Annotated in this window: 48 protein-coding genes (2 of these 48 running past the window's edge); 28 read left to right on the forward strand and 20 right to left on the reverse strand. The window is 65.4% G+C overall.

Annotated elements, in window-relative coordinates; genetic code table 11:
• Positions 1-146, reverse strand: the 5' end (the start) of a protein-coding gene (locus AC1PZ7_RS06060; RefSeq protein WP_482358596.1) for a TRAP transporter large permease. 1,192 nt of this gene lie to the left of the window's left edge; 146 of the gene's 1,338 nt are visible here — the first part of the coding sequence; its start codon is at positions 144-146; its stop codon lies off the left edge, out of view.
• On the reverse strand, positions 146-694 hold the full coding sequence (locus AC1PZ7_RS06065) for a TRAP transporter small permease subunit (protein WP_482358597.1): 549 nt from the start codon (positions 692-694) through the stop codon (positions 146-148). Before AC1PZ7_RS06065 ends, AC1PZ7_RS06060 begins: the two co-directional genes overlap by 1 nt.
• A gap of 554 nt (positions 695-1,248) precedes the next feature.
• Here AC1PZ7_RS06065 and AC1PZ7_RS06070 point away from each other — a divergent pair.
• From AC1PZ7_RS06070 to fabI, 3 genes are all read left to right on the forward strand, one after another.
• The gene (locus AC1PZ7_RS06070) at positions 1,249-2,028 is read left to right on the forward strand and encodes a DeoR/GlpR family DNA-binding transcription regulator (protein ID WP_482358598.1); all 780 of its coding nucleotides are present in this window, start codon (positions 1,249-1,251) and stop codon (positions 2,026-2,028) included.
• A gap of 121 nt (positions 2,029-2,149) precedes the next feature.
• The gene (locus AC1PZ7_RS06075; RefSeq protein ID WP_482358599.1) at positions 2,150-4,357 is read left to right on the forward strand and encodes a DUF3141 domain-containing protein; all 2,208 of its coding nucleotides are present in this window, start codon (positions 2,150-2,152) and stop codon (positions 4,355-4,357) included.
• A gap of 95 nt (positions 4,358-4,452) precedes the next feature.
• Positions 4,453-5,238, forward strand: coding sequence for an enoyl-ACP reductase FabI (fabI, locus tag AC1PZ7_RS06080; RefSeq protein WP_482358600.1), 786 nt, complete (start codon positions 4,453-4,455; stop codon positions 5,236-5,238).
• Positions 5,239-5,310: 72 nt separating this feature from the next.
• On the opposite strand, the gene AC1PZ7_RS06085 is transcribed toward fabI, so the two are convergent.
• From AC1PZ7_RS06085 to ppk2, 4 genes are all read right to left on the reverse strand, one after another.
• On the reverse strand, positions 5,311-6,543 hold the full coding sequence (locus AC1PZ7_RS06085) for an HlyD family secretion protein (RefSeq protein ID WP_482358601.1): 1,233 nt from the start codon (positions 6,541-6,543) through the stop codon (positions 5,311-5,313).
• On the reverse strand, positions 6,536-6,967 hold the full coding sequence (locus AC1PZ7_RS06090; RefSeq protein WP_482358602.1) for a hypothetical protein: 432 nt from the start codon (positions 6,965-6,967) through the stop codon (positions 6,536-6,538). Before AC1PZ7_RS06090 ends, AC1PZ7_RS06085 begins: the two co-directional genes overlap by 8 nt.
• Before the next feature lie 105 nt (positions 6,968-7,072).
• Positions 7,073-7,573 (reverse strand): hypothetical protein, encoded by a 501-nt coding sequence (locus AC1PZ7_RS06095; protein ID WP_482358603.1) that lies wholly within the window; start codon positions 7,571-7,573, stop codon positions 7,073-7,075.
• 56 nt (positions 7,574-7,629) lie between these two features.
• The gene (gene ppk2, locus AC1PZ7_RS06100) at positions 7,630-8,436 is read right to left on the reverse strand and encodes a polyphosphate kinase 2 (protein WP_482358604.1); all 807 of its coding nucleotides are present in this window, start codon (positions 8,434-8,436) and stop codon (positions 7,630-7,632) included.
• Positions 8,437-8,814: 378 nt separating this feature from the next.
• On the opposite strand from ppk2, the gene arcD reads away from it, so the two are divergent.
• The 4 genes from arcD (at position 8,815) to AC1PZ7_RS06120 (ending at position 13,671) form a co-directional block, all read left to right on the forward strand.
• Complete coding sequence (gene arcD, locus AC1PZ7_RS06105; RefSeq protein WP_482358605.1) at positions 8,815-10,314, forward strand: arginine-ornithine antiporter; 1,500 nt, start codon at positions 8,815-8,817, stop codon at positions 10,312-10,314.
• A gap of 144 nt (positions 10,315-10,458) precedes the next feature.
• Positions 10,459-11,463: an ornithine carbamoyltransferase gene (locus AC1PZ7_RS06110; protein ID WP_482358606.1), complete on the forward strand. Its 1,005-nt coding sequence runs from the start codon at positions 10,459-10,461 to the stop codon at positions 11,461-11,463.
• 4 nt (positions 11,464-11,467) lie between these two features.
• Positions 11,468-12,436: a carbamate kinase gene (gene arcC / locus AC1PZ7_RS06115; protein WP_482358607.1), complete on the forward strand. Its 969-nt coding sequence runs from the start codon at positions 11,468-11,470 to the stop codon at positions 12,434-12,436.
• Entirely contained in the window at positions 12,433-13,671 is a 1,239-nt protein-coding gene (locus tag AC1PZ7_RS06120; protein ID WP_482358608.1) for an arginine deiminase, read from the forward strand. Before arcC ends, AC1PZ7_RS06120 begins: the two co-directional genes overlap by 4 nt.
• Before the next feature lie 41 nt (positions 13,672-13,712).
• Here the strand turns inward: AC1PZ7_RS06120 and AC1PZ7_RS06125 are convergent, their stop codons facing one another.
• From AC1PZ7_RS06125 to AC1PZ7_RS06145, 5 genes are all read right to left on the reverse strand, one after another.
• Positions 13,713-15,260: a hypothetical protein gene (locus AC1PZ7_RS06125; protein WP_482358609.1), complete on the reverse strand. Its 1,548-nt coding sequence runs from the start codon at positions 15,258-15,260 to the stop codon at positions 13,713-13,715.
• On the reverse strand, positions 15,257-16,078 hold the full coding sequence (locus tag AC1PZ7_RS06130; protein WP_482358610.1) for a J domain-containing protein: 822 nt from the start codon (positions 16,076-16,078) through the stop codon (positions 15,257-15,259). The genes AC1PZ7_RS06125 and AC1PZ7_RS06130 overlap by 4 nt, the downstream gene beginning before the upstream one ends.
• 3 nt (positions 16,079-16,081) lie before the next feature.
• Positions 16,082-18,421, reverse strand: a complete 2,340-nt coding sequence (locus tag AC1PZ7_RS06135) for a GumC family protein (protein ID WP_482358611.1) — start codon at positions 18,419-18,421, stop codon at positions 16,082-16,084.
• 65 nt (positions 18,422-18,486) lie between these two features.
• On the reverse strand, positions 18,487-19,365 hold the full coding sequence (locus tag AC1PZ7_RS06140; RefSeq protein ID WP_482358612.1) for a polysaccharide biosynthesis/export family protein: 879 nt from the start codon (positions 19,363-19,365) through the stop codon (positions 18,487-18,489).
• A complete protein-coding gene (locus AC1PZ7_RS06145) occupies positions 19,268-20,113 on the reverse strand; it encodes a tyrosine-protein phosphatase (RefSeq protein ID WP_482358613.1) in 846 nt (281 codons plus the stop codon). The genes AC1PZ7_RS06140 and AC1PZ7_RS06145 overlap by 98 nt, the downstream gene beginning before the upstream one ends.
• A gap of 407 nt (positions 20,114-20,520) precedes the next feature.
• Between AC1PZ7_RS06145 and AC1PZ7_RS06150 the strand changes: the two genes are divergently transcribed.
• The 6 genes from AC1PZ7_RS06150 to AC1PZ7_RS06175 all read left to right on the forward strand — a co-directional run bounded on the left by AC1PZ7_RS06150 (position 20,521) and on the right by AC1PZ7_RS06175 (position 26,975).
• A complete protein-coding gene (locus AC1PZ7_RS06150) occupies positions 20,521-20,946 on the forward strand; it encodes a hypothetical protein (protein WP_482358614.1) in 426 nt (141 codons plus the stop codon).
• 6 nt (positions 20,947-20,952) lie between these two features.
• Complete coding sequence (locus tag AC1PZ7_RS06155) at positions 20,953-22,479, forward strand: O-antigen ligase family protein (protein WP_482358615.1); 1,527 nt, start codon at positions 20,953-20,955, stop codon at positions 22,477-22,479.
• Positions 22,476-23,075, forward strand: coding sequence for a sugar transferase (locus AC1PZ7_RS06160; protein WP_482358616.1), 600 nt, complete (start codon positions 22,476-22,478; stop codon positions 23,073-23,075). The genes AC1PZ7_RS06155 and AC1PZ7_RS06160 overlap by 4 nt, the downstream gene beginning before the upstream one ends.
• A complete protein-coding gene (locus tag AC1PZ7_RS06165; protein WP_482358617.1) occupies positions 23,075-23,716 on the forward strand; it encodes an acetyltransferase in 642 nt (213 codons plus the stop codon). Before AC1PZ7_RS06160 ends, AC1PZ7_RS06165 begins: the two co-directional genes overlap by 1 nt.
• Before the next feature lie 2 nt (positions 23,717-23,718).
• Positions 23,719-24,927 (forward strand): DegT/DnrJ/EryC1/StrS family aminotransferase, encoded by a 1,209-nt coding sequence (locus tag AC1PZ7_RS06170; RefSeq protein ID WP_482358618.1) that lies wholly within the window; start codon positions 23,719-23,721, stop codon positions 24,925-24,927.
• 140 nt (positions 24,928-25,067) lie between these two features.
• Positions 25,068-26,975 carry a polysaccharide biosynthesis protein gene (locus AC1PZ7_RS06175; RefSeq protein ID WP_482358619.1) on the forward strand — a complete coding sequence of 636 codons (1,908 nt, stop codon included), beginning with the start codon at positions 25,068-25,070 and terminating at the stop codon, positions 26,973-26,975.
• A 13-nt stretch (positions 26,976-26,988) separates the two neighbouring features.
• Here the strand turns inward: AC1PZ7_RS06175 and AC1PZ7_RS06180 are convergent, their stop codons facing one another.
• Positions 26,989-27,738, reverse strand: a complete 750-nt coding sequence (locus AC1PZ7_RS06180) for a class I SAM-dependent methyltransferase (RefSeq protein ID WP_482358620.1) — start codon at positions 27,736-27,738, stop codon at positions 26,989-26,991.
• A gap of 493 nt (positions 27,739-28,231) precedes the next feature.
• Here AC1PZ7_RS06180 and AC1PZ7_RS06185 point away from each other — a divergent pair, with 493 nt between their 5' ends.
• From AC1PZ7_RS06185 to AC1PZ7_RS06235, 11 genes are all read left to right on the forward strand, one after another.
• Complete coding sequence (locus AC1PZ7_RS06185; protein WP_482359578.1) at positions 28,232-29,884, forward strand: ABC transporter ATP-binding protein; 1,653 nt, start codon at positions 28,232-28,234, stop codon at positions 29,882-29,884.
• Positions 29,881-31,110, forward strand: coding sequence for a glycosyltransferase family protein (locus AC1PZ7_RS06190; RefSeq protein ID WP_482358621.1), 1,230 nt, complete (start codon positions 29,881-29,883; stop codon positions 31,108-31,110). Before AC1PZ7_RS06185 ends, AC1PZ7_RS06190 begins: the two co-directional genes overlap by 4 nt.
• A gap of 193 nt (positions 31,111-31,303) precedes the next feature.
• The gene (locus AC1PZ7_RS06195; RefSeq protein ID WP_482358622.1) at positions 31,304-32,410 is read left to right on the forward strand and encodes a hypothetical protein; all 1,107 of its coding nucleotides are present in this window, start codon (positions 31,304-31,306) and stop codon (positions 32,408-32,410) included.
• Between the two features lie 415 nt (positions 32,411-32,825).
• Positions 32,826-34,178 carry a hypothetical protein gene (locus tag AC1PZ7_RS06200; protein WP_482358623.1) on the forward strand — a complete coding sequence of 451 codons (1,353 nt, stop codon included), beginning with the start codon at positions 32,826-32,828 and terminating at the stop codon, positions 34,176-34,178.
• Positions 34,168-35,310 (forward strand): glycosyltransferase, encoded by a 1,143-nt coding sequence (locus AC1PZ7_RS06205; RefSeq protein WP_482358624.1) that lies wholly within the window; start codon positions 34,168-34,170, stop codon positions 35,308-35,310. The genes AC1PZ7_RS06200 and AC1PZ7_RS06205 overlap by 11 nt, the downstream gene beginning before the upstream one ends.
• Positions 35,294-36,541: a glycosyltransferase family 4 protein gene (locus tag AC1PZ7_RS06210; protein ID WP_482358625.1), complete on the forward strand. Its 1,248-nt coding sequence runs from the start codon at positions 35,294-35,296 to the stop codon at positions 36,539-36,541. The genes AC1PZ7_RS06205 and AC1PZ7_RS06210 overlap by 17 nt, the downstream gene beginning before the upstream one ends.
• A gap of 25 nt (positions 36,542-36,566) precedes the next feature.
• Positions 36,567-37,589, forward strand: coding sequence for a polysaccharide biosynthesis protein (locus tag AC1PZ7_RS06215; protein WP_482358626.1), 1,023 nt, complete (start codon positions 36,567-36,569; stop codon positions 37,587-37,589).
• 30 nt (positions 37,590-37,619) lie between these two features.
• Positions 37,620-38,483 carry a dTDP-4-dehydrorhamnose reductase family protein gene (locus tag AC1PZ7_RS06220; protein WP_482358627.1) on the forward strand — a complete coding sequence of 288 codons (864 nt, stop codon included), beginning with the start codon at positions 37,620-37,622 and terminating at the stop codon, positions 38,481-38,483.
• The gene (locus AC1PZ7_RS06225) at positions 38,461-39,624 is read left to right on the forward strand and encodes a polysaccharide biosynthesis C-terminal domain-containing protein (protein ID WP_482358628.1); all 1,164 of its coding nucleotides are present in this window, start codon (positions 38,461-38,463) and stop codon (positions 39,622-39,624) included. Before AC1PZ7_RS06220 ends, AC1PZ7_RS06225 begins: the two co-directional genes overlap by 23 nt.
• Before the next feature lie 16 nt (positions 39,625-39,640).
• A complete protein-coding gene (wecB, locus tag AC1PZ7_RS06230; RefSeq protein ID WP_482358629.1) occupies positions 39,641-40,777 on the forward strand; it encodes a non-hydrolyzing UDP-N-acetylglucosamine 2-epimerase in 1,137 nt (378 codons plus the stop codon).
• The gene (locus AC1PZ7_RS06235; RefSeq protein ID WP_482358630.1) at positions 40,774-42,033 is read left to right on the forward strand and encodes a glycosyltransferase family 4 protein; all 1,260 of its coding nucleotides are present in this window, start codon (positions 40,774-40,776) and stop codon (positions 42,031-42,033) included. Before wecB ends, AC1PZ7_RS06235 begins: the two co-directional genes overlap by 4 nt.
• Positions 42,034-42,048: 15 nt before the next feature.
• Here AC1PZ7_RS06235 and AC1PZ7_RS06240 read toward each other — a convergent pair whose 3' ends face one another.
• Positions 42,049-43,071: an NAD-dependent epimerase/dehydratase family protein gene (locus AC1PZ7_RS06240; protein ID WP_482358631.1), complete on the reverse strand. Its 1,023-nt coding sequence runs from the start codon at positions 43,069-43,071 to the stop codon at positions 42,049-42,051.
• Between the two features lie 151 nt (positions 43,072-43,222).
• Positions 43,223-45,595 (reverse strand): transketolase, encoded by a 2,373-nt coding sequence (locus tag AC1PZ7_RS06245; RefSeq protein ID WP_482358632.1) that lies wholly within the window; start codon positions 45,593-45,595, stop codon positions 43,223-43,225.
• A 129-nt stretch (positions 45,596-45,724) separates the two neighbouring features.
• Here AC1PZ7_RS06245 and AC1PZ7_RS06250 point away from each other — a divergent pair, with 129 nt between their 5' ends.
• A complete protein-coding gene (locus AC1PZ7_RS06250) occupies positions 45,725-46,195 on the forward strand; it encodes an Lrp/AsnC family transcriptional regulator (RefSeq protein WP_482358633.1) in 471 nt (156 codons plus the stop codon).
• An 87-nt stretch (positions 46,196-46,282) separates the two neighbouring features.
• Positions 46,283-47,083: a DUF72 domain-containing protein gene (locus AC1PZ7_RS06255; RefSeq protein WP_482358634.1), complete on the forward strand. Its 801-nt coding sequence runs from the start codon at positions 46,283-46,285 to the stop codon at positions 47,081-47,083.
• Here AC1PZ7_RS06255 and AC1PZ7_RS06260 read toward each other — a convergent pair.
• The 6 genes from AC1PZ7_RS06260 to AC1PZ7_RS06285 form a co-directional block, all read right to left on the reverse strand.
• Positions 47,067-48,494, reverse strand: coding sequence for a sensor histidine kinase (locus AC1PZ7_RS06260; protein ID WP_482358635.1), 1,428 nt, complete (start codon positions 48,492-48,494; stop codon positions 47,067-47,069). The genes AC1PZ7_RS06255 and AC1PZ7_RS06260 overlap by 17 nt on opposite strands.
• Positions 48,491-49,168, reverse strand: a complete 678-nt coding sequence (locus AC1PZ7_RS06265) for a response regulator (RefSeq protein WP_482358636.1) — start codon at positions 49,166-49,168, stop codon at positions 48,491-48,493. Before AC1PZ7_RS06265 ends, AC1PZ7_RS06260 begins: the two co-directional genes overlap by 4 nt.
• A gap of 7 nt (positions 49,169-49,175) precedes the next feature.
• The gene (locus tag AC1PZ7_RS06270) at positions 49,176-49,739 is read right to left on the reverse strand and encodes a cytochrome b/b6 domain-containing protein (RefSeq protein WP_482358637.1); all 564 of its coding nucleotides are present in this window, start codon (positions 49,737-49,739) and stop codon (positions 49,176-49,178) included.
• Positions 49,739-50,011, reverse strand: a complete 273-nt coding sequence (locus AC1PZ7_RS06275) for a PepSY domain-containing protein (RefSeq protein WP_482358638.1) — start codon at positions 50,009-50,011, stop codon at positions 49,739-49,741. Before AC1PZ7_RS06275 ends, AC1PZ7_RS06270 begins: the two co-directional genes overlap by 1 nt.
• Positions 50,012-50,179: 168 nt before the next feature.
• Positions 50,180-52,561, reverse strand: a complete 2,382-nt coding sequence (locus AC1PZ7_RS06280; protein ID WP_482358639.1) for a phosphoketolase family protein — start codon at positions 52,559-52,561, stop codon at positions 50,180-50,182.
• Positions 52,562-52,620: 59 nt separating this feature from the next.
• Positions 52,621-53,604 (reverse strand): zinc-dependent alcohol dehydrogenase family protein, encoded by a 984-nt coding sequence (locus AC1PZ7_RS06285; protein ID WP_482358640.1) that lies wholly within the window; start codon positions 53,602-53,604, stop codon positions 52,621-52,623.
• A 192-nt stretch (positions 53,605-53,796) separates the two neighbouring features.
• On the opposite strand from AC1PZ7_RS06285, the gene AC1PZ7_RS06290 reads away from it, so the two are divergent.
• Positions 53,797-54,825, forward strand: a complete 1,029-nt coding sequence (locus AC1PZ7_RS06290) for an HlyD family secretion protein (RefSeq protein ID WP_482358641.1) — start codon at positions 53,797-53,799, stop codon at positions 54,823-54,825.
• Positions 54,822-57,413, forward strand: the 5' portion of a protein-coding gene (gene rbbA, locus AC1PZ7_RS06295) for a ribosome-associated ATPase/putative transporter RbbA (RefSeq protein ID WP_482358642.1). Its footprint extends 117 nt past the window's final position; the window shows 2,592 of its 2,709 coding nt (coding positions 1-2,592); its start codon is at positions 54,822-54,824; its stop codon lies off the right edge, out of view. The genes AC1PZ7_RS06290 and rbbA overlap by 4 nt, the downstream gene beginning before the upstream one ends.

Raw genomic sequence — 57,413 nt, forward strand, 5'->3', positions numbered from 1 at the left:
AACGGCAATTCCACGGCGCCCTGGCCGTACAGCAGCAGCGCGGCGCCGGCGGCGACGAAGCCGATGGCGGCGAAGACGCGCTGTCCGGAGACCAGCAGCAGCACCATCGACGCGAACATGAGAAGGGCGATTGCCTCGTAGCTCATCACAGCTTCTCCCCGCGCAGGGTGGCGATGTGCTTGAACACGAGCGCGAAGGCCTGCATCAGCATGAGCACGATGCACACGACCATGAGCGCCTTGATCGGGATGACCGAAGGGTTCCAGATCGAGAAGCGCTTCTCATTGGTGGCGATGGCGTATTGCAGGCTGGAGATGCCGCCGGTGAGCAGGACGCCGAGATAGAAGATCAGGCACCAGACGGTGACGAGATCGACCTTGGCCTTGGCGCGCTCGGACAGCGTCGCGTACCAGAGGTCCATGCGCACATGCTCATTGTTCTTGAGCGTGATCGGCCCGCCCATGAAGTAATAGGCCGCGAGGGTGAACTGGGTGAGTTCCACCGCCCAGTGGACCGGCATCTTGATGAGGTTGCGGGTGATCGCGTCGAAGATCAGCGTTCCGCCCATGACGAAGATGAGCGAGGCGGCGAGATAGCCGACATAGTCGGAAATACGCTCCGTGAAGCGAACATAGCGGGCGATTAGCCCCCATGCGCCTGCCTGCCTGCGCTCTACCGCATTGTCCACGTTCACGCCGTCGCTCCGTTACTTCCCGGTTTGGCCCACGCCTGCGGCCTGTGCGGCGCGGGACGAACACACCGCCCAAAGGCCGGGACAGCCATGTGCCGTGCCCGTGCCCTGCCGGTGCCGATGATGGATGGCCGCGGCGGAGCCGCGACCGTGCCGGAACCTAGGTGGTCAGCTTGCGGATTCTGGTCATCTTCGATCCCCTCGCACGGTGCATTGCACCATTGTTGTGCTTGCTTGCTTTTGCTGCACTTGCAATGACTGTACCGCTTTCGCTCGAGATGGGAAGCCCGAATTTTCAGTTTTATGACCATTTGGTCACGTCAATGCCATTGATCTGTCCGATCGGGAGCGATTCCGTGGATTTTCTTGACCGAACGGGCATTATGTGGCGTCTTGATCGTTGAATGCCGGGCAAGTCGGGCATTCGGGCTGGATTGACCGCCCGGTCGGGCTGACCTAACCGGTTGCGCGGGCAACGGCTCCGAACGCTCTGAAGTCACACCCGACGGCCGATGACCGCCGCCGGCCCGGGCGCGGCGCACATAGGGGGAAAACGCGTGTCACTCTCCTCGCGCCATGAGGAAATCATCGCGCTGCTGGCCGCATCGGGGGAACTGACCGTCGAGGCGCTCGCCGATCGCCTCGACGTGTCGCGCGAAACGGTGCGGCGCGATCTGGCCCGGCTCGACGCCGGTGGCCATGTCCGCCGCTACCATGGCGGCGCCAGGACGATCGTCGCGCAGGGCGCGGAGATGGAGCGGGAGTGGCCTTTCGCGCAGCGCATGGCGCAGAATGCGGCAGGCAAGAAGCGGATCGCCGCGGCGGCGCGGGAGCTTTTCCAGCCGGACGATTCCCTGTTCATCGACACCGGCAGCACGACGGTGGCCTTCGCCGAGGCGCTGGCCAGCCGCTCCTCGCTCGTCACCATCACCAATGCGCCGCGGATCGCGGCGACGCTGGCCGCCAATCACGGCCACAAGGTCTTTCTGCTTGGCGGCGCCTATGGCGCCGATGCCGGCGAGAGCCTGGGGCCGCTGGCGCTGGAGCAGATCGCTAAGTTCCGCGCGCGCCATGCGGTGCTGACCGTCGGCGCCATCGACCAGACCTGCGTGATGGACTTCGACCTGCAGGAGGCCGAGGTCGCCAAGGCCATGATCGAGCGGGCCGACCGCGTCATCGTTCTGGCCGACCATAGCAAGTTCGAGCGGCGCGCCGTGTTCGAGGTCGCGCCGCTGACACGGATACATACGCTGGTGACGGACATGGCCCCCTCCGAGCCGATGGCGCGGGCCATCGCGGCGGCCGGGATCGAGCTGATCGTCGCCGACGCCGATTGACGCTCCGCCCGGCGCGGGTTGACCGCCGTCAATGCCGCAGGTCACACGAAAATTGTACTAAGCTCCCATTGTGCAGGTGCAGCATCGCCGATGCCGCGCACGAACCGACGATGGAGCCGACATGATCGACGACGCCCTCGCCTATGCGACGGATGCCGGCCAGCGCTGGACGCTCTATCTCGACACGCTGCGCAAGCGCGGCCTGCAATATGAGGCGCATCTGGCCGAGCCGCTGCCGAACGTGCTCGATTATGCGGCGGAGGTCGTGTGCGACGGGCGCGATCTGCCGCATCCGGCGAATTATGTGCTGATGCGCATCGTGCCGCCGGAAGGTGTCGAACTTGACGAGAAGAAGCGTCCCTTCGTCGTCGTCGACCCGCGCGCGGGGCATGGGCCGGGCATTGGCGGCTTCAAGGCGGACAGCGAGATCGGCGTGGCGCTCTCCGCCGGCCATCCCTGCTATTTCGTCGGCTTCCTGCCCGATCCGGTGCCGGGTCAGACCATCGAGGACGTTGGCCGCGCCGAGGCGGTGTTCCTGGAAGCCGTCATCGCCCGCCATCCGCAAGCCGAGGGCAAGCCCAGCGTGATCGGCAACTGCCAGGCGGGATGGGCGGTGATGATGCTGGCGGCGGTGCGGCCGGAACTGTTCGGGCCGATCATCGTCGCCGGTTCGCCGCTGTCCTATTGGGCGGGCGTGAAGGGGCGCAACCCGATGCGCTATTCCGGCGGCCTGCTGGGCGGCAGCTGGCTGACGGCGCTGACCAGCGATCTCGGCGCCGGCGTGTTCGACGGCGCCTGGCTGGTGCAGAACTTCGAGAACCAGAACCCGGCCAACACGCTGTGGACCAAGCAGTACAATCTCTATTCGAAGATCGACACCGAGGTGGAGCGCTATCTCGGCTTCGAGAAGTGGTGGGGCGGCCATGTGCTGCTGAACGGCGAGGAGATCCAGTTCATCGTCGACCAATTGTTCGTCGGCAACCATCTGGCCTGCGGCGACATCCGCACCTCCGACGGCACGTCGATCGACCTGCGCAACATCCGCTCGCCGATCGTCGTGTTCTGTTCGCAGGGCGACAACATCACCCCGCCGCAGCAGGCGCTGGACTGGATTCTCGACCTCTATGACAGCGTCGACGAGATCCGCTCCTACGGGCAGACCATCATCTACACGGTGCACGACAAGATCGGCCATCTCGGCATCTTCGTGTCCTCCGGCGTCGCCCGGAAGGAACATGAGGAGTTCGCCTCCAACATCGACTTCATCGATATCCTGCCGCCCGGCCTCTACGAGGCGACCTTCGAGCCGAAGGGCGAGGCGACCGCAAGCGCGGACCTCGTGCGTGGGCAATGGGTGATGCGCTGCGAGGCGCGCGACCTCGACGATATTCGCGCGCTCGGCGGCAACGACCTCGCAGACGAGCGCCAGTTCGCGGCGGCCGCGCGGGTGTCGGAGATCAATCTCTCGCTCTACCAGGCGCTGGTGCAGCCTTTCGTGCGCGCCGCCGTCAATCCGGCAATGGCCGAGACCTTCCGCAGGATGCATCCGCTCCGGCTGCAATACGAGATGTTCGGTTCGCGCAATCCGTTCCTCGCCTGGCTCGACGAGGCCGCCGACAAGGTGCGCGGCGAGCGTGCGCCGGTTGCGCCGGACAACCCCTTCCTCAAGGCGCAGGAGCAGGTCTCGCATCAGATCGTCGACAGCCTCGAGGCCTGGCGCAAGGCGGTGGAGCACCAGTCGGAAGTCGCCTTCCGTGCCGTCTACGGCTCGCCGCTGCTGCAGGCGGCGGTGGGCATCGATCCGGTGGTGGAGCGTCGCCCGCGCAGCGCGGCAAAGAACGCGCTGCATGGCGAGCTGATCCGGCGCCGCATTGGCGAACTGCGCGAGGCGATCGGGCAGGGCGGCCTGCTGGAGGCGCTGGCCCGGGCGCTGATCTATGTCGGCCTGGCGCGGGGCAGTGCCGACGAGCGCGGCTTCTCGACCATACGCCGGCTGCGCGAGCAGCATGCGCGCGCCCGCCAGCGCACGCTCGAGGAATTCAAGCAGATGGTGCGCGAGCAGTATTTCATGCTGCTGATCGACCGCGAGGCGGCGCTCGCCGCCATTCCCGGACTGCTGCCGGCCGAGTTGGAGGAGCGGGAGCAGGCCTTCGCCATTCTGTGCGACGTGCTGGCCGCGCGCGGGCCGTTGACGGGCGTGCCGGCCGAGCGGCTGGAGGAGGTGCGCGCCCTGTTCGGTCTTTCGGGGAGCGCGCCGAAGCCGTCGCAGGAAGCCGCGCCGGCGCCGGCGGCTGCCGGTCCGAAGGGCGCGGCGCGCCGCCGCTCCTGAACCGCGGTCCGCCGCTCAGATTATCGAATATCGATCCTTTCCGATCAGGTGTGCCACCGGATCGGAAAGGCTCCAGACGGGACCCGGAGGTCGTGATGTCCATTCCTGCCGCCAGGCTGAAGCTGTTCGAGGGCAAGAAGGGACTGGTCGTCGGCATCGCCAACGACCAGTCGATCGCCTGGGGCTGCGCGCGTGCCTTCCGCGCCTTCGGGGCGGAGGTCGCCGTCACCTATCTGAACGACAAGGCGAAGCCGCATGTGGAGCCGCTGGCGCGCGAGTTGGAGGCGCCGCTCTTCCTGCCGCTCGACGCCACCGTGCCGGGGCAGATGGAGGCGGTCTTCGCGGCCATTGGCGAGACCTGGGGCGAACTTGACTTCGTGGTTCACTCCATCGCCTTCGCGCCGCGCGACACGCTGGCCGGGCGCGTCACCGACGCCCCGCTCGACGGCTTCCTGAAGACCATGGAGGTCTCCTGCTGGTCCTTCATCCGCATGGCGCATCTGGCCGAGCCGCTGATGAAGAACGGCGGCAGCCTGTTCACCATGACCTATTACGGCTCGGAAAAGGTCATCGAGAACTACAACATCATGGGCGTGGCCAAGGCGGCGCTGGAGAGCGCGGTGCGCTACATGGCGGCCGAGCTCGGGCCCAAGGGCATCCGCGTCCATGCCATCTCGCCCGGTCCGCTGGCGACCCGCGCCGCCTCCGGCATCCCGGAGTTCGACGCGCTGCTCGACAAGGCCAAGCGCAAGGCGCCGGCGCGCGAATTGGTGACGATCGACGATGTCGGCGTCGCCACCGCCTTCCTCGCCCATGACGCCGCCCGGCTGATGACCGGCCAGGTGCTCTATATCGACGGCGGCTACCACATCATGGATTGAGCCCGCGCGAAGCGGCCGGGTCGCGCCGCGAGCGCGGCCCGGCCGCTATTCTCGGCGGCGTCTTCGGCAGCCTCAGTGACCGCCGAAGACCAGGGTCTGGATCGGCAGGATAAGTGCCTGGATGCGCAGCAGCAGCGCATGGACCAGCGCCACCGTATCGACGACGTGGAGATAGAGCCCCCGCAGCGTGCCGACCTCGCCCGAGGCGAGGAGCTCGTGATTGCTCGAATAGGCGTTGGCGACGCAGCTCGATCCCGGCGGTATGCCGTCGAGACCGCCCTCATAGAGCGGTTCGAGGGAGACGGTGATGGTTCCTGGAACATTGACCTGCTGGGCGTCGAGCAACTGCTCGCCGCCGCGGAACTGGCCGGCGGCGATGAAGTCCTGCACGCTGGCGACGACCATCGGGATGATGACGAAGGGCTTGGACAGGCAGGTGGCTTCCGCCACCATGCCGACCCGCATCACCTGCGCCTCGATCTGGCCGAAGCCGGCGATCAGCCGCTCGCGCCCGGCCCCGTCCGGGATCAGCACGCCGGCGGAGCGCATCATCGGGTTGACGACATCGCCGACCCTGAGCGCGAACTGTTCGACGCGGCCGGTGACGCCGGCGCGAAGCACGGTCTTGGCGAGCGCGACCTCGGCCTCGGCAAGGGTGGCCTCGACGCTGGCCTTCTGCGCCGGGAGCAGGGTTTCGAGGCGGATGAGGGCGCCTTCCTTCGCCGCGATGGCGGCGTCGACGGCACCTTGGCGGCCGTCGACCACGACCTGCAGCCGCTCCAGTTCGCGCCGCGAGACGACGTCGGCATTGCGGGTGTTGAGCTCGGACTTGGTGTCGAGTTCGTCGCGCGCCTGCTGGAGCGCCTTCTCCGCCTGGGTGATCTGAGCGTCGGCGGCCGCGACGTCGGTGCGGGCGACGGTCATCGCCGCGTCGGTCTCGGTGATGCGCCGGCGTGCGGTCTCGACCGCCGCCTCCTGCGCGGCATCGTCGAGCCGGAGGATCGGCTTGCCCTGTTCGACATGGTCACTGGCGCCGACATAGATCTCCGCGACACGCCCGATCGTCTCCGGGACGATGGGCACGGTGCGGAAATAGGCGGTGACGTTGCTGGTGGAGGGGTGGTTGTAGAAAATGATGGTGATCAGCGTGATGGTGAGCATCAGGCAGGTGGTGATGCCCCAACGCAGTTCAAACCATACGGAGTAGAGCGTGATCTCGCGGCCGAACCGCTTGCCTTGCCCATAGCGGCGGTACAGGTAATCCGGGAGGATCGTGAGCATCGAACACAGCATGAGCTCAAGCATGCGCGCGACCCTCCGGCGTCGCGGCGCCATGGGCCGTGCCGTGATTCCCGTCGCCGTCGCGCGGTTTGGGTTCGGGCGGCGGAAGGCCGGCAACCACTTCCGCCGCGCGGGCGATGCGGTTCAGCGGCGTTCCGAAGTCCGGAATGTCGATGAAGGCCAGCAGCAGCGCCGCCACCCAGAGCAGGTGGGCATGGGTGAACAGGGCGAGCAGGCAGAGCACCGCCACGATCTCGAACTGCAGCTTCTGGCCGCGATGGGCCATGCGCTCGGGCAGCGAATGCAGGTGCAGGAACAGCACGCCCGCGAGCAGCACGGAAGCCACCAGCGTGACCGCCGCGACGATCATCAGGCCGTCGGTCGCGCCTGGCGCCGTGATGAAGAACGGCAGATGCTCGGAGGCGAGGGGGTGAAGCGGCGGGGTCATGCCCACTCTCCGGAAGGGGCGCGGCGGCCTTTGGGGGACGCCGTGCCGATGTGACATTCTAAGCTCGCCGGCCGATCGCCTCGTCCGGCCGGCGAGGCCGCGACTCTACTTCTTTCCCCAGGTAAGGAACATCCCCACGTCGCCCGGCATGCCGTTGGGCCAGTCGACGATCATCGCCGAGAGACCGTAGCCGGCGTGCTTGAGGTGGTCGCGCCACAATTCGTAGGCCTGGCGGGGACGCCCGGTCAGCGTCTCCGGCCAGCTCGATTCGGCGTTGTTTACCGCGCGCCCGTGATCCTCGCACAGGCTGTTGGGAAAGCGCATGACCATGATCTCGGTCTCGCCGCGCTCGGCGGCGGCGCGCAGCTTGATGAGGAGGTTCTGGGTGATCTCCTCGATCTTCTGCTTGGTCAGCTCGATCGGCTGGGCGAGCGTCTTGGCCAGATCGTCCTTGGCGTGCCGGGCGCGGTCGATCGCCTCCACCGCCTCGTCGGCCCGCGCGGCCGCGACCTTGTCCATGTAGCCGCGAAGATCGGCGGCGGACATGAAGCTCTCGTCGCCAAGCACATGTTCCTTGCCGGGAGGGGTGGTGCCGGTATCACTCATTGTCTTGCTCCGTCGCGTCCTGGTCTATGTCTGGCGGATCATCGTGCGGGGGCGATTCAGAAGACCTCGGGCACATGGTGCCGGATGTCCTCCGGCTCCACGTAACTTTTAGGCTTCTGCCGCTTGGGAAGCTTGATCTTGTCGCGCTTGGGTGCCTCATACGGCACCTTCGAAAGCAGGTGGGTGATGATGTTCAGCCGCGCGCGCTTCTTGTCGTTGGAATCGACGACGTACCAGGGCGCCCAGGCGTTATCGGAGGCGGCGAACATGATGTCGCGGGCGCGCGAATAGTCGTACCAGCGGCTGTAGGACTTCAGGTCCATCGGCGAGAGCTTCCAGATCTTGCGTGGATCATGGATGCGCTGTTCGAGGCGCCGGGTCTGTTCTTCCTGCCCCACCTCGAGCCAGTACTTCAGGAGAATGACGCCGGATTCGACGATTGCCCGTTCCACGGCGGAGATGGTGAGGAGAAACTTGTCGGCCTGTTCGTCGGTGCAGAAGCCCATCACGCGCTCGACGCCGGCGCGATTGTACCAGCTGCGGTCGAAGATCACGACCTCGCCGGCCGCCGGCAGATGCGGCAGGTAGCGCTGCGCGTACATCTGCGATTTCTCGCGGTCGGTGGGGGCAGGAAGCGCGATAACGCGGAAGACGCGCGGGCTGACGCGTTCCGTGATCGCCTTGATCACGCCGCCCTTGCCGGCGCCGTCGCGCCCTTCGAAGAGAATGCAGATCTTCGCGCCGGTCGCCTTCGCCCATTCCTGGAGGCCGACCAGCTCGCCATGCAGGCGTTTCAGTTCTTCGTCGTAGGCCTTGCGGGACAGCTTCTTCTTTTCGGCGGCGTCGCCGGTCGCCTTGCTCATGTCACACGTCTTTCAATCGACATCGAACGCGTGCGCTGCACGGTTCGACATCGGTTTCCCCCTAGGATCGGACAGTGTCGCTGCTCGATCTATTCTTTAATAGTGGCACTATCGTCTCGTCGTGCCTAGCTGCCGCTCGCGTCAGGCGTCGATCCGACGGACGACGTTTTTGCATGCTGAAGGAAAGACAGGCTTGCTTCCTTGACTTTCCTCAAGAACAGCGGGTGTGAAAACGGCCATCAATGTCCTCGTTCCGCATTTTACTTTGCCCGGCACACATCAGGTGGCCGGTTTGAGGCCGGCAGATCGCGGATATGGCGACGAGGCCGATCAACTGGCGCCTTGAGAGCGCCGAACCCGCCGAGGAGCCTCCCCGAGATGACCGATATCCTGGCACATTCGCCTGCCGCCAAGCCGGCCTCATCATCCGCCACCCCACGGGCGGGAAAGCTGACGCTGCTGCCGCTGGTCGCGCTCGTCGTCGGTTCGATGATCGGCGGCGGCGTGTTCAACCTGCCGAGCGACATGTCGCGCGGGGCCTCGCCGCTTGCCATCGTGATCGGCTGGGTGATCACCGGCATCGGCATGCTGATGCTGGCCTTCGTCTATCAGGGTTTGTCGTTGCGCAAGCCGCACCTCGACAACGGGCCCTATGCCTACGCCAAGGCGGGCTTCGGCGACTTTGTCGGCTTCAACAGCGCCTGGGGCTACTGGATCAGCGCCTTTCTCGGCAACGTCGCCTATGCGGTGGCGATCTTCTCGGCGCTGTCCTACTTCGCGCCGATCTTCGGCGACGGCAACAACGTCATCTCCATCATCGGCGCCTCCGCCGCCCTGTGGGGCATCCACGCGCTGATCCTCAAGGGCGTGAAGGAGGCGGCCTTCGCCAACGCCATCACCACGGCGGCCAAGCTGGTGCCGATCCTGGTGTTCATCCTGGTCGCTATCGTTGCCTTCAATTTCGACCTGTTCCTCGCCGCCTTCCGCAACATCGGCACGGGAACGGGCGAGGGCGCCGGGCTCGGCAACCTGTTCGAACAGGTGAAGAGCACCATGCTTGTCACGCTGTGGGTGTTCATCGGCGTCGAGGGCGCCAGCGTCTATTCCGCCCGCGCCGCGAACCGGGCCGATGTCGGACGCGCCACGGTGATCGGCTTCGTCGGCGCGCTGATCATCTATGTCCTCGTCTCGCTGCTCTCGGTCGGCATCATGTCGCAGCCGGAACTCGCCGGGCAGAAGGTGCCCTCGATGGCGGGCGTGCTGGAATATGTCGTCGGGCCGTGGGGCGCCGGGCTGATCAATCTCGGCCTGATCATCTCGGTCGGCGGCGCCTTCCTGAGCTGGACGCTGCTCAGCGCCGAGATTCCCTACACCTGCGGCAAGGACGGCACCTTCCCGCGCTGGTTCGCGGCCGAGAATGCGCGCGGCACGCCGATCAACTCGCTCTGGGTGACGAACCTGTGCGTGCAGGCCTTCCTCGTGATGACCTACTTCTCCAAGGACGCCTACAATTTCTTCTACTTCATCGCCTCGGTGGCGATCCTGCCGCCCTACGTGTTCTCGGGTGGTTACGCGCTCAAGCTGGCGCTGAGCGGCGAGACCTACAAGGGCGGCGACGAGGGGCAGCGCCGGCGCGACCTGATCGTGGGGCTGGTGGCCACGCTGTACGGCCTGTGGCTGGTCTATGCGGCGGGGCTCCAGTACCTGCTGATGGCGACGCTGCTCTTCACGCCCGGCCTCATCGTCTACGCCATCGCCTGCCGCGAGCGCGGGGCGCGCCCCTATACCGGGATCGATCTTCTGCTGGGGCTGGCGATGATCGCCCTTGCGGTGCTCGCCTTCTACCTGATCTGGACCGGCGTCATCAGCCCGCTCTGAGCGGCGGCCGGCATGGCCTGGCCCGCGGGGCGCCCTGTCCCGCGGGATATCCCGCGGCCGGCGGAGCGGCGGTGGCCGCCGGCCGGTTCGCGCGCCGATCGGGTGTCCGCGCCAATCCCCCTTCCTCCCTCAAGGAGACGTTCCATGTCCTTCAATCTGCGCAACCGTTCCCTCCTGACCGTGCAGGACTACACGCAGCGCGAATTCCAGTATCTGCTCGACCTCGCCCGCGACCTGAAGCGGGCCAAGTACTCGCGGACCGAGGAGCCGCATCTGAAGGGTCGCGAGATCGTGCTGATCTTCGAGAAGACCAGCACGCGCACGCGCTGCGCCTTCGAGGTCGCCTGTCACGACCAGGGCGCGCATGTGACCTATCTCGACCCGGCCGGCTCGCAGATCGGCCACAAGGAATCCTTCAAGGACACGGCGCGCGTTCTGGGGCGCATGTTCGACGCCATCGAGTATCGCGGCGCCTCCCAGCACGGCGTCGAGCAACTCGCCAAATATGCCGGCGTGCCGGTCTATAACGGCCTGACCGACGAGTACCACCCGACCCAGATGCTCGCCGACGTGATGACGATGCGCGAGCATTCGGACCGCCCGGCGCACGAGATCAAATACGCCTATGTCGGCGACACGCGCTCGAATATGGGCCATTCGCTGATGATCGTCGGTTGCCTGATGGGCATGGACGTGCGCATCGCCGGCCCGAAGAAGCTGTGGCCTTCCGATGAGTTCGTCGCCGTCGCCCGCAACCTTGAGAAGCGGTACGGCGCCACGCTCACCATCACCGACGATCCGCAAGCCGCCGTGAAGGGCGTCGACTTCATCCATACCGACGTCTGGGTGTCGATGGGCGAGCCCAAGGAGGTATGGGCCGAGCGCATCGAGCTGCTCACGCCGTTCCAGGTCAACGCGGCGCTGATGAAGGCGAGCGGCAATCCGCGGGTGAAGTTCATGCACTGCCTGCCCGCCTTCCACGACACCGAGACCGCGGTGGGCAAGGACATCGCCGACAAGTTCGGCATCACCGACGGGCTGGAAGTGACCGACGAGGTGTTCGAGAGCGAGGCCAACATCGCCTTCGAGCAGGCGGAGAACCGTTTGCACACCATCAAGGCGCTGCTCGTCGCGACCCTCGGGGACTGACGCCATGCTCATCGTCACCGCCCTCGGCGGCAACGCGCTTCTGCGCCGTGGGCAGGCGCTTACGGCCGAGAACCAGCGCGCCAACATCGTCGTCGCCGCGCAGGCGCTCGCGCCCGTCGCGATGGAACACCAGCTCGTGGTCGGGCACGGCAACGGCCCGCAGGTCGGCCTGCTCGCCCTGCAGGGCGCGGCCTATGACAAGGTCGAGACCTACCCGTTCGATGTTCTCGGCGCGCAGACCGAGGGCATGATCGGCTACATGATCGAGCAGGAACTCGGCAATCTGCTGCCGATGGAGCGCTCGCTCGCCACGCTCCTGACCATGGTCGAGGTCGATCCGGCCGATCCGGCCTTCGGCAACCCGACCAAGTTCATCGGGCCGATCTACCCGAAGGACGCGGCCGACCGGCTGGCGGCCGAGAAGGGCTGGGTGTTCAAGGCCGACGGCGAGAGCTGGCGGCGCGTCGTCGCCTCGCCGACGCCGAAGCGCATCTTCGAGCTGCGGCCGATCCGCTGGCTGCTGGAGCAGAACACGGTGGTGATCGCCGCCGGCGGCGGCGGCATCCCGACCATGTACGCACCGGGTGAGGAGCCGGGGCAGAGGCGACGTCTCGTCGGCGTCGAATGCGTGATCGACAAGGATCTCGCCACCGAACTGCTGGCGCGCGAACTCGGCGCCGATCTTCTCGCCATCCTCACCGATGTCGACGCCGTCTATGTCGACTGGGGCACGCCGAAGCAGCGCGCCGTCCGCCGGGTGTCACCCGACGCACTCGCCGCGCTGTCCTTTCCGGCCGGCTCCATGGGGCCGAAGGTCGAGGCGGCCTGCCGCTTCGCCCGCGAGACCGGCAAGCGCGCCTGCATCGGCTCGCTCAAGGATCTTTCCGACATCATCGCCGGCCATGCCGGCACGACCGTGACGACGGAGGAAAGCGGAATCCGCTTCGCCGACATTCAGGGAGCAGCGTCATGAGGCAGTTCGGTGTGCATTCCGAGGCCGGCCGGCTACGGACCGTGATGGTCTGCCGGCCGGGCCTCGCCCATAAGCGGCTGACCCCCGGCAATTGCCGCGAGCTGCTGTTCGATGACGTGCTCTGGGTGCAGGAGGCGCAGAAGGAGCATTTCAACTTCTGCAACAAGATGCGCGATTTCGGCGTCGAGGTGCTGGAGTTCCACGACCTGCTGGCGCGCGTGCTGGAGACGAAGGAAGGCCGCGAGTGGGTGCTCGACCGCCGCATCACCGCCAATCACGTTGGAGCCGGCATGCTGGGGGAGCTGCGCGCCTGGCTCGACGAGATGCCGGCGGCCAAGCTCGCCGAGCACCTGATCGGCGGCATTGCGCGCTTCGAGCTGCCGTTCCAGCCGCGCGGCATGTTCGGCGCCTATCTCGGGCCGAGCGACTTCGTCATCCCGCCGCTGCCCAACACCATCTTCACCCGCGACAATTCCTGCTGGGTCTATGGCGGCGTGACGGTGAATCCGATGTACTGGCCGGCGCGCAAGCCCGAGACGCTGCTGGTGAGCGCGATCTACCGGTTCCATCCGGAGTTCCGCGGCGGCGACTTCAAGGTCTGGTGGGGCAATCCGGACGAGGATTTCGGTCCCTCGACGCTGGAGGGTGGCGACGTCATGCCGGTGGGCAACGGCGTGGTGTTCGTCGGCATGGGCGAGCGCACCACCCCGCAGGCGGTCGGCCAGATGGCCCGCGCGCTGTTCGACAATGGCGCGGCGACGCGGGTGGTGGCCTGCCAGATGCCGAAATCGCGCGCGGCGATGCATCTCGACACGGTGTTCACGCTGTGCGACCGCGACCTCGCCAATGTCTTCCTCGATGTCTGCCAGCAGATCACCTGCTACAGCCTGCGGCCGGGCGACGACGGGGAGGATGTCGACTACCACATCGAGAACCGCCCTTTCCTCACCGAGGACGGCACCGGGGTCGCGGCCGATGCGCTGGGCCTGCAGCATCTGCGCATCATCACCACCGGCGGCGATGCCTATGAGCAGGAGCGCGAGCAGTGGGACGACGGCAACAATGTCGTGGCGCTCGCACCGGGCGTCGTCGTCGGCTATGAGCGCAACTCCTACACCAACACCAAGCTGCGCAAGGCCGGCATCGAGGTCATCACCATCGAGGGCGACGAACTCGGGCGCGGGCGTGGCGGCGGCCACTGCATGACCTGCCCGATCCTGCGCGACCCGCTTTAGGCGCGGGACATGGCGGCGGGAGGAGGTGACCCGCCGCCGGCTCAGCCGCCGGAGGCCTCGTCCGTGGCCTCGACCGGGGTGATGTCCAGTGACTGGAACTGGATCTCGCCGGAGGCGAACCGCTCCGAGGTCGAGCGGGCGTCATGCACCAGACGCACGAGCTGCGCCTGGCAATGGGGCGCATCGGGGATGGTGAAGTCGAAGGTGAAGTCCCGCCACTGGCGCGGCGAACCCAGCAACTGGTCCGACTGTCCGGCGACCGGGCCATTCGGGTAACAAGATACCTGCCAACGCATGCCGCGCTTGGCCGACATGACGCCCTTCTGCTGCCCGGAGAAGCGATAGGTTCCCGGCCGCAGGAAGCCGATCTGGTACACATTGCCGAACTTCACCTGCCCCACCCCGAAGCGCACGCGCAGGATGCGGCCCTTCTCGCCGGCCGGCTTGGGCACGAAGTCGACGAAGGCATTGGTCGAGCGCGGAATGTTCCAGTTGAACGGCAGCGCGCTCGGATTGCCGGCGAAGTCGAGATTGTTGACCGGCCGGATGTTGAGGATCTCATTGCTTGGCAGCAGCTGCAGCCAGATGTTGTAGGCCGCCGGGATTCCGCCCTTGACGGTCATGCGCGCCTGCAGGAACGGGATGAGCTCGCGTTCCGTGGGCGGGCTCCCCGCTTCCTTGAGTTGCAGGAAAAGAGCGAGCGGCGCGTCGGAGGCGGAGAGCTGCCGGCCGAGCGTGCCAAAGAACAGCCGGCGCCAGCTCGGTTGCTGGACCAGCATGGCCGTCAGCGCATCCCGGCCCTCTGGCGTGAGGATCAGCGAATCGAGATAGCTGAGCGTGTAGAGATTGAGCGCTGGCCGGGTCTTCAGGAGTATGTCGGCCATCCGCACCACGCCCGGATAGTCACGGCGCTCATAGTCGTGGTGCAGCAGCCAGAAGGCCGCGACGGTCTCGCGGCGCGACCGGGCGATCGCTTCGACCATCGCCTGCCGGCTGGTATCGAGATCGTCGGATGTGTCGCCCCGCATCCGGAAGGCCGCGGCGTTCAGGGGCGCGCGTTCGATCACGCGAGTGGCGAGGTCGTGGATATTGGCCCGGTGTCCGGCGATTTCCGCCGCCGTCGGGGGAGGGGCCTCGGTGGCCGTGTCGGCGGTCTCGGCGGGAGCCGGCGGCTCGGACGGTCCTTCCGCCGCCGGATCGGGCATTGCCACATCGGCCGGCGAGCTCTCCGCGAGGGTGCCGGTGTCGGTGGCGGTGCCTTCCTCTTCGGTGACGGCCGGAAGGTCGGCCATTGCCTGCCGTTCGGCACGCGCCAGCGCCAGCAGAGCCTGGGGATGCCCGGGATGGAGCAGGAGGGCGAGCTGGGGATGGCGATCGGCGATCGCCATCGGCAAGGAGGTGGTCGCGATGAAACCCGCCAGCAGAAGCCCTGCCGCGAGGAACGCGGCCGACCGCACCGGATGCACGGCGATGGCAAGTCGCAGATTGCGCAGCCACACCAGGCGCGGGCGCCGTTCGCCTCCGCTGTCGCGCCGTCGCGACGGCCGTCGGCGTGTCTTCGGTTCCCGGCCGCCGGAAAGCACCGTCATTGTGTTCTCCAGAACAAGCTCCAGAGCCGCAGCCAGAACGAGCCGCCCTCGATCTTGCGCACGCTCAGGGGAAGGAAGCGCCGCCGCGCGCGGGGCACGATCTGGACGGCGCTGGCGGGGCGGCGTCCCTTGCCGGCATCCTTCGCCGCCGGCTTCTTGCTGGTCGACTGTCCTGCCGACCTCTCACCGGCCGTCCTCACGCCGGCCGATCTCGCACCGGTCGTCCTGGCGCCTGCCATCCTGGCACCAGCGGTGTTCTCGCCGCCCGGGCGGGTCTTGGCGGTGCTTTCCGGCGGTTTGCTTCGCGCCGCGTCGGTGCGCCCGGCCTTGCGAAACGGGCTTCGCTTGGCGCCATCATCAGGGACGGCAGCGGCGGGGTGTTGCCGGTCGTAGCTGGCGCGCCGTTCGTCGCTCTTGAGGTCTTCCCAGGCGCGCGTGACGCGGGCGCTGAACACCTCGCGGTCGGCGATCGCGCGAGCGCGCGAGGCCTGCAGGTCCGGATGCAGCCAGCGCATGAGCAACGCCATGTTGCGCCGGAGTTCGTCATGCGTGGAGGAGCGGGAACCGCCCAGCACGCGGTAGCTGTCCGCGTGGTAGTCGAACTGAGCCTGCTCGATGAAGAAGCAGGCGGCCTCCTGCAGCATGCTGCGGGGCAGGCCGGTGCGCTGCTCCGCCGCCACCAGCGTGGGCTCTTCGCCGACGGCGATGGCGAGCACGACGAAAACGCCCGCCGGCAGTTCCCTCCGCTGCAGTGCGCGTGCCGAGACCGGATCCTTGAACAGCGCGAGCGCGGCGTCGAGCGCGTCGAACTCCGCCATCGCTCAGGCCACTTCGGATTCGTTCGACTTCGGCTCGCGGCGCGCGAACTTCGGCAGGAAGCCCTTCACGCCGCCGGACTCGCTGCGGTCCACGTTCTCCGTGCCGTAGCCGTATCCATAGCCGTAACCATAGCCATAGGTGGCACTGCGCAGGTCGAACTTGGTCAGAACGACGCCGATCGTCACGGCACGTGCGAGCTGGAGGCGCCGCAGCGCGTTCCGCGCCACCGCCCGACGCCCGTCGCCGGCACCGGTCACGAAGATGGTCGCCGCGGCCGCCGCGCCGAGCAGCTGCGCATCGGCGATGCTGAGCATGGGCGGGCTGTCGAAGACGATGAGGTCGTACATTTCCAGTCCGACCGAGATCAGCGAGAACACATGCGTCCCGCCGAGGATTTCCGCCGCGTTGGGGGGCAGCGGGCCGGAGGCCATGAAGGTGAGGTTGGCGATGTCGGTGGGCTGGATCACGTCGTGCAGCGTGGCCATGCCGGTCAGGCAGTTGGTCAGGCCGACCGCGTTGTCATAGCCGAGCTTGGTGTGGACCGAGGGACGGCGCAGATCGGCGTCGATCAGCAGCACCTTCTTGCCGGTGATGGCGAAATGGCGCGCCAGCGCGATCGCGGTGCTCGATTTGCCTTCGGAGGCGCCGGCGCTGGTGACGACGAGCGTGCGCGGCAGGCCGGTCTCGGTGGAGAACTGCAGCGAGGTCGCCAGCGAGCGATAGGCCTCGGCCAGTGCCGAACGCGGATCGCTCAGCTCGGCGATCAGGCCATTGGGGAACTGGGCGCGCGGCACGATGCCGAGGATCGGCAGGCCGGTCGCCTTCTCGGCATCCTCCGGCGTGCGGATGCGGTCGTCGAGCAGCTCGATGAGGTTGGCGGCGGCGAAGCCGGCGAGCAGCCCCAGCATGATCGCGCCCACCACGATGAGCAGAATGCGCGGATGGGACGGGCTGCCCGGCGGCAGCGCACGGTCGACGATGAAGATGTTGTTGGTGCCCACGCCGCTGGCGACGTCGACTTCCTTAAAGCGCTGCAGCAGGTCGTTGTAGAGGTTGCGATTGGATTCGACCTCGCGCTGCAGCACGCCGTACCGCACGCTCTTCTTCTGCAGGTCGATGACCTCGGCGCGCAGTTCGGTGATCCGGTCGCGCATCTGCGCTTCCTGGTTCGCCGAGGATTCATAGGCGGCCTTGAGCGAATTGCGGATGGTGGAGACTTCGGTGGCGAGCTGGCGGTCGACCTCGGCGATCTTGTTGGCGATCTCCACCATGGCGGGATAGCCGGGCTTGAAGGTCTCCAGCTTCTCCTCGTAGTCGCGCTTGAGCGCGTTGCGCTGGGTGCGCAGCCCGTCGATCACGTTGTTGGTGAGGAGCTGCGGCAGGTTGATCGCGGTGGCGCTCTCGACCTGCTGCCAGAGCTGCTCGTCGCGGATGCGGTTGGAGATCAGCTGCCCGAGCGCGGTGTTGGCGGCGGCGAGGTTGCTTTCGGCGATCGAGACCCGGTCATTGGTCTGGACCATGTTCTCGCGCTCGGAGAAGGCGATCATCGCCTTTTCCGAATCCTCCAGCCGCAGCTTGAGCTGCTTGATCTGGTCCTCGAGAAACACCTTGGCGTAGGAGCTCGCCTCGAAACGCTTGTCGAGATTGGAGGCGACATAGGCGTCCGCATAGGCGTTGGCGACGGCGGCCGCGCGCAGCGGCGAAGGGTCGGTGTATTCGATGTCGACCAGGCGCGAGGTGGGGACGGGATGAATCTCGACGTCCCGCTTGATGCGTCCCACCGCTCCGGCGCGTCTCCGGTCCTGCACGGCGGCGGGGTCTTCCTCTTCCGGCGGGCCGGAGAAAAGACCGAACAGGCCGCTCAGGAATCCCGGCGTGGGGACGCCGAATTCCGGATCCTGTTCGAGCGCCAGCGATGCCACGACGCGCTCGGACATGGCGCGGCTTTTCAGGAGCTCGTACTGGGTCTTCTGGAACTCGGTTCCGCCCTGCTCGGTGGGCGAGGTCATGCCGCCATCGACGATCTTGCCGGGCTCGCGGTCGATCTGGATGCGCACCCCGGCGGTATATTGCGGCGTCGCCAGGAAGGAATAGGCGAGGCCGACGGCGAAGAAGGCGCCAGCGGTGCCGAGGATCAGCGTCCGCCATTTCCACGCGACAGAGATCATATGATGGAGGGCGGCGGCCAGCTCCGATTCCTGGGCCGGTTCGGCCGCGGGATAGGCCCCAACGCCGTAGCCATAGCTCTCGCGCACCGCCGGCAGGTTGCGGCCCTCCGGCACCGCCGGGAGATTCCGTTCGCCTCCGCCCGGGCGGCCGCCCTCCACGCCCTCGTCCCGCATCAATCCGTCTCGATTTCCTTTTGCCCGCCGTTCCGCTGCTTGCCGCAGCCGATCACACCTGTCTTTTACAATAGCATGAAGGCGTTCAACAGCGGCACCGCCCGCATAATGTACGACAGGCCGATCTTCAGGTCGGAGGACGGTACCATGACGATGTCGCCGGGCTGCATATCCGGGTCGTCAGCCTTTTGCGAGCGCAGATCCGCCATGTTGAACCGGGCGGCAGCGCTCTTGCCATCGACCTTGCGGAAGACGATCAGCGAGCCGTCGGCGACCTCCTCGAGCCCGCCGGCCATCGCCAGCGACTGGAGCAGGGTCATCGGCCCCTGCATGGGGAACACGCCCGGCTTCTTGACCGATCCTTCGACCGTGATCCGGTGGCTGTTATATTCCTTCACCAGAACCGTGACCTGCGGGTTGCGCAGATAGTTGCCGCCGAGCTTGGTGGCGAGGTCCTTCTCGATCTCGCTGACGGTCTTGCCGCTTGCCTGCACCTCGCCGATCAGCGGGTAGCCGAACTTGCCACTCTCGGACACTTGCACCGTCTTGGTGAGGTCCTCGACCTTGAATACGGTGATGTCGAGCACGTCCAGCGGCCCGACCCGATAGCCGTCGCTGCCGGGCGTGCCGGCAGCGGTGACGGCGCTGACTTCGCTGGCCGGGACGTGCGCGGTCTCGCCGCTGACGGGAATCGCCGCGCCGGTGGTGGACGGCGCGGCCGTGGACGATCCGGCCGTGGATGATAGGGCGGCCGTGCGCGACGCGGATGTCGGCGCCGGTGTGCCGGTTTCCGCGAAGCTGGCGGCGGAGGTGCTGGAGGCCATGCCGTCGTTGAGAGCGGTGCCCTTATCGGTCGAAGAAGCGACGCAGCCGGCCAAGAAGATCGCCGCCGCCAGCGCGGCGATTCGTGCGGACACTGTCCCTGTCTTCCCGCCCAGCCTCATCGAACCGTTCCACCGCTCTCGGCGCGCTCTCGGCGGCCGCCCTGTTCAAGACAATGTCCCTCGGTCGCCCTGCGACCATCTGCTCGGCTTCCGCCGCGCCGACCAGCCTCGCCGCCGCCTCGCGTCCAGCGGCGAGGTCCGGCGGACGTCTCACTGTATCATGCGCATCACTTGCGAGGATATGAACGATTCCCTCGCTGATCATCCGCTCGGCCCAGTATTTCGGCCGGCGTCCGAATCGGCCGCTCAGTGATCCCGAGGTGACTTGCATCCAAACCCCGCGATCGGCCATGTGCTGGACCAGATCGTATTTTTCTTCCACCCATTTAAGCCGTTCCGGGTGGGTAATGATAGGGACGTAATTAGCCAAAAGAATGTTGAAGACCAGTTCGTCGAGGCGTGCCGGCGCGACGTTGTGCGGCGGCTCCACCAGCACGTAGCGCGTATCACCCAACGTCAGCATGCGCCCCTTGCGCAGCTCGTCCACGAAATTGGGTATGACATGATTGTCCGCGCCGGGGATCAGGATGAGCGGAAGGCCGGCGTCGTCGAGCACCCGCTGCAGCGCGTCCACGGCGCTGCGGATCTGGGCGCCTTCATTGTGATAGACGCCGGGCAGTATGTGCGGGGTGCAGGCGACGATCTCGACGCCCTGATCGACCTGCATGCGCGCCATCTCGAGCGCAACCGACAGGTCGGCCGCTCCGTCATCGATGCCAGGCAGAATATGGCTGTGGAGGTCGATCATCGGCAGAACTCAGGATCGCTCCGTACTCGCCTCTTCCCGGAACCCTCAACGCCGCATGGCCGGCACACCGGACCGCCAGGCGACGTCAACTTTGCCGGGGGCTTGAGTCTGCACGCTTATAGTGTTCGACAGTGACCGCTGCAACCGGCGAAACGGAATCGTCCTTTGACGCGTCGCCCGCGGCGCAAGCAGAAAGCCAAGGAGGGGCTACACTTAAGTCATTATTAACGACCTCGATACGAGGTTTCATCGGCATCCATACGTATTTGTTGTATTTTGGCCGCGCTCGCCACAAACGTGTGTCCTTCGGCCCATCGTGCCGGTCCATCACTTGCTTCCTTCGGCGGAGATGGTATCAAACGCGACGGCTGGTATGTAAGCGTTGCAGTCAATGGAGGTCCGGGGGGATGAAGCGTTCATTTTTGTCGATGGCGGTGGTTTGTGCCGCTGCGATTGGCGCCATCGGCAGCGCCCGCGCTGATACGAATGATGCCTGCAATGTGGCGGGTACCTTGAAGGAGGCCGTCGGCTCGGTTGCGATGGATCGCGGCGCCGGTTTCACGCCGGCGGTCATCGGTGCGTCGCTCAAGACCGGCGACAAGGTCGCCGTCCAGGGGCCCGGCAGCGCGGTGATCGATTTCGGCGATGGAAAGACCATCACCGTGCCCGGTTCCACGACCGAGGTGCTGCGGGTGCCGGGTTGCGGCTTCGCTTCGGGCTACGACCCCACGGTGGTGATTCTCGGCACGGCCGTTGTCGGTGGCGGCATCGCAGCGGCGATTGCGCTTTCCGACAGCGGCAGCAGCGCCCAATTCTTTCCGATCAGCCCCTGATCAGGATTGGCGGCGCTGTTCCTCAGGCCACATGCGAATACGGGACCGGCGTATCCTGCGTCGGTCCTTTTGCTTTTCGCGAACATCGTTCTCGGCGGGGCGACGCGGACCGGCTATTTCGCCGATGTGCTCCTGCAGTTCTTTTCCATACCCTTCCTGCTTCTGGCCGTCTGGTTCTGGCTTGATCGCCTGCGGGCGTCGCCGGCAGGCTCCCGGCTGACGCCCGGCCTGGCGCTCGGCGCGGCCATGGCGGCCTGCGGCCTCGCCATCGCGCTGGCCCAGCTCGTGCCTCTGTTCGGTTCGCCGGGATGGTCGGGTATTTGGGCGCGCATCGTGGCGAGCGGCGGTTCGGTGCTGGACGGCGTGGCGTCCACGGGGAGTTCCTCCGTTGATCCCGCGGCGAGCCTTGCCGCCTTGCCCGCCGTGTTGCCGGCTCTGGCGCTCTTCCTGCTGGTGAGCCTCCTCAGTGCCGAGCAGCGCCTGCGCTTCGTCGGTTGGGCGGTCGTGTTCGGCTTTGGCGCGCTGGCCGTGGGTGTCCTACAGGTTCTGCAGGGGCCGGGCAGCGCCCTGCGCTTCTTCGAGATCAGCAATCGTTCGGAGGCCGTCGGCTTCTTCGCCAACCGGAACCATTTCGCCGCGCAGCTCTATGTCACGCTGCTGCTCGGGGTCGCCTGGTTCGTGGCGCGCGACGAACAGATGCTGGCCCCTCATACCCAGACGCCGCGCAAGGTGCTGTGGCTGTCGGGCGCCTTCTGCGTGGCGCTGCTGCTTCTTGCCGGCATCGCGCTGGCCCGCTCGCGCGCCGGCATCCTTCTCGCGCTTGTCGAGCTGGCGGCGGTCGTGGCGATGTCGCCAACCTTCATCTCGGTTCTGAGTGGCCGGGAGCCGCGGCCGCGGCGTGTCCGGAGCACGATCTTCGTGGTTCTGGCGGCGCTGATCCTGCTGGTCGGCCAGCTTGGCGCCGAGCGATTCTTGAGCCGCTTCGACGCCGGGCTTGTCGACAGCGCGCGTGCCACGCTGAATGCGACGACGCTGCAGGCCACCCTCGACGCCTTGCCCTTCGGGACCGGGCTCGGCACCTTCACCGCCGTCTTCCCGGTCTATGAGGGCGCCGATACGCTGGGCCCGCAATATGTCAACCGAGCGCATGACGACTGGCTGGAGTTCCTGCTGGAGACCGGTCTGGCCGGGGCGCTGCTGATGGCGCTTTTCCTCGCCTGGTTCGGCGAGCGGATCTATCGGGTCTGGATCGTCCGGGCGCCGCGCGGCGGACTTCGTCCGCGCATCGTCCAGCAATGCGCCTCGCTCGCCGTCTTCCTGCTGATGCTGCACTCCTTCGCCGACTATCCGCTGCGCACCGCCGCGATGTTGGCTTACTTCGCCGCCTGCTGCGCGCTGATGACGCCGGCGTCATCAGCGATTAAAGTATCATCCGAGGGGAGCGCATTGATTCCGCGTAGGGGTATCTCCCCGGGCTTGGGGCATGGACGCCGATCCGTCCAGTCGCCTGAAGTTGGATCGCCGACCTCATGAAGCGCGTCTTCGATATTCTCGTTGCCGGAACGCTGCTCATCGTCCTGCTGCCGCTTTTTGTCGTCCTCGTGCTTGCCATACGCTGGCGCCTGGGCTCGCCTGCTTTGTTCCGCCAGCAACGGCCCGGCTTGGTCGGCCGGCCATTCGAGATCATCAAGTTCCGCACCATGACGGATGCGCGCGACAGTGAGGGCAGCCTGCTCCCGGATGCCGAGCGCCTGACCCGCCTCGGCCGCTTCCTGCGCTCGTCCAGCCTTGATGAACTCCCCGAACTCTGGAACGTCCTGAAGGGCGAGATGAGCCTCGTCGGGCCGCGGCCGTTGCTGATGGAGTATCTCCCGCTTTATTCGCCGGAGCAGGCTCGCCGCCACGAGGTGCGTCCGGGCATCACCGGCTGGGCTCAGGTGAACGGGCGGAATTCGATTTCGTGGGACGAGAAATTTGCCATGGATGTCTGGTACATAGACAATCGTAGCATCGCTCTTGATATCAAGATACTGTGGCTGACGGCGGCGAAAGTGTTCATGCGCGAAGGCATCAGCGCAGCGGGCCAGGCGACGATGGCAAAATTCGGCGGCGGCGGGGAGCAACGTTGATGAAGCTCTTTGCGGTTTATGGGGCGAGCGGTTTTGGCCGCGAGGTTATGCCCTTGCTTCGGGCCCACGTTCCGGTTGGCGCCGAGGCGGTCTTTATCGACGATAATGTCGACGCCGATAGCGTGAACGGCCACCGGGTCATGAACTGGGAGGCATTCGCGGCCGCTCCGGCGTCCGAGAAAAAAGTCGCCATCGCGATTGCCAATTCGCAGGTGCGTGAGGCCATCGTTGATAAATGCTTGGCTACTGGTGTCGGTTTCGTTGACGTGAAGGCTGACAACGTACGTATTCTCGATGCTGTGACCTTGGGCGAAGGTCATATTTTATGTGGGTTTGTAACGTTAACGTCAAACGTGACCATCGGTAGAAACTTTCACGCGAACATTTATTCTTATGTTGCGCATGATTGCGTTGTGGGTGACTTCGTGACGCTTGCGCCTTGCGTTCAATGCAACGGAAATGTGGTGATCGAGGACCATGCCTATATCGGCACGGGGGCTGTCATTCGGCAGGGAAATCCGGGTGCGCCGATCGTCATTGGCAGGGAAGCGGTCATCGGCATGGGTGCAGTGGTTACCAAGAGCGTGCCGCCCGGGGTGACGGTTGTCGGAAATCCGGCGCGCCCGCTCGTTAAGTCCTGATCATGCTTGGTGGTCCCTTCTCTCCCTGGCCGAGCTTCACCTCTGAGGAGATGGTGGCCGTCCAGCGCGTCCTTGCCTCCAATAAGGTCAACTACTGGACCGGCGAGGAGGGGCGGGCGTTCGAGCGCGAATTCGCCGCCTGGGCTGGCACGCGCCGCGCCATCGCCCTCGCCAATGGCACGGTGGCGCTCGATCTGGCCCTACATGGCCTTGGCATCGGGCCGGGCGACGAGGTCGTTGTCACCCCCCGCACCTTTATCGCCTCGGTGTCCTGCGTGGTGAATGCGGGGGCGACGCCGGTCTTCGCCGATGTCGACCGGGAGAGCGGTAACCTGACCGCCGACACCATCGCCGCCGTCCTCACCCCCTGCACCCGCGCCGTGGTGCTGGTCCATCTGGCGGGATGGCCCTGCGACATGGACCCGATCATGGAATTGGCGGCGCGCCATGGCTTCAAGGTGATCGAGGACTGCGCGCAGGCCCATGGCGCCCGTTATCGCGGGCGCAGCGTCGGCTCGATCGGCCATGTCGGCGCCTGGTCCTTCTGCCAGGACAAGATCATGACTACCGGCGGCGAGGGGGGGATGGTCACCACCGACGACGCCGATCTCTGGGCGCGCATGTGGGCCTACAAGGACCACGGCAAGAGCTGGGACGCGGTATATAACCGCCAGCACCCGCCGGGCTTCCGCTGGCTGCACGAGAGCTTCGGTACCAATTGGCGCATGCTCGAAATGCAGGCCGCGATCGGGCGGGTGCAGCTGCGGCATGTCGATGACTGGGTGGCCACGCGGCGCGCCAATGCCGACAGGATACTGGACGCGCTCGCGCCTTTCGCCGGCTGCGGCCTGCGCGTGCCGGCCCCGCCGGACCGCAGCGCTCTCGCCCCATCCACGGATAGTCACGCCCGCTACAAACTTTACGTTTATGTGCAGCCGAATAAACTGCGACATGGCTGGTCGCGTGACCGTATCATATCCGAAATAAATACGTTCGATGTGCCCTGTTATCAGGGCAGTTGCTCGGAGGTTTATCTGGAGAAGGCCTTCGAGGCGACAGGCTGGCAGCCGCGGGAACGGCTTCCGCTGGCGCGAGAGCTGGGTGAGACGAGCGTGATGTTTTTGGTTCATCCCACGCTGACGGCGGATGAGGTAAAACGCACCGGGGCAGCCGCCGCGCAGGTGTTGGCCCGGGCTTTCAGGAACCATTGAGGCCGACTCCACGTAGGGAGGGAGCTACCAAAGGTCCGCACATTTGTGGGCGTAACAGACAGCGCCGAAGGGCGGACACAGATATGACGGGCGGCGTTCTCAACTATCTGATCGGCCTCAGCCGGGCCAAGAAGCGGGCTGTGCTCTATCTCGCGGACGCGGCGTTCCTTACTGGCAGCTTCGGGCTGGCGATGGCGCTGCGTCTCGACAGCTTTTCGCTCGCCTTATCGCGGGAAAGCTGGCTTGCCTTCGCCATCTCCCTTCCCTGCACCCTTCTGCTGTTCCGGGCGATGGGGCTTTACCGGGCCGTCGTGCGCCATGTCGCCGGTCGCACGGTTCGGGTGCTGGTCTTGAGCCTCGCCATTTCCGCCGCCTTTCTGCTGGTCGTGGCGCAGGGGCTCGACCTGTTCCTCCCCCGTTCCGTGCCCGCCATATACTGGCTGCTTTCCATGGGCTTTCTCGGCGGCGCGCGATTCGGATTGCGCGCCGTTTATCGCCAACGTCAGGCACGCCTGAAGGCGCGGGTCATTATCTTCGGCGCCGGGTCCGCCGGGCGGCAGCTTCTAGCAACGCTGGAACATGGCGGGGATTACGCTCCTGTCGCTTTTGTCGACGACGCAGCGGAGCTCCAGGGCCGTGACATCGGCGGGCTCCGAGTCTATGCACCCGCCCGCCTGCAGAAGCTGATCGACGAGCATGGTGTGGAGAGCTTATTGCTGGCCATTCCGAGCGCCACCCGGCAACAACGCCGCGATATATTGGAGCGGCTGGAGCCGCTTGGCCTGCGCGTCCAGACCATTCCCGGCTTGTCCGACATCGTCTCCGGGCGTGCCGAACTGAGCGAGATCCGCGAGGTCGCGATCGAGGACGTGCTCGGCCGCGATCTGGTGCCGCCACGGCAGGAACTGCTCGATGCCAATATCCGCGGCAAGGTGATCATGGTTACCGGGGCGGGCGGCTCCATCGGCAGCGAGCTGTGCCGACAGATCCTGCGCCTGCGCCCGGCGAGCCTCATTCTGCTCGACCTGTCGGAATTTGGCCTTTACAGCGTCGACGAGGAACTGCGCGGCCTCGCCGAAGCCGAGGGGCTGGAGTCGACAATCGTGCCACTGCTCGGCTCCGTGCTCGATCGGCCGCGCGTCGAATGCGCGCTGCGCCGCTTTGGCGTCGATACGATTTTCCACGCGGCCGCCTACAAGCATGTGCCACTGGTCGAGCGCAACGCCGTGGAGGGGGTGCGCAACAATGTGTTCGGCACCCTCGCTCTTGCCGAAGCGGCACACGCCTGCGGGGTCAAGGCCTTCGTGCTGGTCTCGACCGACAAGGCGGTGCGCCCGACCAATGTGATGGGCGCTTCCAAACGCATTGCCGAACTCGTCTGCCAGGCGCTGAGTGGCACGCCCGGCGAGACGGTGTTCTCCATCGTCCGGTTCGGCAATGTCGTCGGCTCCTCCGGCTCGGTCATCCCACTGTTCCGTAAGCAGATCGAGGCCAATGGCCCGGTGACGGTCACGCATCCGGACATCACCCGCTATTTCATGGCGATCCCCGAGGCGGCCCAACTGGTGATCCAGGCGGGTGCCATGAGCCGGGGCGGCGATGTGTTCATCCTCGACATGGGCGAGCCGGTGCGGATTGTCGATCTCGCCATGCGCATGGTGCGGCTGAGTGGCCTCAACCCGGTTGTCGTCCAGGAGGGGCGCGCCCTCGCCGTCCGGGCTACGGGTGACATCGAGATCCGGTTCACCGAACTGAGGCCGGGAGAGAAGCTGTTTGAGGAGCTGCTGGTCGGGGACGGCGCGAGGCCGACCGCGCATCCCCGTATCATGACGGCCACCGAGGTCTCGATGGACTGGCCGGCGCTCGACACGCTACTGCGCCGGCTCACGGCCGCCTGCGACGCACATGACCTGCCGGCCATCCGCGCCCTTCTGCGGGAGGCACCGACCGGCTACGAGCCGGCGGAAGCCGTCAGCGATCTGCGCTGGCTGGCGATGCAGTCCCCCCCGCCCATGCGCGGGCCGGCGGGACTCACCGGCGCGGCCTGAGGCGGCGTGCGTCTCAGGCCGCGCGCAGCCAAGGCAGTGCTTCGTCCCACGTTACCAGCGGCAGGCGGGTGTAGTTCTCGTAGAAATAGGGAAACTGGGGGCCGTTCAAGGGGGCACTGAGGTCCGCCAGTTCGGTGCCTGGCGTGATTACACGGATGACACCGACGCCATGATCGATTTTCACGATCTTGAAATCGAGGCCTTCGGTCTTGAGCAGTTCAAACGCCACCTTCCAGCCCTGACCTACCCAGTCTGTGGTTTCGGGGTAAGGCTCATGCTGTTCCATCACGCTGCATGGAAGCATGTCATGCATGGCGATCCAGCCACCCGGATTGATCGCCTTGAGGGCGTTGGCGACATCGCGGTGGACCTGCTCGTAATTGTGCAGGCCGTCAATGAAGATCAGGTCGAACTTCTGGGTGTTGGTGGCGAAGAACTCATCTGAGGTGGCGCGTACCGTTCCACCCTGGACGGGGTCGACGCCGACCTTCACCGGCAGCGGAAGCGAATCAAACAGGTCGTTCTTAAAGCAGCCGATTTCCAGGTACACGGCCGTCGGATGGCGGGCGACCAAGGTATTGAGAAGGGCAATCCGGTTGTAGTGGATGGCTTTCCAGTCCCAGTTGATCTTCCAATCCTGATCCTGGCGGGCATATTCGCGCTCAGCATTTCGATATGCAGCCTCTAGACGTAGTTTCCGATAGACACGGTTGACGAGGCGAACGGTTCGAGAAGGAAGGTCCATGCTGTCGCGGCCAAACATGTCAGTCATACGTCCCATTACGAAAGAAACTTTCCAACGGCCCGAGGCAAAAGACCTGAGTGCTAATCAGCATGGGGCGCGCATAATTGAAAACTAATCGAATTGGCAAAAATAGGCAAGGAAGGTCGAGCAAGGGCGAGGCTTTTCTCGAACTCAAAGGCCAACTGGGCGGGCGGTTGCCTCATGACACCCATCGTGTCAGAAGGGCTCGTTAGCAGCTCCCAGAGAGCAGTGACGATGCGGCAGTCCCGGCCGTGATGCCAGTACACGCACTTCCGTCGTGAGAAGTGAGCATATCAGGTGCCGCGCCCCGGTCCGGCACACGGAGACGGGATATCGGCAGTGGGGGACGAGGCGTTTGCCATGATGAAGAAGCGGTGATGCAGGCGTGAAACGATCAACACCCGACAGCACGCTGTTTCAAGCGGGTCGCTTGCTTTTCAGCGAATTGAGTCCGGCACGGCGTCGGTCGGTAGTGCCGCTCTTGGGTCTCATGCTGGTCGGCGCCTTCGCGGAATTGTTCAATCTCGGGGCGGTCGTCGTTTTCCTCTCGATCATCGCGGAGCCTGAATCGATCGGGCGGTTTCCCCTTCTGACCCCGCTGTTCTCGTTCCTGGGCGCTGACACGCCGAGGAGCTGGATGTATGTCGCGACGGGCCTTTTCTCCCTCTGTGCCCTCTTCGCAGCCGCGATCCGGTTGGCGCTTCTGAAGAAGACGATGAACTTCGTTTTCGGCGTCGCCTATGAATTGGGCTCGCGGCTTTTCTTCCAGACCCTGCATCAGGACTACATCTATCATACGCGTCAGAACTCCAGCGAGATCCTGGGTGCGGTGAATAAGGCTCATCAGGTCACGGGCGAGATTCTGCTGCCGGTCATGCAGGCGGGGGTAGCGGTGGTGCTCGCCCTGTTCATCGTCGGTGGGCTGGTGTGGATCGACCCGGCCGTCGCCCTCGCGTCGGGGGCGGCGCTGACGAGCATCTATCTCGGCACCTCCATGATCAGCCGCGTGCAACTGCGCCGCAACAGTCTGATTGCGGCCCGCTCGCAGGGGGTACGGGTCAAGGTCATGCAGGAGGGGATCGGCGGCATTCGCGACATTCTCCTCGACCGTTCGCAATCGGTGTTCACCGAGGCTTATGACCGGGCGGAAGCGGATATCCGCGACACGCGCGCGTCGACGACGCTCGCGGCGACTGCTCCGCGCTATGTCATCGAGGGGCTGGGGGTGGTCGTCGTCGCCATTGTGGCCTGCGTCGCTTCGCTCGGCGCGGGGGGGCTGACGCAGGTTCTGCCGATCCTTGGTGCGCTGGCGCTTGGCGCGCAGCGGCTGCTTCCCTTGCTGCAGCAGATCTATTCGGGCTGGGTTACGACGACCGGCAACCGGCAGGCGCTATTCGACCTCGCCGAATTGCTGCGGCGGCGCGTGCCGCCGCCGCCGGGGGACGTGACCGTCGACTTTCGCAATGACCTCACCATCGACAGCATTGGCTATTGTTACATCGAGGGCGGGCGCTCAGCGCTGGTCGATGTGAGTCTGCGCATTCCGCGGGGGGCGCGCGTCGGCATCGTGGGCAAGACCGGCAGCGGCAAGTCGACGCTGATGGACATCATCATCGGCCTTCTGGAGCCAACCGTGGGCGAAATCCGCGTCGACGGCGTACCCCTGACCGCCGCCAACCGCCATGCCTGGCAGCGCCACATCGCCCACGTCCCGCAGTCGATCTTCCTTTCCGATGCTAGCATCGCCGAGAACATCGCCTTCGGGCTGCGGCCCGCTGACATCGATTTCGAGCGCGTCCACCGGGCCGCCGAGCAGGCGGAACTGGCCGAGGTGATCGAAGGGCTGCCCGACGGCTATGACACCCGGGTAGGCGAGCGTGGCATCCAGCTTTCCGGCGGTCAGCGCCAGCGCATCGGCATTGCCCGTGCGCTCTACAAGCAGGCCTCGGTGCTGGTGTTGGACGAAGCGACCAGCGCGCTCGACAATGACACCGAGGCGGCGGTGATGCGGGCCATCGAGCGACTCGACCGGGAACTCACCATCTGCATCATCGCGCACCGCCTGTCGACGCTCGAGGGTTGCGACATGGTCGTGAGGCTAGAAGGTGGCCACGCCATGGTTCGGGAGAAGGCGACGCCATGAGCGGGCGGCCTGGAGGCCAAGCAAAGGAGCAGATCGGGCAAGCCCCCGGCGGTGACGAGGCGGGTGATACCGTCCAGCGTCCGCCAATCCTGTTGCTGACCCCGGTCGATCTCGACACGAACGGCATCGGGGCTCTATTTCTCCGCGAACTGCTGAGTTCGTCGCCACTAGATATTGTGGTTCAGCGCGAGCCCCAATATCTGATGGAGAAGGGTGTGATGGGCGGTCGACGCTTCGGAAGCCTTGTCCGTGCGACGTCCAACCGCGTTCCTTTTTTTCATGCATTGCGGTTGCGCTTGTTCAGGATCTCCTCACTGGATCGGCGTGCGGCGGCTGTGGCGGCGGCCGCAGACGCCCTGGGCGCCAAAACGATCTGGCTCACGGCCTCAAGCTTGGAAGTAATCCTGGTCGCCGAACGTCTCGCGGCCATGGGGCGCGATCTTCGGGTCATGGTGTGGGATGACCCCTCCTATTTCGCGTATAATCTGGGACTCGATCGGTCATTTCAGCACGAAATGATAGAACGCTTTGGCGCTCTGCTTAAAAAGGCGCGACGAATCTCCGTCATCGGCCAGAATATGCAAGAAATGTACGCGGAACAGTATGGCGTCCGCTCGGATATTATTCGACATAGCATAGATATAAATAATATTTTTTCTAAAAGAAATATTATTAATGTAAATGAAATAAATATAGTTTTTGCTGGCTCTCTATATTCAAAACAAGAGTGGAACTGTTTCATTTCCGCGCTTGAGTCAATTAACTTCAATTTAGACAATAAGGTGATCAAAGTGAATTTCATGGGAGATTTTCCCGTTGCTGGCGCTCGAAAGTCAGCTGGCGTTAATTTTCTCGGCCGGAAATCATTCCGGGAGGCGATGAGAATAATGTCCGAAATGGATGTCGGGTATCTGCCCTACTGGTTCGACTCGAGCCATGCAACGGTGGCAAGAACGTCGTTTCCAAGCAAGTTGTCGGCCTATGCGACAGCGGGATTGGCTGTCTTTCATCATGCGCCGGCCTATACGGAGGTCACGACATTGATGCAGAGGTTGCCTTTTGGGGTGGCATGCTCATCTCTGAAAGAGAATGATATCATTGAGTGCATTGGGAAACTGATAGATATTTTGTTCACTGAAGAGTGTATTCAGGCTCGACAAGAATTAATTGATAAAGAAATCGGTAAAGACGTGATGAACGATAGGTTTTCCGTTTTTCTATCCTGATATTTTGAGAAATAGATTCATCTTTGAGCTTTAGGACGAGGTTATTAAAGGGGGGGGGAGTGAGGTGCGGCGCGGATGTTTAGATCGAGGATATTTTTGGGGAAGTCTCGGGTCTCTTCAAAATTACGACCAGAGTATCTGGTCGCTTGACTGTTAGGCATAAAGGTGCGGGGAGAGTGGAGGGGTTCGCAGCATGAAAATCGCTATGGTCGCTATTCACGACGCCAACATGTATCCTGGATTCCATGATTTAGCATTGAGGCTGTCCGCTTCTGGCGCAGATGTTTTCTATGTATCAAGGCCAGAAATAGAGAGTAAGTCTCGTTCCTCTCTAGGTCTGACTGTTAGAAATTTTAATTTACCGATTGGGCTTGGCAGGCGTATTCCATGGTTTAGATCTGGCAATGATAAAATATTTTCGATTCTCAAGGATGTAAATCCAGATCTTGTAATAGCTGAACACGAATTTATTGTTCCGAGTTTATTATATAAATTGTTGATTAATAGAAGATCGATTTTTGCTAGCTTTTTCTTTGATCATGTCCGTCATAGACGGTACGTAAAAATAATTAAAATCGTGAGTGAATATATCGACGTGCAGCTTGAATGCTGTGACATTCTCTGCCGTTTCCGTCAAGAAGACTGGCCAAAGATGTCGGCGAAGCCATTTATATTGAGGCATGCGCCACCCCTCCGTGAGGCCGCTCGGCTCCTGCCACACCAGGGTCCCGCCCGGGTCGTGTTCACCAGTTCCAAATATGTTCTCGGATTGAACCGCGAGCGGCTGTCACGCTTTCTCCGGCGGCTTTGTTCGCACGGTATTTCGGTCGACTGGTACTTTCCCCATCAGGACGAGAACCGCGACATTGCCCGGACGCTGCTGTCGCATCTGCTGTACACGGTGCGTCCGCGTGTCGAAAAGGCGCAGCTACTCGACACGCTGAGTGGTTACGATGTCGGTCTGCACTGGGCGCCCATGGTCGAGCAGGACTATGACTACAGCTACTTCCAATCGGCCGCATCCAACAAGATCGGCGAATACGTCGCGGCCGGGCTGGCGGTTGCCTATGCCGGAAATCCCGGCCTTGCCTTCCTGCCGCGTGAAATCTCGCTCGTCTTTGACCCGACCGACCCCGAAATCGGTGCCGACCAACTGGCGGCGGCGCTGGCGGATCGCGCCGCCCTGGAGCGGATGCGGGCGGCTTCGCTTCGCTATCATCAGGAGGAACTGAACATCGGTGCGCAGGCGGCGCCCTTCGTGCGCTACGTCCGGGAAACGCTGATGAACCGGTCGCGATGACAGCGCCGGTGGCTCGGCAGTCCTCAAGGCTGGCGTTTCCCATGGAAGGGATGAATCGTGCTATGCAGGGCCCGTGTTGTGCGCTCCCTACCTCGGCGAGGGCCCTCATCCACCGGAAAGCGGCATGGCGCGTGGTGCGATCGTCAGTGGGAGTGTAAAGGCTTGAGCCTTAGTCTACTGCAGTATCGGATGTCATCACAGGACACCCTCGGGCGCCGACCGAAGGTCGATTACATCTACCTGGCGGTCCTTATAATGTCGTTTCCCGGCTATCCTATGGTGGCGACGATCGCCACCATGTCCGGTTTGCCGAGTACGCCGCTCTCCATGGCGATGCGGGGGCTTAATTTCGGATTGACGCGGGTGCTTATTCTGGCGGGGCTTGCAAGCCGGCGCAAGGGAGGATCAGCTTGCAATGGTCGCTAAATTAGCGCGTTCTGTAGGATATAAGTACGTATATCTGGTGTTGAGTGCTCTTTCAACAGCTATCTCTGTCCCGATTTATTTTTCTGGAGAGAGCTCTCTCGCTACAATATTTCTCCTGTTATCAACATTTACGATCACTGCATTTTCTAGCAATAAAAATATATTGCACATTTCAATTTTATCCGGCCATTATGCTTTTTGGGTAATGCCAATAATTGTGACAACATACGTTGATATAGAAATAAATTACTTTGTTAGTCTTTGGTCCGTGATAGGTGTTATATATTTAATTGTAGGAACAATGTCATGCCCAACAATTTCATGGAATAGATATGAAATTTCAATTTCAAGCCCGGTATACGTAATTATATACTTGGTCGCTATGTTGGCTATGATTGGATCTAACGGTTATACGTTTGTGCCGTTTATAGGTATTATTATTGTTTCTGGGGCTCTTAGGATGAGCGGTGGTGGAAATATAGTCGCCATTTCTATTTATGCTTCTATTTTTATTTATAATGTATTGTATTGGATATTGTACTGGAATGGATCTGGCCGTCTTGTGGTTATGGGTATTTTGATGACCATAACATTTATGTATTTAATGCGGGTAGGTCTTTCATTTGTACTGAAACCCATCGTGATGTTTGTTATACCCATCGGTGCATTGGGGGGGACTTTGTTGAGATTTGGAGGGGACAATCTCTGGGACGCAATTTTCCTTTCAACAAAGGATTCTACGTTAAGTCCGATCGTACTATCAAGTGAGATATTTAACGATCGAGGTTACGCAGAGATTGTTGATTTTTTTGGGTGGATAGATCAAGTGCTGTTATTATTTTTGGCGTTCGTTCCTAAGGCATTGTGGCCATCGAAACCGAATGGATTCGGGACGGTTTACACATTGGAGAATTTACCCCAATACCTTGCAGATGCTGGACATTCTGTTGCCGCAAATTTTTTCGGTGAGCACGTATATTATCTGGGAGGCATAGGTGGTGTTTTTGGTATGTTTTTTGCTCTAAGCATTATACTATTAACTTATAGATTTCTGTCTAGCGATAAGATGCTTGGCGGTTATGGTTCATTCATTATGGGGCTGTGGATTCCGACATATTATTGGGGAGGGATGCAGTCATTTTCGGCTCGTTTTCTGGTTAGCTTTGTTCCTGTTGTCATTTTGCTGGGGGTGTATCGAATATATAGTCGATCTCGCGGCAGAAAAATGAAGCGAATACGTGCTGCGTTGTATCGTAATAATCGGTTTGGTGTACCAAAGACTGTGCTGTCGTTGAGGTTGAAATCCAATTCTGCGATACGGGAGCGCTCTCGTGTGCAGTGATCTGTCCATAGGCGCCTCGCGCGTGGTGATCGTTCAGCCGACGCTCCCAAATTATCGCGTCGACCTCTTCGAGCGGATGGCCAGAAACCTCGAATGCCCGATAGAGGTGCTGTACTCGCCCGGTCAGTTGGGCGTTCTGACGAAAGATGACGCGAGCTATCCCTGGGCGCGGCGTCTGCCGGCCATGCGGACCCTGCTGCCGGGGCTGGACTGGCAGCCGGGCGTGCTGACGACCCGAGTCGGCAGGGGCGATATCGTCGTCCTGTCGGGTGCCCCGCGCAATCTGTCCAACATGCTGATGCTGGTCTGGGCGCGCTGGCGCGGGGCTCGAACCGTGTGGTGGGGGCAGTATTGGAGCAGCACAAGCCGCGCCCATCGCTTCCTGCTCCGCCTGCTCCTCATGAAGCTCAGCCATGCCGTCCTGTTCTACACGGACGATGAGGTCGACGCGTATCGCAAGGCCCTGGGGCGCGACGACCGACGTCCGGTTGACGCGCTCAACAATGGCGTCAATGTCACGCCGATCCTGGCCTTGCGAGCGCCTTACGTGCCGGGGCTGCGCGCCCGTTCGCTGCTCTTCATCGGTCGGCTCACCGCGAAGGCCGAACTCGGCACCCTGCTCGACGCGCTCGCCCGACCCGAACTGACCGATGTCCGGCTGGAGATCGTCGGCGACGGCGAGGAGAGGGGGGCGCTGGAGGAAAAGGCTCGCCGATTACGGCTCGATGACCGGATCCTGTGGCATGGCGGCATGACCGATGAGGGCGAGATCGCCGCCATCGCCAACCGCTGCCGCCTGTTCGTCTATCCCGGCGGGGTCGGCCTCAGCCTCCTTCACGCCATGGCCTATGGGCTGCCCGTGGTGGTTCATGGCGAGCGCTGGCAGCACATGCCAGAGATTGCGGCGTTCCTGAGTGCCCGCTGCGGCCTGTCCTTCGAGCGGGACAATCCGGTCGCGCTGGCGAGCGCGATCGCGGCGGCACTTGCCGTGACCGAGGTCGACGCCAGCTGGTCCGTGGCAGCGGCCCGCGTGGCCGAGCAGGAATTCAACACGCAGGAAATGGCGCGGCGATTCTGCCGTTTGCTGCGGCGGGTCGAGGTACACGAGGATATGCATGCCGCCGTTTCCTGAGCCGCAAAGCCAAGAGCTGCGGCATGGCACGGTTTCGCGCCGTCCCGTCATCCTCGCCACCATCGGGAGCTATCTTCCCGGTTTTCGTGCCGGCGGCCCCATTCGCAGCGTTGCCCATCTGGTCGATCACTTGTCGGACGAGTTCGATTTCCGCATCCTGTCCACCGACCGCGATCTCGGGGATGCTTGCGCCTATGCCGGAGTGGAGGCCGACCGCTGGGTCTCGGTGGGTCCGGCGCTCGTGCACTACACCTCTCCGGCGCGCCAGGGTCCGGGGGCGATCAGTCGCCTCATCGCCGAGACGCCGCACGATGTGCTGTACCTCAACAGCTTCTTCTCCCCGCGCTTCACCATCGTGCCGCTGCTGGCGCGCCGTCTCGGGCGGATTCCGCGCCGGCCGACCGTGCTGGCGCCACGCGGCGAGTTCTCCGTGGGCGCCCTGGCGCTGAAGGGGTTCAAGAAGCGTGGCTATCTCGCCGCCGGCAGGGCGGCCGGCCTGTTCCGCGCCCTGCGCTGGCAGGCTTCTTCGGATTTTGAGGCGCGCGACATCGCCGCCGTCATCGGGCCGCAGGCCGAGGTGACGGTGGCCTGCGATCTGCCCGCCCGTTTGGCCGACGCGCCGTCCCTGCATGAGTTGCGTGGTAGCGGTGAGCCGTTGCGGGTGCTGTTTGTGGGGCGCATTTCGCCGATGAAGAACCTCGCCTTTGCGCTCGACACGCTGGCACGGGTACGCTCTCGCGTGATGTTCAACATCTACGGTCCTCCCGAGGACGAGACCTACCGCGTGTTGTGTGTCCAGCAGGCAGCCGCAGTGCCAGCGAATATTGAGGTGCGCTGGGGAGGGGCCGTGCTCCCCGACGAGGTGGACTCGCTCATGGCTCGGCATGATCTTTTCTTTCTTCCCACCAGGGGCGAGAATTACGGCCATGTCATCGCCGAATCTCTGGCCGCGGGAACGCCGGTGCTGATCGCCGACACCACGCCCTGGCGAGGACTGGCGGAGGCGGGCGTCGGCGACGACCTGCCGCTCGGCGATCCCGCCGCCTTCGCCGCCCGTATCGAGGCGATGGCGACCGAGCCGGCCGAGACGGCGCTCGCCCGCCGCGCGCGGGCAGCGGCCTATGTCCGGCAAGGTCCGCGGCAGCAGGCCGACATTCTCGCCAACAGAAACCTGTTCCGCGCCGCGCTCGGGGGCAGGGAAGCTGTGGCATCTCGCGGGGGGGTGAAGTAGACAGGGCGTGACGAGAGGCAGGGGCATGCAGCACGAGCGCGTTTTGATCACCGGGGGCACCGGCTCCTTCGGGCGGACCATGCTGCAGGATCTGCTGCGCCGTGGCTGCCCGGAAGTCCGCGTGTTCAGCCGCGACGAGGAAAAGCAGGATATGCTGCGCGGCACGCTGCGCAGCGGCAATGTGCGCTTCTATATCGGCGATGTGCGCGACCGAGACAGTGTCGACCGTGCGATGGCCGGCGCCACCCGCGTCTTCCATGCGGCGGCGCTGAAACAGGTGCCCTCCTGCGAGTTCTTTCCGCTGGAAGCGGTCCGCACCAACATTCTCGGCTCGGAGAATGTGGTACGTTCTGCGGTGGCGGCGGGGGTGCGTTCCGTGGTCTGCCTGTCCACCGACAAGGCGGTGTTCCCGGTCAACGCTATGGGTATCTCTAAGGCGATGATGGAAAAGCTGGCGCAGGCCGCTGCTCGCTCCATCGGCCCCGACGCCGCCACGACGATTTCGCTCGTGCGCTATGGCAATGTGATGTGCTCGCGCGGCTCGGTCATTCCGCTGTTCATCCGTCAGATCAAGGCGAGCCTGCCCATCACCGTCACCGAAGCGAGCATGACCCGCTTCCTGATGCCGCTGCGCGACTCGGTAGCGCTGGTCCACCACGCCTTCGAGCATGCCCGCCAAGGCGACCTGTTCGTGCGCAAGGCGCCGGCCTCCACCATCGCCGACCTTATTGCAGCGCTGAAGGAGCTGTTCGGCCGCCCCGACCATCCGGTCGAGGTCATTGGCTGGCGCCATGGCGAGAAGCTGTTCGAGACGCTGGTCAGCGCCCAAGAGCTCACCAAGAGCGAGGATATGGGCGATTATTTCCGCGTCAGCATGGACGGGCGCGATCTCAACTACCGGCACTATTTCGTCGAAGGCGACACCGAGACCGTCGACCAGCACGATTACCATTCGCACAACACTGAACGGCTGGACGTGGCGGGAGTGAAGACGCTGCTGATGTCGCTGCCGGAAGTCGTCGCGGAGATCCAAGGCTGGGCGGCGTGAGTCGCGGATAGTCGCGGAGGTGAGGGCTTCATGAAGGTTCTTGTTGTTGGTGCGAGCGGCATGCTCGGCAACGCCATAGCGCGGGTTCTGCCGACCGAGGGCCTTGACGTGTATGGCGTCGCCCGTCGCCCGTTTTCCGCGGAGAGCTTTCCGCGTCTGACCCCCGAGCGCTATCTGCGGATCGGGGATGTGCACGATTTCGATACGCTGCGCGCGATCCTGACCCAGGTCGCGCCGGACGCGGTCATCAATGCCATCGGCGCGGTGAAGCAACTCGCCGTTGCAGATGACCCTCTGGTGGCCCTGCCGATCAACGCGCTGCTGCCCCACCAGCTGGCCCGCCTGTGCGAAGAAGCCGGTGCGCGCCTCGTCCAGGTCAGCACGGACTGCGTGTTCGATGGCACGCGCGGCAACTACACCGAGGACGACCGCCCCGATGCGACCGATCTGTACGGGCGCAGCAAGCTGCTCGGCGAGGTGGACTACCCGCATGCCGTCACCTTGCGCACCTCCATCGTCGGCCACGAGCTCGACAGCCATCATGGCTTGTTCGACTGGTTTCTGGCGCAAGAGGGCGTTGTCGGGGGCTACAGAAGGGCGATCTTCTCGGGCCTGACTACCGTCGAACTGGCCCGCGTCATAGCCCGGCATGTGCTGCCGAACGCACAGCTGCGCGGCGTCTATCATGTGTCGGCCGCGCCCATCAGCAAGGACGCGCTGCTGCGGATCGTTGCCGAGGTCTACGGCAAGGCGATCGAGATTGTGCCGAAGGACGAGCCGGTGATTGATCGCTCCTTGCGGTCGGACCGCTTTCGCGCGGCGGTAGGCTATATGCCGCCGGATTGGCAGACGCTGGTGGGAGATCTGCGGGATGTCTATGCACCGCGCGGGTGAGGGCAAAGTAGGAGGGCCGAGACGCATCGTCGTCACCGGCGCTGGCGGGCTGCTCGGCTGGCACTGCCTTGTCCGTCTCCACGCCCGCAACTGCGCGGCCCGGTTCCGCGGCGAGCCGGCGCCCTATGATCTGGCGCCCCTCGACCGCGCGACGTTCAACGATCCCGCCCGTCTTGGCGGGGCGGTGGAGGGTGCGGCGGCGGTGCTGCATTTCGCCGGCGTCAACCGCGGCACTGAAGCCGAGGTCGAGACCGGCAACGTCGACATCGCGACCCGCCTCGCCGAAGCCTGCGGGAAGAGCGAGGCCGCACCGCATATCGTCTACGCCAATTCCACCCATGCCGCGTCCGACACGCCCTATGGCCGCTCCAAGCGTCGGGCGGGCGAGATCCTTGCCGACGCCGCGCCGCGCTTCACCAACCTCGTCCTGCCGCACATTTTCGGCGAGGGCGCGCGGCCCTTCTACAACAATGTCACCGCCACCTTCATCCACCAGGTGATGCGCGGGGAGACGCCCGAGGTTAACCCGGAAGGGCGGGTGCAACTGCTTCATGCCGGGGCAGCGGTGGAAGCGGCGATCGGCGCCTGTGAGGGCGGGGTATTCGGCGAGCTTCGGCCCGCGCCGCGCCCGATGAGCGTTGGCGAGCTTCTGGCGCGGCTTCAGGACATGCACGCCGCCTATGGCGCCAACCTGTTCCCGAACCTGTCGGACCCGTTCGACCTCGCCCTGTTCAACAGCTACCGCGCCGCGCTGTACCCGGAAGGCTTCCCGCGCCCGTTGAAGCTGAACGCGGATGCGCGTGGGGTTCTTTTCGAGGCGGCCAAGGGCGGCGGCGGCGGGCAGACGTTCCTCAGCTGGACCGAGCCGTGCGTCACGCGAGGCAATCACTTCCACCTCGACAAGGTAGAACGCTTTCTGGTGCTGGAGGGGGAGGCGGTCATCCGCATCCGCCGCGTGCCGAGCGGTCCGGTGTTGGAATACCGCGTCAATGGGCGCCAGCCCGCCGCCGTCGACATGCCCACCTTGCACACGCACAACATCGAGAATGTCGGCACGACGCCGCTGCTGACGCTGTTCTGGACGCAGGCAGTGTTCGACCCCGCCGTGCCCGATACCTATGCCGATTCGGTTCTGGGGTGAGACAATGCTCAAGGTCATGACGATATTTGGCACGCGGCCCGAGATTATCCGCCTCTCGCGTGTCATGGCGCGTCTGGACGAGTTCTGCGACCATCGCCCCGTTCATACCGGCCAGAACTATGACTACGAGCTGAACGAGGTGTTCTTCGAGGATCTCGGCGTGCGCCGGCCGGACCACTTCCTCGGCACCGGCGGCGGCTCGCTGGGCGAGACGCTGGGCAAGATCCTGATCGAGAGCGAGAAGGTGCTCGCCGCCGAGCGCCCCGACGCCGTGCTCATTCTCGGCGACACCAATTCAGCGATCTCGGCGCTGATGGCGCGGCGGATGAAGATTCCCGTCTACCATATGGAAGCCGGCAACCGCTCCTTCGACCGCAATGTGCCTGAAGAGACCAACCGGAAGCTGGTCGACCACATCGCCGATTTCAACCTCGTCTATACCGAGCATGCCCGCCGGCATCTCATCGCCGAGGGCTTGGCGCACCGGCGCATCTATCTCACCGGCTCGCCGATGCGCGAAGTGCTGGAGCATTACCGCCCGCGCATCGAGGCCTCCGACGTTCTGCAGCGGCTGGAACTTTCTCCGCGCGGCTATTTCATCGTCTCGCTGCACCGCGAGGAGAATGTCGACAGCCGCGAACGCCTTGGCGAACTGGTCGGCGCCTTGTCGGAGCTGGCAGTGCGCTACGAGAAGCCGCTCATAGTCTCTACCCATCCGCGCACCCGCAAGCGGCTGGAGGCGCTGGGCGTCGAGAGCGATGCGCGCGTGCAGTTCATGAAGCCGTTTGGCTTCAACGACTACAACCATCTGCAGATGAACGCCTTCTGCGCCATCTCCGACAGCGGCACCATCGCCGAGGAGGCCTCGCTGCTCAACTTCCCCGCCATCACCCCGCGCGACGCCATCGAGCGGCCGGAGGCGCTGGACACCGGGTCGATCATGGTCACAGGGCTCTCCCGCGCCGCCATCCTGCGCGGCGTCGAGGTCGCCATCCGCCTGTTCGCCGCCCGCACGGCACGGGGCGAGCACTGCCCCTTGCCGGACGACTACGCCATCACCAACACCTCGGAGCGGGTGGTGAGCCTCATCCTCGGCACCGCGCCGCTCTCCAATGGCTGGGACGGGATCAGGGCGAACGAGCTGACCCCATGACCCCCGCTGCCGGCGACGCGCCTCGGCGGCGTCTGATCCTGCTTTCGCAATGGTTCGATCCCGAGCCGACAGTGCGGGGCCTCGCCTTCGCCCAGCGTCTCGACGCGCTCGGGATCGATGTGGAGGTCGTGACCGGTTTCCCCAACTATCCCGGTGGGAAGGTTTATCAAGGCTACCGCCTTCGCCCGCTCCGCCGCGAGCAACATGGCCGTGTCGCCGTCACAAGGCTGGCACTCTATCCCAGCCACGACCGCAGCCGTATCGGCCGCGTGCTGAACTATGTCAGCTTCTTTCTCTCTGCGACGTTCTATCTGCTCTTCCGCGCCCGCCGCGCCGATGTTCTCTATGCATATCACCCACCGCTGACCGTTGCCCTGTCTGCCGTGGTGGCGCGGCGCCTGCGCCGCATGCCATTGGTGCTCGACGTGCAGGATATGTGGCCGGACACGCTGCGCGCCACCGGCATGATCCGCAATGAGCGGGCCCTGCGGTTCATCGGTGCCGTGTGCCGCTGGACCTGGCGCCGGGCAGACCGGATCAGTGTTCTCTCCGAAGGGTTTCGCGGGTTGCTGGTCGAGCGGGGGGTGCCGGCCGAGCGGATCGCCGTGATCTACAATTGGGCGGACGAAGTCGATGGCAGCAGGGTCGCCGCCGCCCCGCCACCCACCTTCGCCGCGTCGGGGCGCTTTCGCGTTCTCTTCGCAGGAAACATGGGGCCGGCGCAGGGGCTCGATACCGTGCTCGACGCCGCCGCCCTGCTGACTGACGCGCACCCGCAGGTCGAATTCTGCTTCCTGGGTGAGGGGCTTGAGGCGAAGAGGCTCGAACAGGCCGCAGCCGCGCGCGGGCTCTCCAATGTCCGGTTCTTCCCCCGTATTCCGAAACAACAAGTCGGCCCCTGGCTGGCGGCAGCGGATGTCTTGCTGGTTCATCTGAAGGAGGATCCGCTCTTCGCCGTCACCGTGCCGTCGAAGACGCAGGCCTATCTTGCCGCCGGCAAGCCGATCCTCATGGCCGTCGCGGGCGATGCGGCCGAACTCGTCCGGCGGGCCGGCGCGGGGCTCGTCGCGCCGCCCGAGGATGCCCGCGCGCTGGCGGCGGCGGTGGAAAGGCTGGCGGCGCTCGATCCGGAGCAATTGGCAATGCTGGGCGACAATGGCCGCCGCTACTATGACGAGCATCTTTCCTTCGCGCAGGGGACCGGACAGATGGCCGCGCTGCTGCGCGAAGCCATGGCCGAGCGCGACACGGGCTGAGCGGCACGCGGCGGCTCACGTCCCGTAATAGTCGCGATACCAGGCCACGAAGCGCGCCACCCCCTCGCGGAAGGGCGTGCCGGGGCGGAAGCCGGTCAGCTCATTAAGGAGCGACGCGTCCGCCCAGGTCGCGGGCACGTCGCCCATCTGCATCGGCATGTAGTTGCGGATCGCCTTGAGGCCGATCTCCTGCTCGATCGCCTCGACGAAGTCGAGCAGGCGCACCTTGTCGGAATTGCCGATGTTGACGACGCGGTACGGTGCGGCCGGGCTCAGGCTGTCGCCGGCAACCGCCTCGCCCCGCTCGCCGGGAAGCGGTGGCACGGCATCGATGAGCAGGCGGATGCCGCGCACCAGGTCATCCACATAGGTGAAGTCGCGCCACATCTCGCCATTGTTGTAGATGTCGATGGGCGTGCCTTCGAGGATGCCGCGGGTGAACTTGAACAGCGCCATGTCCGGCCGGCCCCACGGGCCGTAGACCGTGAAGAAGCGGAACATGGTCGTCGGCAGAGCATAGATGTTCGCGTAGGAGTGGCCCATCGACTCGCAGGCCTTCTTGGTCGCCGCGTAGATGGTCAGCGGCGTGTCGGCCTTGTCGGCCTCGCGGAAGGGCATCTCCTCATTGGCGCCGTAGACCGAGGAGGTGGACGCCATCAGCAGGTGCTTCACCGGCACCGCGCGGGCGCATTCCATCACGTTGAAGGTGCCGACGATGTTGGCGTCGATATAGGCTCGCGGGTTTTCCAGGCTGTAGCGCACGCCCGCCTGCGCCGCGAGATGGACGATGACGTCCGGGCGGAACTCCTCGATGGTCCGCCCGAGCGTCTCGAACTCCTCCAGCATCGCCTCGGTGGCGGAAAAGCCCTCGTTCTGCGCCAGCATGGCGTGGCGGCGCTGCTTGAGGCGGACATCATAATAGTCCGTCATGCCGTCATAGCCGTGGACGCGGAAGCCTTCGGACAGCAGCAGGCGCGCGAGATGGAAGCCGATGAAGCCGGCCGTGCCGGTGATGAAGATTCGTTGCGACGCCGCCACGCTCGTCCCTGCCCCCGCACCGGCTTCGCACCGGACAGCGGTGAGAGCCACAGGGGGCTCTGTTACGCTGCCGGATGCGGTTTAGGCAAGCGATTGAGCCCCTGGCTGCCCCGCACGGGCAAAGCGCGGCGCGCTTGTCGGGCCAGGGGTTTCATCCTACCGCGCGCAGATGCCCCGGCTGCAGGTGACGGATCGGCCGGCCCGGCGCCATCGCCTGCGCCGCGCGCACGATGCCCTGCGCGTCGATGCCGAAATGGCGGTAGAGGTCGGCGAGGGTGCCGGTCTGGCCGAAATGCGCGACGCCGAGCGCGCGGGCGCGGTGGCCGTGCACCGCGCCGAGCCAGCCCAGCGTCGCCGGATGGCCATCGACCACGGTGATCAGCGCGCAGCCCTGCGGCACGGCGCCGAGCAGGCTCTCGACATGGGCACTGGCGCCGATCTCGCCGTCTTCGCGGGCGCGCTGCGCGGCCGTCCAGCCGGCATGCAGCCGGTCGGCCGAGGTGACCGCGAGCAGCCCGACATCGCGCCGGTCCTCGGCGATCAGCCCGACCGCCTCGATGGCCTCGGGCGCCAGCGCGCCGGTATAGGCGACCACGATCTGCGCGTTGGGGCCGGGGCGGCGCAGCCAGTAGCCGCCCTTGACGATGTCGTCGCCGAGCGCTGCATCGATGGCGCGGCGTGGCTGCTCGATGGTGCGGGTCGACAGGCGCAGATAGGCCGAGCCGCCATCCTCCGCCTGCACATGCTCGAAGGCGAAGCGCAGAATCACCGCCAGCTCGTCGACGAAGGCCGGCTCGAAGCTGGTCAGGCCGTCCTGCGCCATGCCGATCAGCGGTGTGGCGATGGACTGGTGCGCGCCGCCCTCCGGCGCCAGCGTCACCCCCGAGGGGGTGGCGGCGAGAATGAAGCGGGCGTCCTGGTAGCAGGCATAGTTCAGCGCATCGAGGCCGCGCTCGATGAAGGGATCGTAGAGCGTGCCGATCGGCAGCAGCCGCTCGCCGAAGATCGAGTGCGACAGGCCCAGCGCCGAGAGCATGGTGAACAGGTTCATCTCGGCGATGCCGAGCTCCAGATGCTGGCCACGGGGCGAGAACTCCCAATTATAGGTCGAGGGAATCCGCTCCTTCTTGAAGGTGTCGGCCAGTTCCTCGCGGGCGAAGAGCTGGCGCCGGTTCACCCAGGCGCCGAGATTGGTCGAGACGGTGACATCAGGCGAGGTGGTGACGATGCGGGCGGCGAAGTCGTCCTCGCGCTTGCCGATCTCGTTGAGCAGCAGGCCGAAGCCCTGCTGCGTCGACATGGCCGGCTGCAGCGGCACGTCGAGCGTCGCCGGCACGGCGATGCGCGGCGGCTGGTGGCGGCGCGTGCCCCCCGCATGGAAGGGCGCGGCGTCGATGAAGGCGTCGAGCGTGGCGGGCGGCGTGGAGAGGCCCTCGAACCTGTCCCACTCATGGCCGGGGCGGACGGCGTGCCGCGCGCGCAGGCTCTCCACCTGCGTCGGCGTCATGAGCCCGGCATGGTTGTCCTTGTGGCCGGCCAGCGGCAGGCCGAAGCCCTTGATGGTGTAGGCGATGAAGCAGACCGGCCGGTCATGGCCGCGCGCCTGCTCGAAGGCATCCAGCAGCGAGGGCAGGTCGTGGCCGCCGAGATTGGCCATGAGCTGCGCCAGCTCCTCGTCGGAGCGGGCCTCGATCAGCGCGGTGACGTCGCCCTGGTCGCCGATCTCGTCCATCAGCCGCTTGCGCCAGGCCTTGCCGCCCTGGAAGGTGAGGGCGGAATAGAGCGGGTTCGGGCAGGCGTCGATCCAGCGGCGCAGTGCCTCGCCGCCCGGCTCCTTGAAGGCGGCCCGCTGAAGCTGGCCGTATTTCAGGATGACGACGTCCCAGCCGAAATTGCGGAAGATCGATTCGAAGCGCTCCCAAAGACCCTCGCGCACCACCGCGTCGAGGCTCTGTCGGTTGTAGTCGACGATCCACCAGGTGTTGCGCAGGCCGTGCTTCCAGCCTTCCAGCAGCGCCTCGAAGATGTTGCCCTCGTCCATCTCGGCGTCGCCGACCAGCGCCACCATCTTGCCCTCGGGGCCATGGCCGAGATTTTTCGCGCGGAGATAGTCCTGCACCAGCGAGGCGAACAGCGTCTGCGCCACGCCGAGGCCGACCGAGCCGGTGGAGAAATCGACGTCGTCGGTGTCCTTGGTGCGCGAGGGATAGGACTGCGCGCCCTTATAGGCGCGGAAATTCTCCAGCTTTTCGCGCGTCTGGTTGCCGAACAGATACTGGATGGCGTGGAAGATCGGGCTCGCATGCGGCTTCACCGCGACGCGGTCCTCGGGGCGGAGCGCCTTGAGGTAGAGTGCCGTCATGATGGTGGCGAGCGAGGCCGAGGAGGCCTGATGGCCGCCCACCTTCAGCCCGTCGGCATTGGGGCGGACATGGTTGGCGTTGTGGATCGTCCACGTCGCCAGCCAGAGGATCTTGCGTTCCAGCTCTTCGAGGATGGCGATGTCGTCGGCGTGTCGGGCCATGGTCGGCGCTCCGGGCTTACCCATTGTCGCAGCCTAGGCAGGCGCGTGCGCATTTTGGAGCTATTCTTGGTCGGCTGCCGAGCCTATCGTGGCTCAATTCGCCAGTCATGGATCAAATAGTGGCGTTTCATGCCGGAAATCAAGATAGATGCCATCGACCGCAAGATCCTCGCCGTGCTGCAGGAAGACGCGCACAGCACCATGGAGCGTCTCGCCGAACGGGTCGGCCTGTCGCCCTCGCCCTGCGCGCGGCGGGTGCGCAATCTGGAAGCGGCCGGCGTCATCAAGCGCTATGTCGCGGTGGTGGACCAGGACAAGGTCGGGCTGCCGGTCAGCGTCTTCGCTTCGATCAAGCTGGAGCGCCAGCGCGAGGACGAGCTCGACCGCTTCGCCCGTGCCATCGCGCGGTGGCCGGAGATCGTCGAGTGCTATCTGATGACCGGCCAGCGCGACTACCTGCTGCGCATCGTGGTCAAGGACCTGCCTGCCTATGAGGCCTTCCTCAAGCGCACGCTCACCCGGCTGGAAGGCGTCGCCTCCATCGAATCGAGCTTCGCGCTGAGCCAGGTGAAGCATTCGCAGGCGCTGCCGATCGAGTGAGCGCGGGCGATTGCCGGGGCGGGCGATTGTCGGGACGGGCGGTCGCTCCTATCCTGCCGGCCCTTCGAGGCGATGAGCGAGGTTGTCATGGCGAAGCACGGCTTGATCCGCATCGGCGTCGGCGGCTGGACCTTCGAGCCGTGGCGCGGCGTGTTCTATCCCGAGGGTCTCGCCCAGAAGCGCGAGCTGGAATATGCCGGCTCGAAACTGACGGCGATCGAGATCAACGGCACCTATTACGGCTCGCAGAAGCCCGAGAGCTTCGCCAAATGGCGCGCCGAGACGCCCGACGGCTTCGTCTTCACGCTGAAGGGGCCGCGCTTCACCACAAATCGCCGCGTGCTGAGCGAGGCGGGTGAATCGATCGAGCGCTTCTTCAACAGCGGCGTCACCGAGCTGAAGGAAAAGCTCGGCCCGGTGAACTGGCAGTTCATGGCCACCAAGAAGTTCGACCCGGCCGATTTCGAGGGCTTCCTCAAGCTGCTGCCGAGACGGGTCGACGGGCGCGACATCCGCCACGCGGTGGAGGTGCGGCACGACAGCTTCCGCACGCCGGACTTCGTCGCGCTGGCGCGGGCCTATGGCGTCGCCATCATCTTCGCCGGCGACAGCGCGTTTCCTTCCATCGCCGACGTGACCGCGCCCTTCGTCTATGCCCGCATCATGGGCACGACCGAGGACGAGCCGCTCGGCTATTCGCCGGCGGCGCTGGACGACTGGGCGGCCAGCGCGAGGCGTTGGGCGGAGGGTGGCACCCCGCCGGCACTGAAGGACACGCTGCTGGTGGCGCCCGCGTCGGAGGCGCCGCGCGAGGTTTTCCTGTTCGTCATCAGCGGCTTCAAGCCGCGCAACCCCGCCGCCGCCATGGCGCTCATCGAGCGGGTGTGACCGGACCCGCCTCGGCGGCGAAGACCAGCCGCGCCCGCGTGCCGTGCGGCGCGACGGCTTCCAGTTCGAGCCGCCCGCCATGCAGGGCGGCGATGCGGCGCACGATCTCCAGCCCGATGCCGAGGCCGCCGGCGCGCTTGTAGTGGCCCGGCGCCTCATGCGCCGGCGTCGCGGGGCTGCGCGCCGGATCGAGGCCGCGCCCGTCGTCGCTCACCGCAAGGCCCGGTCCCTCGTCGCTGCGCACCACGATCGACACGCCCGGCCCGCCATGGCGCACCGCGTTCTCGATCAGGTTGCGGGCCGCGTCCTTGAGGAGCGCGGCATTGCCCTCGACCGCCGAATGGCCGGACTCCTCGAAAGCGATGCTGGCGCCCTGCGCGTAGACGAAAGGCGCCATGGTGGCGACGATGTCGCGGCCGATTTCGGCGAGCCCGACCGGCTTGAAGTCGCTGCGGTCCGAGGCTTCCAGCCGCGCCAGCGTCACCAGTTGCTCGACGAAATGGCTGAGTTCGTCGAGTTCCGCCGTGGTGCGGCGGGCAGCGGGGTGGTCGATGTGCTCGAGCTCCAGCCGGATCACCGCGAGCGGGGTACGGATCTCGTGCGCGATGGCCGAGGTGAACAGCTTCTGCGCGTTCATCAGCTCGCGGGTGCGGGCATAGGAGCGGTTCACCGCCCCGGCGAACTGGGCGATCTCGCGCGGCATGCCGGCTTCCTCGATCCGCGCGTCGGGGCTCAGCGGGTCGAGCCGCTCGGCCTGTTCCGCGGCCGCCGTCACCGGCCTGAGCGCGGCGCGGATCGACAGCAGCGTGGCACCCAGCACGAAGATGAGCGTGAGGCTCATCGGCAGCACCATGTGGTCGAGCACCTCGTGCGCCAGCACGCTCCAGATGGCGTTCTGCGGATCGCCGGTCACCGCGACCTCGATGAAGGCGTCGCGTGCGCCGATTTCCACCGTCCTGCCGCCGGCGAAGGTGAGCGGGTAGCCCGGCCGCATGATGCGCAGCCAGAAGGAGGGCGGGTTGAGATCGAGCGGGAGGAAATGCTCGGTGCAGGCCTGATCGCAGTGGGAGAACAGCACCACGCCCTGCGCGGTGCGCACCCGGGCGACATAACCCGAGTCCGGCGCGCCATAGCGGGACGCGATCTCCTCGGGCAGTTCATAGGCGAGGCGCGTGCCGTGCAGCGAGAGACCCTCGGCGAGTTCGGCCGTCTCCTGTTCGAGCAGCAGGCGCGCGAGGTTCTCCGGGTCGCGGCCATATTCCACCAGCACGGCGACGAGCTGCGCCAGCATGGCGAGCGCCGCGAACAGCACGATGCGCAGGGCGACGATGCGCCCGAGCGGCCGTGCCCTGCGCGGCCGGGTGCCGGCCGTCCTGTCGGGTGCCCCGCCTGTCGTCACGCCTGTCGTCACGTTTGGGTCTCGCGCAGCAGATAGCCGACGCCGCGCACCGTCTCGATGGCGATGCCGCTGTCCAGCGGGGCGAGCCGGCGGCGCAGCCGCGAGAGCACCACCTCGATGGCGTTGGGGCTCATCTCCTCGTCGAACTCGGAGAGCATCTCCTCCAGCCCGCGCTTGGACGTGACGCGCCCTCCATTGCGCATCAGGATTTCCAGCGCCGCCCGTTCGCGCGGGGCGAGGGCGATCACTTCCTCGCCGCACCGTACCTCCTGCGTGGCGGGATCGAAGCGGAGCGCGCCCGCTTCCAGCACCGGGTCGACGGCAACCGGCGCCCGGCGCAGCAGCGCCCGCGCGCGGGCCAGCAATTCGCCATTGTTGAAGGGCTTGGCGAGATAGTCGTCGGCGCCGGCGTCGAGGCCGGCAATGCGCTCATCCACCGCGCCGCGCGCGGTCAGCACCAGGACCGGCGTGCTGTTCTTGGTGCGGCGCAGGTCGCGGACGACGTCGAGCCCGTCGCCGTCCGGCAGGCCGAGATCGAGCAGGACGAGGTCGTAGCGCGTCGTGGCGAGCGCATCGCCGGCTTCGGAGATGCTTCCGACGGCGTCGAGCCGCCAGCCGGCGCCCCGTATGGTTTCGCCCACCAGCTCGCGCAGCCGGGCGACGTCCTCCACCAGCAGCACTCTCACGGAGCCCTCACGACTTTTTCCTGCCCGTCACCATCGCCCACACCAGGTTCTCGCGGTGGCGCCAGCTTTCGAAAAGCGCGGCGGCCGCGTGCAGCAGGGCAAGCACGATTATGGCATTGGCGAGGGTTTCGTGCAGCTCTTCCAGCCACTCCTCGCCCCAGAAGGCGTCGAGGGTGGACATCCAGCCGGTCAGGCACACGCCGGCCAGCAGGGCCATGAGCGCGAGCATCATAAGGCCCCCGGCCGGGTTGTGGCCGAGCATGCGCGGCTCCCGCCCGCGCAGCAGGGCGGAGAGATAGGCGGTCAGCCGGGAGGGCGTCGGCACGAAGTCCGAGAAACGCGCATATTTCGTGCCGACGAACCCCCAGACAAGGCGGATGGCGAGGGCGGCGGCGACGACATAGCCGACGATCTCGTGTGCCCGTTCGCCTTCCTCGAGGATGAACAGGTTCAGGACGCAGCCGGCGACGACCGTCCAGTGGAACAGGCGCACGACCGGGTCCCAGACCCGGACGCCGGCGCCCGTGGCCGGAGGCGTGATACCCCCGGCCTGAGCTGCCCGAGAGGCCATCAATCGATCTCGGACTTCACGACGGCGCCGGTGACCGGGTTGAAGTAGACCTCGGCCTTCCTGTTGTCCTTGGTGTAGCCGTAGATCTCGTAGCAGCTGCCCGAGATCTTGAAGGTCTTGATCTTCTGGTAGCCCATTTCGACGACCTTGGCCTTCATGGCCTCCTCGGTCATCCATTTGTCCTTGGCCTCGGTGGTGCAGGCCGGGCCGGCGAAGGCGGCGGCCGGCACCAGGACGGAGAAGGCGACGAGGCCGGCAACGATATGGCGCATCGGGTGTTCCTGTTTCCTGCGATCGGCCAACAGCGGCGATCGACCGGAAACTACGGACAGCAAGCTTTCGTCCGCCTGTCAGAAACTCCACGAGAGGTGCCGGCCCGCCGATTCCCCGGACTGCTCCGATCGGGTTGATCAACCCGATCGGTCGGTCCGTCTCCGGCCTTACGCTTGGCGTCCCCACTTCCAGTCGCGCACTTCCGGCAGGTCGATGCCGTGGGCGCGGATATAGCGGGCATGTTCGGTCAGCTTGTCGCGGATCGCCTGCCGGACATGGACGTTGCCCTGCAGCCTCGGCACGCGGTCGAGCACGTCGGCGACGAGGTGGAAGCGATCGAGCCGGTTGCGCACCACCATGTCGAAGGGTGTGGTGGTCGAGCCTTCCTCGACATAGCCGCGCACATGCATGTTGTCGTGGTTGGTGCGCCGGTAGGCGAGGCGGTGGATGAGCCAGGGATAGCCGTGATAGGCGAAGATCACCGGCTTGTCCCGGGTGAACAGCGCGTCGAAATCCATGTCGGAGAGCCCGTGCGGATGCTCCGATCGCGGCTGCAGCGTCATCAGGTCGACGACGTTGACGAGGCGCACCTTGAGGTCCGGGCAATAGCCGCGCAGCAGGTCGGTCGCGGCCAGCGCCTCCAGCGTGGGCACGTCGCCGGCGCAGGCCAGCACCACGTCCGGCTCGCCGCCCGCGTCGTTGCTTGCCCATTCCCAGGTGCCGATGCCCTGCGCGCAGTGCTTGATGGCGGCGTCCATGTCGAGCCATTGCGGCGCCGGCTGCTTGCCGGCGACGATGACGTTGATCCGGTTCCAGCTCCTCAGGCAGTGGTCGGTGACGTAGAGCAGCGTGTTGGCGTCCGGCGGCAGGTAGACGCGAACGATGTCGGCCTTCTTGTTCACCACATGGTCGATGAAGCCGGGGTCCTGATGGCTGAAGCCGTTATGGTCCTGGCGCCAGACATGCGAGGTCAGCAGGTAGTTGAGCGAGGCGATCGGCCGGCGCCACTCCACCTCCTTCGACGATTTCAGCCATTTGGCGTGCTGGTTGAACATCGAGTCGATGATGTGGATGAACGCCTCGTAGCAGGAGAACAGCCCGTGCCGGCCGGTGAGCAGAAAGCCCTCCAGCCAGCCCTGGCACATATGCTCGGACAGCATCTCCATCACCCGCCCGTCGCGGGCGAGGTGGTCGTCATAGGACAGCGTCTCGGCGTCCCAGGCACGGTTCGTGACCTCGAACAGCGCCTGCAGCCGGTTCGACGCGGTCTCGTCCGGGCCGAAGACGCGGAAGTTCCGGCTGTCCGCATTGGCCTTCATCACGTCGCGCAGGAAGGTGCCCATCACATAGGTCGATTCCAGCTCGACGTCGCCCGGCTTGGGCACCTTCACGGCGTAGTCGGCGAAGTCCGGCAGGCGCAGCGGACGAAGCAGCGCGCCGCCATTGGCCCGCGGGTTGGCGCTCATGCGCTTCTCGCCCAGGGGGGCCAGTTCGGCGATCTCGGGCTTGAGCCGGCCGGCGGCGTCGAACAGTTCCTCCGGCCGGTAGCTCTTCATCCACTCCTCGAGCAGCGCCAGATGCTCGGGCTTCGACATGTCGGAGAACGGCACCTGGTGCGAGCGCCAGAAGCCTTCCGCCTTCTTGCCGTCGACGGTTTTCGGGCCGGTCCAGCCCTTGGGGCTGCGCAGCACGATCATCGGCCAGCGCGGGCGGTCGGTGTCGCCGCGCTCGCGGGCGGCCTTCTGGATCGCGGCGATCTTGCCGAACGCCTCGTCGAAGGCCGCGGCCATCGCCTGATGCATCGGCTCGGGCTCGTCACCCTCGACGAAGATCGGGTCGTGGCCGAAGCCCTCCATCAGCGCCTTCAGTTCCTCGTGCGGGATGCGGGCAAGCACGGTGGGGTTGGCGATCTTGTAGCCGTTGAGGTGCAGGATCGGCAGCACCGCGCCGTCGGCGGCCGGATTGAGGAACTTGTTGCCGTGCCAGGAGGTGGCGAGCGGCCCGGTCTCGGCCTCGCCGTCGCCGATCACGCAGGCGACCACGAGGTCGGGATTGTCGAGCGCGGCGCCATAGGCGTGGGAGAGCGAATAGCCGAGTTCTCCGCCCTCGTGGATCGAGCCGGGCGTCTCCGGCGCCGCGTGGCTGGGAATGCCGCCGGGAAAGGAGAACTGGCGGAACAGCTTGCGCAGTCCCTCCTCGTCCCGCGAGATGTTGGGATAGAGTTCGCTGTAGGTGCCGTCCAGATAGGTCGAGGCGACCACGCCCGGCGCGCCATGGCCGGGGCCGGCGACGAACAGCACGTTCGCGCCGGTGTCGCGGATGACGCGGTTGAGGTGGACATAGATGAAGTTTAGCCCCGGCGTCGTGCCCCAATGGCCGAGCAGGCGCGGTTTCACATGGTCGAGGGTCAGCTTCTCGCGCAGCAGCGGATTGTCGAGCAGGTAGATCTGGCCGACCGAGAGAAAGTTGGCCGCCCGCCACCAGGCGTTCATGCGCGCGACGAGATCCGCGCCCAGAGGACCCGTTGCCTTGCCCTGCTCAACTGCCATCGTCTCGTTCTCCTCAAGCTGACGTGTCTATGGGTCAGATAGGGCGCGCGGGCGCCGCGTCACGGCAATAATACCGCCGCCCCCTGGAAACGGCCGGCGCGAAGGTCGGCCAGCGCCTCGTTCGCCCGTTCCAGCGGATAGGTCGTGGTGGTGGCATGGACGCCGGCGCGCGGCGCGAGGTCGAGAAATTCGAGCGCGTCGGCGCGGGTGAGGTTGGCGACGGAGAGCACCTGCCGCTCCTCCCACAGGATCGAATAGGGAAATTGCGGGATGTCGCTCATGTGGATGCCGCCGCAGACCACGCGCCCGCCCTTGCGCACGGCGCGCAGCGCGGCGGGCACCAGCGCGCCGACGGGGGCGAAGATCAGCGCGGCGTCAAGCGCCTCGGGCGGCGTCTCGTCCGAACTCCCCGCCCAGCGCGCGCCGAGCGACAGGGCGAGCTGCTGCGCGCCCTCGTCGCCCGCGCGGGTGAAGGCATAGACCTCGCGGCCCTGCCAGCGGCAGACCTGCGCGATCAGATGGGCAGCGGCGCCAAAGCCGTAGATGCCCACGCGTTCCGCCGCGCCGGCGAGCTTCAGCGTGCGCCAGCCGATCAGCCCGGCGCACATCAGCGGCGCGGCGGCGACCGGGTCGTCGAAGCCGTCGAGCGGGAAGCAATAGGCGGCGTCGGCCACGACATGGGTGGCGAAGCCGCCATCGCGCGTGTAGCCGGTGAACAGCGGGTCGTCGCACAGGTTCTCGCGGTGCATCGCGCAATAGGGGCAGACGCCGCAGGTATGGCCGAGCCAGGGTACGCCCACCCGCGCGCCAATGGCGGGGGCGACGACGCCGGGCCCGCGCCCGTCGACGATGCCGACGATCTCGTGGCCGGGAATGATGGGCAGCGGACCGGGCGGCAGTTCGCCATCGACCACGTGCAGGTCGGTGCGGCAGACGGCGCAGGCCTCGACCCGCACGCGAATCTCACCCGGGCCGGGCACCGGCAGGGGTCTTTCCTCGAGGCGAAGCGCCTCGCCATAGGCATGAAGAACCATGGCCTTCATCGAAAAACCTCGCGCAGGTGGATTGTGCCTATCCAACATGCCCATTGCCGTCGCATCGTTGATCGCGGTCAAGACGGCTGCGCAATCGGCGGCTAGCTTGAGGGCCATCTTGGCGGAAATGGCGGTGCGCGCCATCTTGGCCTAGAGGTTCCGAGGCAATCTTACGGAGTGGTGATGGCAAGGCGGCGACAGATGCCGGTCCAGCTTCTTTCGGCGATCCTGCTGTGCGTGGGGCTCGCCGCGCCCGCGGCGGCGCAGGATGGCGCGACGTCGCTCTCCGGGCTCAGCGAGCGGCTGCAGGCGCTGATCGGCAAATTGACTGGCAACAAATTACCGGCGGGTATCTTTTCCACCAATGGCCGCATCGAGGCGGAGCAGGTGCTGGTCGCCGCCAAGCTCGCCGGCCGCGTCCTCGCCGTGCTCGTCGAGGAAGGACAGACGGTCGAGACCGGCCAGGTCGTGGCGCGCATGGACATCTCCGAGCTGGAGGCCCAGTTCGCCGGCGCCGAGGCGCAGGTGCGCCGCGCCGAGAAGGCCATCGCCGAGGCCGAGGCCGCCATCGCCCAGCGCGAGAGCGAGCGCACGCTGGCCGAACAGGAGCACGAGCGCGCCTCCAAGCTCAAGGAGAGCGGCTACGGCACCGTGCAGTCGCTCGATCTGCGCCAGAGCCAGCTCAACGTCGCGCTCGCCGCCCTGCGCGCCGCCCAGGCCTCGCTCGACGAGGCGCACGCCTCCGCCGACGCGGCGCGGGCCGAGGTGGCGCGCGTCCAGTCGCTGATCGACGATTCCACCCTCAAGGCGCCGCGCCGCGGCCGGGTTGAGTACAAGCTGGTGCAGTCCGGCGAGGTGGTCGCGGCCGGCGCGCCGATCGTGACGCTGCTCGACCTCTCCGACGTCTACATGACCGTCTTCGTGCCCGCGCGCGTCGCCGGCCGTCTGGCGATGGGCGACGAGGCGCGCATCGTGCTCGATCCGGCGCCCGACTATGTGGTGCCGGCGACGGTGAGCTTCGTCGCCACCGGCGCGCAGTTCACGCCGAAGTCGGTGGAGACGGCCGATGAGCGCGAGAAGCTGATGTTCCGCGTCAAGCTGCGCATCGCGGCGGAGCTGCTGCGGCAATATGAGGACCGGGTGAAGACCGGCGTGCGCGGCCTCGCCTATGTCCGCATCGATCCCGCGACGCCCTGGCCCGAGTCGCTTGCGGTGAAGCTGCCGCAATGAGCGGGGCCGCCATCGCGCTGACCGGCGTTACCCACCGCTACGGCAAGACGGTCGCGCTCGACGCGGTGGACCTTGTGGTGCCGGCGGGTTGCATGGCGGGGCTGATCGGCCCGGACGGCGTGGGCAAATCGACCCTGCTTTCGCTTGCCGCCGGCGTCACCCGCATCCAGAGCGGCAAGGTCGCGGTTCTCGGCGGCGACATGGCGGACCGGCACTGGCGACGGCAGGTCGGCGGGCGCGTCGCCTTCATGCCGCAGGGGCTCGGGCGCAATCTCTACCCGACCCTGTCCATCGCCGAGAACCTCGATTTCTTCGGCCGGCTGTTCGGGCAGGGCGCGGCCGAGCGGGCCGAGCGCATCGAGGAGCTTCTCGCGGCGACCGGCCTGTCGGCTTTCGCCACGCGGCCGGCCGGCAAGCTGTCGGGCGGCATGAAGCAGAAGCTCGGCATCTGCGCGGCGCTGATCCACGATCCCGACCTCGTGATTCTCGACGAGCCGACGACCGGCATCGATCCGCTGTCGCGCCGGCAGTTCTGGGAGCTGATGGCGCGGATGCGCGCCCGCCGTCCCTCGATGAGCGTCATCGTCGCCACCGCCTATATGGAGGAGGCCGAGCGCTTCGACTGGCTGGCGGCGGTGAATGGCGGGCGGGTGCTCGCCACCGGCAGCCCGGCGGAGATTCTCGAACAGGCCGGCGAAGAGACGCTGGAGCGCGCCTTCGTCGCCCTGCTGCCCGCGGCCGAGCGTGCCGAGGACGGCCCGCTGCCGGACCTGCCCCGCGTCATCCATGACGGCGAGCCTGCCATCGAGGCGACGGGCCTCACCCGCCGCTTCGGCGATTTCGTTGCCGTCGATCATGTCAATTTCCGCATCGAGAAGGGCGAGATCTTCGGCTTCCTCGGCTCCAATGGCTCCGGCAAGTCGACGACCATGAAGATGCTCACCGGCCTGCTGCCGGCGAGCGAGGGCGAGGCCAGGCTGTTCGGCGCGAAGCTGGAAGGCGACGACATGGCGACGCGCAAGCGTGTCGGCTACATGTCGCAGTCCTTCTCGCTCTATTCGGAGCTGACCGTGCGGCAGAATCTCGTGCTGCACGCGCATCTGTTCGAGATCGCCGACGTCGCCGGGCGCGTCGCCGAGATGGAACGGCGCTTCGGCCTCGCCGACGTCGCCGATGTGCGCCCCGAGAGCCTGCCGCTCGGCATCCGCCAGCGCCTGCAGCTCGCCGTCGCCGTGATCCACCGTCCGGAAATCCTCATCCTCGACGAGCCGACCTCCGGCGTCGACCCGGTGGCGCGCGACGGCTTCTGGCGCACGCTGATCGAGCTGTCCCGCGAGGACGGGGTCACCATCTTCCTCTCGACCCACTTCATGAACGAGGCGGAGCGCTGCGACCGCATCTCGCTGATGCATGCCGGCAAGGTGCTGGCCATCGGCACGCCGGACGAACTGAAGCAGCAGCGCGGCATGGACACGCTGGAAGACGTGTTCATCGCCGTGCTGGAAGAGGCCGGCATGGGCCGCGAGCAGGGCGGGGCGGAGCTGAAGGAACGCCCCGCCGCTCCCGCCCATGTGCGCCGTTTCGATGCCGGCCGGCTCTGGGCCTATACGCGGCGCGAGGCCCTTGAGATCGTGCGCGACCCCGCCCGCCTCGCCTTCGCACTGATCGGGCCGCTCCTGCTGCTCTTCGCCTTCGGCTACGGCATTTCCTTCGATGTCGAGGATCTGCCCTACGCCGCCTTCGACCAGGACCGCAGCGCCCAGAGCCGGCAATTGCTGGAGAGCTTCGAGGGGTCGCGCTATTTCGAGACGCACGCGCCGATCGCGTCCATCGAGGAGCTCGACACCCGGCTGAAGAATGGCGAGCTGAAGTTCGCCATCGAGGTGCCGCCGAATTTCGGCCGCGACCTCCTGCGTGAGCGCCAGCCGGAGGTCGGCGTGTGGCTCGACGGCTCCATGCCGTTCCGCGCCGAGACCACGCGCGGCTATGTGCAGGGCATCGCGCAGAGCTATCTCGCCGACGAGGAGCTGCGCACCACCGGCAAGTCGACGCCGCTCTACCCGTTCACCATCGAGCCGCGCTACCGCTATAATCAGGCGTTCAAGAGCGTGAACGCCATGGTGCCCAGCGTCATCATGCTGATGCTGGTGCTGATACCGGCGATCATGACCGCGCTCGGCGTGGTGAAGGAGAAGGAGACCGGCTCCATCACCAATTTCCAGTCGACGCCGGTGACGCGCTTCGAGTTCCTGCTCGGCAAGCAGCTTCCCTATGTCGCCATCGCCTTCCTCAGCTTCCTGACCATGGTGGTGGCGGCGCGGCTGGTTTTCGACGTGCCGGTGAAGGGCTCCTTCGCCACGCTCGCCTTCGGCTCGCTGGTCTATGTGTTCGCGACCACCGCCTTCGGGCTGCTGGTGTCGAGCTTCGTGAAGAGCCAGGTCGCCGCCATCTTCGCCACCGCGATCATCGCCATCATTCCGGCGGTGAACTTCTCCGGGCTTCTGGTGCCGGTATCCTCGCTGTCCGGCGGGGCGCGGATCATGGGGCTGGGCTTCCCCTCCGCCTGGTATCAGCAGGTGAGCGTCGGC

The sequence above is a fragment of the Ancylobacter sp. TW_SC_1 genome (assembly GCF_056836805.1).

Bases quoted from the DNA above. Each gene is read 5' to 3' on its own strand.
- AC1PZ7_RS06075 (WP_482358599.1), top strand. From the start codon at position 2,150: ATGATCGACGACGCCCTCGCCTATGCGACGGATGCCGGCCAGCGCTGG.
- fabI (WP_482358600.1), top strand. From the start codon at position 4,453: ATGTCCATTCCTGCCGCCAGGCTGAAGCTGTTCGAGGGCAAGAAGGGA.
- AC1PZ7_RS06085 (WP_482358601.1), bottom strand. From the start codon at position 6,543: ATGCTTGAGCTCATGCTGTGTTCGATGCTCACGATCCTCCCGGATTAC.
- AC1PZ7_RS06090 (WP_482358602.1), bottom strand. From the start codon at position 6,967: ATGACCCCGCCGCTTCACCCCCTCGCCTCCGAGCATCTGCCGTTCTTC.
- AC1PZ7_RS06095 (WP_482358603.1), bottom strand. From the start codon at position 7,573: ATGAGTGATACCGGCACCACCCCTCCCGGCAAGGAACATGTGCTTGGC.
- ppk2 (WP_482358604.1), bottom strand. From the start codon at position 8,436: ATGAGCAAGGCGACCGGCGACGCCGCCGAAAAGAAGAAGCTGTCCCGC.
- arcD (WP_482358605.1), top strand. From the start codon at position 8,815: ATGACCGATATCCTGGCACATTCGCCTGCCGCCAAGCCGGCCTCATCA.
- AC1PZ7_RS06110 (WP_482358606.1), top strand. From the start codon at position 10,459: ATGTCCTTCAATCTGCGCAACCGTTCCCTCCTGACCGTGCAGGACTAC.
- arcC (WP_482358607.1), top strand. From the start codon at position 11,468: ATGCTCATCGTCACCGCCCTCGGCGGCAACGCGCTTCTGCGCCGTGGG.
- AC1PZ7_RS06120 (WP_482358608.1), top strand. From the start codon at position 12,433: ATGAGGCAGTTCGGTGTGCATTCCGAGGCCGGCCGGCTACGGACCGTG.
- AC1PZ7_RS06125 (WP_482358609.1), bottom strand. From the start codon at position 15,260: ATGACGGTGCTTTCCGGCGGCCGGGAACCGAAGACACGCCGACGGCCG.
- AC1PZ7_RS06130 (WP_482358610.1), bottom strand. From the start codon at position 16,078: ATGGCGGAGTTCGACGCGCTCGACGCCGCGCTCGCGCTGTTCAAGGAT.
- AC1PZ7_RS06135 (WP_482358611.1), bottom strand. From the start codon at position 18,421: ATGCGGGACGAGGGCGTGGAGGGCGGCCGCCCGGGCGGAGGCGAACGG.
- AC1PZ7_RS06140 (WP_482358612.1), bottom strand. From the start codon at position 19,365: ATGAGGCTGGGCGGGAAGACAGGGACAGTGTCCGCACGAATCGCCGCG.
- AC1PZ7_RS06145 (WP_482358613.1), bottom strand. From the start codon at position 20,113: ATGATCGACCTCCACAGCCATATTCTGCCTGGCATCGATGACGGAGCG.
- AC1PZ7_RS06150 (WP_482358614.1), top strand. From the start codon at position 20,521: ATGAAGCGTTCATTTTTGTCGATGGCGGTGGTTTGTGCCGCTGCGATT.
- AC1PZ7_RS06160 (WP_482358616.1), top strand. From the start codon at position 22,476: ATGAAGCGCGTCTTCGATATTCTCGTTGCCGGAACGCTGCTCATCGTC.
- AC1PZ7_RS06165 (WP_482358617.1), top strand. From the start codon at position 23,075: ATGAAGCTCTTTGCGGTTTATGGGGCGAGCGGTTTTGGCCGCGAGGTT.
- AC1PZ7_RS06170 (WP_482358618.1), top strand. From the start codon at position 23,719: ATGCTTGGTGGTCCCTTCTCTCCCTGGCCGAGCTTCACCTCTGAGGAG.
- AC1PZ7_RS06180 (WP_482358620.1), bottom strand. From the start codon at position 27,738: ATGTTTGGCCGCGACAGCATGGACCTTCCTTCTCGAACCGTTCGCCTC.
- AC1PZ7_RS06185 (WP_482359578.1), top strand. From the start codon at position 28,232: ATGCTGGTCGGCGCCTTCGCGGAATTGTTCAATCTCGGGGCGGTCGTC.
- AC1PZ7_RS06190 (WP_482358621.1), top strand. From the start codon at position 29,881: ATGAGCGGGCGGCCTGGAGGCCAAGCAAAGGAGCAGATCGGGCAAGCC.
- AC1PZ7_RS06195 (WP_482358622.1), top strand. From the start codon at position 31,304: ATGAAAATCGCTATGGTCGCTATTCACGACGCCAACATGTATCCTGGA.
- AC1PZ7_RS06200 (WP_482358623.1), top strand. From the start codon at position 32,826: ATGGTCGCTAAATTAGCGCGTTCTGTAGGATATAAGTACGTATATCTG.
- AC1PZ7_RS06210 (WP_482358625.1), top strand. From the start codon at position 35,294: ATGCCGCCGTTTCCTGAGCCGCAAAGCCAAGAGCTGCGGCATGGCACG.
- AC1PZ7_RS06215 (WP_482358626.1), top strand. From the start codon at position 36,567: ATGCAGCACGAGCGCGTTTTGATCACCGGGGGCACCGGCTCCTTCGGG.
- AC1PZ7_RS06220 (WP_482358627.1), top strand. From the start codon at position 37,620: ATGAAGGTTCTTGTTGTTGGTGCGAGCGGCATGCTCGGCAACGCCATA.
- AC1PZ7_RS06225 (WP_482358628.1), top strand. From the start codon at position 38,461: ATGTCTATGCACCGCGCGGGTGAGGGCAAAGTAGGAGGGCCGAGACGC.
- wecB (WP_482358629.1), top strand. From the start codon at position 39,641: ATGACGATATTTGGCACGCGGCCCGAGATTATCCGCCTCTCGCGTGTC.
- AC1PZ7_RS06235 (WP_482358630.1), top strand. From the start codon at position 40,774: ATGACCCCCGCTGCCGGCGACGCGCCTCGGCGGCGTCTGATCCTGCTT.
- AC1PZ7_RS06245 (WP_482358632.1), bottom strand. From the start codon at position 45,595: ATGGCCCGACACGCCGACGACATCGCCATCCTCGAAGAGCTGGAACGC.
- AC1PZ7_RS06250 (WP_482358633.1), top strand. From the start codon at position 45,725: ATGCCGGAAATCAAGATAGATGCCATCGACCGCAAGATCCTCGCCGTG.
- AC1PZ7_RS06255 (WP_482358634.1), top strand. From the start codon at position 46,283: ATGGCGAAGCACGGCTTGATCCGCATCGGCGTCGGCGGCTGGACCTTC.
- AC1PZ7_RS06270 (WP_482358637.1), bottom strand. From the start codon at position 49,739: ATGGCCTCTCGGGCAGCTCAGGCCGGGGGTATCACGCCTCCGGCCACG.
- AC1PZ7_RS06275 (WP_482358638.1), bottom strand. From the start codon at position 50,011: ATGCGCCATATCGTTGCCGGCCTCGTCGCCTTCTCCGTCCTGGTGCCG.
- AC1PZ7_RS06280 (WP_482358639.1), bottom strand. From the start codon at position 52,561: ATGGCAGTTGAGCAGGGCAAGGCAACGGGTCCTCTGGGCGCGGATCTC.
- AC1PZ7_RS06285 (WP_482358640.1), bottom strand. From the start codon at position 53,604: ATGAAGGCCATGGTTCTTCATGCCTATGGCGAGGCGCTTCGCCTCGAG.
- AC1PZ7_RS06290 (WP_482358641.1), top strand. From the start codon at position 53,797: ATGCCGGTCCAGCTTCTTTCGGCGATCCTGCTGTGCGTGGGGCTCGCC.